Source organism: Roseburia amylophila, assembly GCF_025567465.1.
GTDB lineage: Bacteria > Bacillota > Clostridia > Lachnospirales > Lachnospiraceae > Roseburia_C > Roseburia_C amylophila.
Map to the genome: position 1 here is coordinate 57,672 of NZ_JAOQKI010000011.1, position 40,485 is coordinate 98,156.

38 protein-coding genes and 1 pseudogene (1 of these 39 cut by a window edge) are annotated in these 40,485 nt (G+C 39.8%); 4 read left to right on the forward strand and 35 right to left on the reverse strand.

Annotated features, from left to right (window positions below; all coding sequences use genetic code 11):
- The 11 genes from thyA to OCV43_RS08735 form a co-directional block, all read right to left on the reverse strand.
- Positions 1–535: the 5' portion of a thymidylate synthase gene (thyA, locus tag OCV43_RS08680; RefSeq protein ID WP_117698015.1), read on the reverse strand. Its footprint begins 314 nt before the window's first position; 535 of the gene's 849 nt are visible here — the first part of the coding sequence; its start codon is at positions 533–535; the stop codon falls past the left edge of the window.
- Positions 536–1,064: 529 nt separating this feature from the next.
- Entirely contained in the window at positions 1,065–2,339 is a 1,275-nt protein-coding gene (gene purD / locus OCV43_RS08685; RefSeq protein WP_262623872.1) for a phosphoribosylamine--glycine ligase, read from the reverse strand.
- Positions 2,340–2,417: 78 nt separating this feature from the next.
- Positions 2,418–3,056: a phosphoribosylglycinamide formyltransferase gene (purN, locus tag OCV43_RS08690; RefSeq protein WP_022243387.1), complete on the reverse strand. Its 639-nt coding sequence runs from the start codon at positions 3,054–3,056 to the stop codon at positions 2,418–2,420.
- Positions 3,050–4,075, reverse strand: a complete 1,026-nt coding sequence (gene purM / locus OCV43_RS08695; RefSeq protein WP_022243386.1) for a phosphoribosylformylglycinamidine cyclo-ligase — start codon at positions 4,073–4,075, stop codon at positions 3,050–3,052. The genes purN and purM overlap by 7 nt, the downstream gene beginning before the upstream one ends.
- A gap of 330 nt (positions 4,076–4,405) precedes the next feature.
- Entirely contained in the window at positions 4,406–4,891 is a 486-nt protein-coding gene (locus OCV43_RS08700; RefSeq protein WP_262623873.1) for an NUDIX hydrolase, read from the reverse strand.
- 53 nt (positions 4,892–4,944) lie between these two features.
- The gene (locus OCV43_RS08705; RefSeq protein WP_262623874.1) at positions 4,945–6,306 is read right to left on the reverse strand and encodes an MATE family efflux transporter; all 1,362 of its coding nucleotides are present in this window, start codon (positions 6,304–6,306) and stop codon (positions 4,945–4,947) included.
- Positions 6,307–6,822: 516 nt separating this feature from the next.
- Positions 6,823–7,257: a hypothetical protein gene (locus OCV43_RS08715; protein WP_227700434.1), complete on the reverse strand. Its 435-nt coding sequence runs from the start codon at positions 7,255–7,257 to the stop codon at positions 6,823–6,825.
- A 423-nt stretch (positions 7,258–7,680) separates the two neighbouring features.
- Positions 7,681–8,373, reverse strand: a complete 693-nt coding sequence (locus OCV43_RS08720; protein ID WP_118540930.1) for a hypothetical protein — start codon at positions 8,371–8,373, stop codon at positions 7,681–7,683.
- Positions 8,370–8,930, reverse strand: coding sequence for an RNA polymerase sigma factor (locus tag OCV43_RS08725; protein WP_118540929.1), 561 nt, complete (start codon positions 8,928–8,930; stop codon positions 8,370–8,372). Before OCV43_RS08725 ends, OCV43_RS08720 begins: the two co-directional genes overlap by 4 nt.
- 132 nt (positions 8,931–9,062) lie before the next feature.
- Positions 9,063–9,971, reverse strand: coding sequence for a nucleotidyl transferase AbiEii/AbiGii toxin family protein (locus OCV43_RS08730; RefSeq protein WP_118665417.1), 909 nt, complete (start codon positions 9,969–9,971; stop codon positions 9,063–9,065).
- A gap of 44 nt (positions 9,972–10,015) precedes the next feature.
- On the reverse strand, positions 10,016–10,753 hold the full coding sequence (locus OCV43_RS08735; protein ID WP_118665415.1) for a DUF6577 family protein: 738 nt from the start codon (positions 10,751–10,753) through the stop codon (positions 10,016–10,018).
- Positions 10,754–11,101: 348 nt separating this feature from the next.
- On the opposite strand from OCV43_RS08735, the pseudogene OCV43_RS14170 reads away from it, so the two are divergent.
- Positions 11,102–11,284: pseudogene (locus tag OCV43_RS14170) on the forward strand (IS481 family transposase); the annotation flags it as partial.
- Between the two features lie 74 nt (positions 11,285–11,358).
- On the opposite strand, the gene OCV43_RS08745 reads toward OCV43_RS14170, so the two are convergent.
- From OCV43_RS08745 to OCV43_RS08815, 14 genes are all read right to left on the reverse strand, one after another.
- The gene (locus tag OCV43_RS08745) at positions 11,359–11,838 is read right to left on the reverse strand and encodes a hypothetical protein (protein ID WP_022243690.1); all 480 of its coding nucleotides are present in this window, start codon (positions 11,836–11,838) and stop codon (positions 11,359–11,361) included.
- Positions 11,839–11,864: 26 nt separating this feature from the next.
- Complete coding sequence (locus OCV43_RS08750; RefSeq protein ID WP_022243691.1) at positions 11,865–12,134, reverse strand: hypothetical protein; 270 nt, start codon at positions 12,132–12,134, stop codon at positions 11,865–11,867.
- A 104-nt stretch (positions 12,135–12,238) separates the two neighbouring features.
- Positions 12,239–12,961 carry a hypothetical protein gene (locus OCV43_RS08755; protein WP_118665413.1) on the reverse strand — a complete coding sequence of 241 codons (723 nt, stop codon included), beginning with the start codon at positions 12,959–12,961 and terminating at the stop codon, positions 12,239–12,241.
- 378 nt (positions 12,962–13,339) lie between these two features.
- A complete protein-coding gene (locus tag OCV43_RS08765; protein ID WP_022243693.1) occupies positions 13,340–14,167 on the reverse strand; it encodes a nucleotidyl transferase AbiEii/AbiGii toxin family protein in 828 nt (275 codons plus the stop codon).
- Positions 14,164–14,757, reverse strand: a complete 594-nt coding sequence (locus tag OCV43_RS08770; protein WP_022243694.1) for a type IV toxin-antitoxin system AbiEi family antitoxin domain-containing protein — start codon at positions 14,755–14,757, stop codon at positions 14,164–14,166. Before OCV43_RS08770 ends, OCV43_RS08765 begins: the two co-directional genes overlap by 4 nt.
- 195 nt (positions 14,758–14,952) lie before the next feature.
- Positions 14,953–15,726, reverse strand: coding sequence for a ZIP family metal transporter (locus OCV43_RS08775; RefSeq protein WP_262623875.1), 774 nt, complete (start codon positions 15,724–15,726; stop codon positions 14,953–14,955).
- A gap of 94 nt (positions 15,727–15,820) precedes the next feature.
- Positions 15,821–16,693: a GNAT family N-acetyltransferase gene (locus OCV43_RS08780; RefSeq protein WP_262623876.1), complete on the reverse strand. Its 873-nt coding sequence runs from the start codon at positions 16,691–16,693 to the stop codon at positions 15,821–15,823.
- 1 nt (position 16,694) lies between these two features.
- Positions 16,695–17,582, reverse strand: coding sequence for a DUF2156 domain-containing protein (locus OCV43_RS08785; protein ID WP_262623877.1), 888 nt, complete (start codon positions 17,580–17,582; stop codon positions 16,695–16,697).
- Between the two features lie 411 nt (positions 17,583–17,993).
- A complete protein-coding gene (locus OCV43_RS08790) occupies positions 17,994–18,740 on the reverse strand; it encodes a helix-turn-helix domain-containing protein (RefSeq protein WP_262623878.1) in 747 nt (248 codons plus the stop codon).
- Positions 18,741–18,862: 122 nt separating this feature from the next.
- Positions 18,863–19,372 carry a QueT transporter family protein gene (locus OCV43_RS08795; protein WP_022243700.1) on the reverse strand — a complete coding sequence of 170 codons (510 nt, stop codon included), beginning with the start codon at positions 19,370–19,372 and terminating at the stop codon, positions 18,863–18,865.
- Positions 19,373–19,606: 234 nt separating this feature from the next.
- Complete coding sequence (locus tag OCV43_RS08800) at positions 19,607–20,509, reverse strand: carbohydrate ABC transporter permease (protein ID WP_022243701.1); 903 nt, start codon at positions 20,507–20,509, stop codon at positions 19,607–19,609.
- Complete coding sequence (locus tag OCV43_RS08805; RefSeq protein ID WP_262623879.1) at positions 20,509–21,468, reverse strand: carbohydrate ABC transporter permease; 960 nt, start codon at positions 21,466–21,468, stop codon at positions 20,509–20,511. The genes OCV43_RS08800 and OCV43_RS08805 overlap by 1 nt, the downstream gene beginning before the upstream one ends.
- 127 nt (positions 21,469–21,595) lie before the next feature.
- Positions 21,596–23,029, reverse strand: coding sequence for a hypothetical protein (locus tag OCV43_RS08810; protein ID WP_262623880.1), 1,434 nt, complete (start codon positions 23,027–23,029; stop codon positions 21,596–21,598).
- Positions 23,030–23,045: 16 nt separating this feature from the next.
- Positions 23,046–24,086 (reverse strand): LacI family DNA-binding transcriptional regulator, encoded by a 1,041-nt coding sequence (locus OCV43_RS08815; protein ID WP_022243704.1) that lies wholly within the window; start codon positions 24,084–24,086, stop codon positions 23,046–23,048.
- A gap of 384 nt (positions 24,087–24,470) precedes the next feature.
- On the opposite strand from OCV43_RS08815, the gene OCV43_RS08820 reads away from it, so the two are divergent.
- Positions 24,471–26,915 (forward strand): glycoside hydrolase family 94 protein, encoded by a 2,445-nt coding sequence (locus OCV43_RS08820; RefSeq protein WP_262623881.1) that lies wholly within the window; start codon positions 24,471–24,473, stop codon positions 26,913–26,915.
- Positions 26,916–27,040: 125 nt separating this feature from the next.
- Here OCV43_RS08820 and asnS read toward each other — a convergent pair whose 3' ends face one another.
- Positions 27,041–28,432, reverse strand: coding sequence for an asparagine--tRNA ligase (gene asnS / locus OCV43_RS08825; RefSeq protein WP_022243706.1), 1,392 nt, complete (start codon positions 28,430–28,432; stop codon positions 27,041–27,043).
- 39 nt (positions 28,433–28,471) lie between these two features.
- Entirely contained in the window at positions 28,472–29,665 is a 1,194-nt protein-coding gene (gene tig / locus OCV43_RS08830; RefSeq protein WP_262623882.1) for a trigger factor, read from the reverse strand.
- 224 nt (positions 29,666–29,889) lie between these two features.
- On the opposite strand from tig, the gene OCV43_RS08835 reads away from it, so the two are divergent.
- A complete protein-coding gene (locus OCV43_RS08835; RefSeq protein ID WP_117698024.1) occupies positions 29,890–30,300 on the forward strand; it encodes a hypothetical protein in 411 nt (136 codons plus the stop codon).
- 49 nt (positions 30,301–30,349) lie between these two features.
- Here the strand turns inward: OCV43_RS08835 and OCV43_RS08840 are convergent, their stop codons facing one another.
- The 7 genes from OCV43_RS08840 to ispE form a co-directional block, all read right to left on the reverse strand.
- Positions 30,350–30,796, reverse strand: coding sequence for a YwiB family protein (locus OCV43_RS08840; RefSeq protein ID WP_118057301.1), 447 nt, complete (start codon positions 30,794–30,796; stop codon positions 30,350–30,352).
- A 40-nt stretch (positions 30,797–30,836) separates the two neighbouring features.
- Positions 30,837–31,478, reverse strand: a complete 642-nt coding sequence (gene spoIIR / locus OCV43_RS08845) for a stage II sporulation protein R (protein ID WP_022243710.1) — start codon at positions 31,476–31,478, stop codon at positions 30,837–30,839.
- 606 nt (positions 31,479–32,084) lie between these two features.
- On the reverse strand, positions 32,085–33,224 hold the full coding sequence (locus tag OCV43_RS08850) for a Ger(x)C family spore germination protein (RefSeq protein ID WP_158561837.1): 1,140 nt from the start codon (positions 33,222–33,224) through the stop codon (positions 32,085–32,087).
- Positions 33,225–33,266: 42 nt separating this feature from the next.
- On the reverse strand, positions 33,267–34,463 hold the full coding sequence (locus tag OCV43_RS08855) for a GerAB/ArcD/ProY family transporter (protein WP_262623883.1): 1,197 nt from the start codon (positions 34,461–34,463) through the stop codon (positions 33,267–33,269).
- Between the two features lie 2 nt (positions 34,464–34,465).
- On the reverse strand, positions 34,466–36,040 hold the full coding sequence (locus OCV43_RS08860) for a spore germination protein (RefSeq protein ID WP_022243713.1): 1,575 nt from the start codon (positions 36,038–36,040) through the stop codon (positions 34,466–34,468).
- Between the two features lie 165 nt (positions 36,041–36,205).
- The gene (locus OCV43_RS08865) at positions 36,206–36,886 is read right to left on the reverse strand and encodes a GntR family transcriptional regulator (protein WP_022243714.1); all 681 of its coding nucleotides are present in this window, start codon (positions 36,884–36,886) and stop codon (positions 36,206–36,208) included.
- Positions 36,887–36,925: 39 nt separating this feature from the next.
- Positions 36,926–37,795, reverse strand: a complete 870-nt coding sequence (ispE, locus tag OCV43_RS08870; protein ID WP_022243715.1) for a 4-(cytidine 5'-diphospho)-2-C-methyl-D-erythritol kinase — start codon at positions 37,793–37,795, stop codon at positions 36,926–36,928.
- 166 nt (positions 37,796–37,961) lie between these two features.
- Between ispE and OCV43_RS08875 the strand changes: the two genes are divergently transcribed.
- Entirely contained in the window at positions 37,962–38,546 is a 585-nt protein-coding gene (locus OCV43_RS08875) for a hypothetical protein (RefSeq protein WP_022243716.1), read from the forward strand.
- Between the two features lie 275 nt (positions 38,547–38,821).
- On the opposite strand, the gene OCV43_RS08880 is transcribed toward OCV43_RS08875, so the two are convergent.
- Complete coding sequence (locus OCV43_RS08880) at positions 38,822–40,408, reverse strand: transposase (RefSeq protein WP_177647217.1); 1,587 nt, start codon at positions 40,406–40,408, stop codon at positions 38,822–38,824.
- Between the last annotated feature and the right edge of the window lie 77 nt (positions 40,409–40,485).

Genomic DNA, 40,485 nt, shown 5'->3' on the forward strand with positions numbered 1-40,485 from the left:
TTGCATTCAAAGTCAGCTTATCGTCCCCCTTCTTCTGGGTTACATTAAAGGTCATGCTGTATGCGCATGGATAAAGATGCATCTCACTTAAATCCTGATGTACATATATATTGGTCATGATTCTTCTGCTGAAAGGATTGTTCTTAAGGTCATAGATGACACGGTCTACCTGGTCAAACATTCCTTCCTTATATTTATGCTTTACTCCCATCTGGTAGCCATAAGCTTTTCCAATAGATCCTGTCTCATCTGCCCATTCATCCCAGACATGGCTGTGTAAGTCATTGACATTATTGGACTTCAACTGCCAGATCCATAACATCTCATCGGTACAGCTCTTGATTGCTGTCTTTCGTAATGTAATTGCCGGAAATTCCTTGGATAAATCATACCTGTTTACCACACCAAATTTCTTAATTGTATAAGCACTGGTTCCATCCTCCCAATGTGGGCGGACTTTTTCTCCTTCTGTACTTACCCCGTTGTCCAATATATCCTGACACATATCGATAAAAATTTTATCTGCCAGACTCATGCTGCGGCACCTCCTGCGCTAGTTTTTTCACTATTTAGAGTATATTCTAAATTAATATTGTATCGGATAATCCCACCAAGCGCAAGAGTAGAAAATTTAACATTACAAATTTATGATTGTATCTTGTGCATTTTCTTTTTCTCCTGCAAGTTGTCTTATCAATTTTTATTATTTTATACATTATGTAATCTTAAAATCTTTCTTTTGAGACTTATATTAATTTGTTTTCTGATTTTATTATTTTTTAGAAGAAGGGAATGTGCCGGACTGGGGGATGGGCGGAAGAATTGGTCTATCCCAATATGAACCGGTTTGTTCTAATATGAATTGAATTATCGTAGTATGATTGGTTTTTATTTTATCAAAATTTATTATGTCTTGTTTTAATTTCAAGAATTCGTCATTGATTCTCGTCTCTTTATTGCATTGCATTTTTAAGTATAGAAAAAGTACCCGTAAATTTTTCTGTTTTTTACGGATACTTTTCTTATCTTCCTATTTTGTCGATTCGTTAAATCATTCTTTAACTTTATGCTTCATCTATGGATTTTCCAATGTCATGGCGCATATACTTGTTATCGAAGTCTACCCACTCCGTTGCCTTATAAGCATTGGCTCTTGCTTCTTTTAAGGTAGCTCCCTTGGCTGTGATGCCAAGTACACGGCCTCCGTTGGTTACAATTTTTCCTTCCTCATTTAACTTGGTTCCAGCATGGAAACAGTAGTAACCTTCTTTGCCATCAAAGTTCTCAAGGCCTTTGATTTCAAATCCTTTTTCATATGCCACCGGATATCCGTCAGATGCAAGAACAACGCATACGGCTGCATTATCTTCAAACTGTAAATCAATGGTATCTAATTTACCGTCTACGCAGGCTTCCATTACATCAATGATGTCATTTTTCATTCTCGGAAGAACTACCTGAGCTTCCGGGTCACCAAAACGGGCATTGTACTCTAATACCTTTGGTCCATCCTCTGTCAGCATCAGACCGAAGAAAATAACACCTACAAATGGTCTTCCTTCTGCTGCCATGGCATCTACGGTTGCCTGATAGATATATTTCTTACAGAAATCATCTACTTCTTTGGTATAGAAAGGACTTGGAGAGAAGTTACCCATTCCACCGGTATTTAAGCCCTGGTCTCCATCTTTGGCACGTTTGTGGTCCTGTGCGGAAGACATAATCTTAATGGTCTTGCCATCTACGAAAGAAAGCACGGATACTTCACGGCCTGTCATGAACTCTTCTATTACCATATGGTTGCCGGCAGAACCAAATTTCTTATCTTCCATGATTTCTTTTACTCCGGCTTTCGCTTCCTCCAAGGTGTTACAAATCAGAACACCTTTACCAAGTGCCAGTCCGTCTGCCTTTAATACGATTGGCATTTTTGCAGTTTCCAGATACTCCAATGCCTTTTTCGGGTCATCAAAGGTCTCATATCCTGCGGTCGGAATGTTATATTTCTTCATCAAATCTTTGGAAAATGCTTTGGATCCCTCTAAGATTGCAGCATTCTTTCTCGGTCCGAATACTTTTAATCCTTCTGCTTCAAATACATCTACAATTCCACCGACCAATGGATCATCCATTCCTACGATGGTAAAATCAATCTCTTTTTCCTTTGCAAAAGCTACCAGCTTGTCAAATTCCATGGCTCCAATGTTCACACATTCTGCCAGCTGTCCGATTCCGGCATTGCCCGGTGCACAATAAATCTTATCTACACGGCTGCTCTTTGCTACACTTGTCACAATTGCATGCTCTCTTCCGCCGCTTCCAACTACTAATACTTTCATGCTGCTCCTCCTAATCCGGTTATTTTTCTTCTATTTTTCATTCATTTCTACTTAATCTTTATTTACTTTTACTCAATTCTAATGGTCTGCTTTTGGAAGAATCTTCACTTTCCCGTCTTCGACTTTTACTCTTCCATTGGCAATTAAATCAATTGCCTGTGGCATAATTTTCCACTCTGCCTGTTCCATCACACGACGCTGCAGAATCTCCGGCGTATCATCCTCTTCTACTGCAACTGCTTTCTGTAAAATGATTGGACCGGTATCTGTTCCTTCATCCACAAAATGCACCGTAGCTCCTGTTACCTTCACTCCACGGGAAAGTGCTCCTTCGTGGACTTTTAATCCATAGAAGCCTGTTCCACAGAAAGATGGAATCAGGGATGGATGAATATTGATTATCCGGTTGCGGTACTGTGCAATCATTTCCGGTGGAATTACCACCAAAAATCCTGCCAGCACCACCAAATCTACTTTATATTCATTCAATTTTTCTAAGAAATCAGCATTGAATGCCGCCCGGTTCTCATAGGATTTCGGAGAAATGCAAAGTGCCTTGATATTATGTTTTTTTGCACGCTCTAAGGCATAGGCATTCGGATTATTACTGATTACCACTTCTATCTTTGCATTGGTAATGGTTCCATTATCCATGGCATCGATAATTGCCTGAAGATTGGTTCCACCACCGGATACTAATACTGCAACTTTTAGCATAATGTAACACCCTTTTCTCCGTTTTCAATCTTACCAACAACATATGGCTTGTCTCCGGCAGATTTGATTGCTTCCATGGTTTTATCTACATCTTCCGGTGCAACTGCAAGTACCATACCTAGTCCCATGTTGTAGGTATTGTACATCATTTTCTCTTCTACATTTCCTTCTTTTGCCATCAGGGTAAAGATTGGTGGAATCGGATAGCTGTTCTTTTCAATCACTGCATGTTTTCCTTCCGGAAGCATACGTGGAACATTTTCATAGAAACCACCGCCTGTGATATGGCTGCAGGCTTTTACACGGATGCCGGCATCTTTGATGGCACGCAGTGCTTTTACATAAATTCTGGTTGGTGCAAGTAATGCTTCTCCCAAAGTAGTTCCCAGTTCTTCATGGTATGTATCAAGGGTTTCTTTATCCATAGTAAAGATTTTACGAACCAGTGAAAATCCATTGGAATGTACTCCGGTTGATGCCATACCAATCAGCACATCACCGTCTGCCAGGGTCTCGCCGGTAATCATATCTTTCTTATCACATACACCTACTGCAAATCCAGCCAGGTCATATTCATCCTCTGCCATCAGACCAGGATGCTCTGCGGTCTCTCCACCAATTAATGCCGCATCAGACTGAAGACATCCTTCTGCTACACCTTTTACGATGGCTGCAATTTTCTCCGGATAATTCTTACCACATGCAATATAATCTAAGAAGAATAATGGTTCTCCACCTGCACAGGCAATATCATTTACACACATTGCTACTGCATCAATACCGATGGTATCATGCTTGTCCATAATCATGGCGAGCTTTACTTTCGTGCCACAGCCATCTGTTCCGGATAACAGTACCGGTTCTTCCATTTCTTTAATCTTCTCTAATGAAAATGCTCCGGAAAATCCGCCCAGTCCTCCAAGAACCTCTGGACGCATGGTCTTCTTTACATGCTCCTTCATCAGTTCTACGGACTTATATCCTGCCTCAATATCCACGCCTGCGTTCTTGTAATCCATTGTTCTTCCTCCTGAAATTATTCTTTATCTTGCTCTTTATTTTTTCAGTGCAAGTATGGAAATGCTTCGCATTTCCATACTTCGGGCTTTCGCCCTATCAGACCTACAGAACCTGCCACCGGCAGCTTCTTACGGATGCTTGGCAACCTTTTAATCAGCCCGTTTGGACTGCCAGCAGCCCAACGGACTGCTTATAAGGTCTGGCACTGCTCAATGCTACTTACATTATAACGTCATTTGCTTATAAAAACCAATTATATATAGTAATACCACTAATTAGTTTTACTAATTAATGGTATCTGGTTGCTTATTTCTACTTATAATTTACTTTTATTTCAATCGGGTTGTCCCATCTAATATGGCATGGGTCAAAGTATCTCCCTGATAGGATAATTTCAACGAAAAGAAACTCTCCCTCTCTTCTAACAGCCTGAAAAATATCTTATCACCTTCCCAGATAGGCAGATTATATACTTCTTCCTTTGGCACCCATTCCAGTGTTCCTTCGTTGCACTCGGTCATCGTACCGTGGAATTCATCTGCCGTATAAAGAAACATATATTCTGTCGGCCACGCATCGGAATCAAAAGTTACCACACCCCGCAGCCGATAGGCATCCAAAGTAAGCCCGGTTTCTTCTTTTACTTCCCGAAGCAGGCATTCTTCCGGAGATTCTCCTGCTTCAAAATGACCGCCAACACCAACCCATTTATCTTTATTTACATCATGGCTTTTCTTCACCCGGTGCATCATCAGGTAGCAATTTTCCTTTTCTATATAGCAAAGCGTTGTATTTTCCGAACGTCTTTCTTCCATTTTTCTTTCTCTCTTCCGCTTTCTTTTTTACTTTCTTCCATGAATCTATGGTTCTATGCCGCTATCCGAAGCTTCCGGAAGCATACTTTGAAATAAATAATCTCGGCAATTGCTGTAATCGACCAGGAAAATGCATACAAAAGATATAAGGATGCAATGGTTCCAAAATATGCAAAAATCGTATATACCCAGATTACACGGAATACGCAGGAGCCCATGATAACAATAATGGTCGGCACAATGCTCTTTCCAATTCCGCGGGATGCCGCAATAGTGCAGTCCATAAATGCGGAAAGTGCATAGGAAAATCCCATAATCTTAATCCGCTCCATTCCGGCTTCAATTACCTCCGGTTTGCTGGCAAAAAGAGACAGGAACTGTCTTCCGAAAACCACCAGCAGCCCACCAAAAATTGCGCCTGCCAGAAACGAATACAATAAACTGATGCGGTAACTTTTTATCATGCGTTCCCTGTTTCCTGCCCCCATATTCTGTCCCATGAAACTGGCGCATGCCGTATAAAACGCTGTCATAATATTAAAAATCAGCGTATCTGCATTGATTGCCGCTGAATTGCCGGACACCATAACCGCATCAAAGGAGTTGACTCCGGTCTGCACAAAAAGATTTGCAATTGCAAAGATTGCATTCTGCATTCCGCCCGGAACGCCAAGCATCAGCACACTTTTCGCCGCTTCCCTATGAAAACGTAGTCTGGAAAAATAGAGCCTGCAGCTATCCTTTCTCCGGCACAGATGAGAAACCACCAAAATAGCTGACACATACTGAGCAATAACGCTGGCAATTGCCACTCCGCCTGCTGCCATATTACACTGGATAACAAAGAAAAGATTTAATAACACATTTAACACACCGGCAATACTCAGATAAATAAGTGGAAGCTTCGTCTCGCCGGATGCACTTAAAACACCATTTCCAAAATTGTAAATTGCAAGTGCCGGAAGCCCCAGTGCATAGATCCGAAAATATAGTACTGCGCCATCCATAAACTCTGATTTCGTATGTAAAATGTTTAAAAATGGCTCCGCAAATATATTACATATCAGGCACAGTATAAGTCCTGCCACCAGACAAATCAATGCCGCCGTGTGCACGGTTTCTTCCGTTCCCTTCGCATCGCCTACGCCCAGTTTATGTGCTACTCTTACATTGACGCCGCCACCCATTCCAATCAGGAAGCCGGTAAATAAGGACACCAACAGCGTGGTCGAGCCAACCGACCCCAGGGGGATATATCCTGCATATTTTCCTACAATTGCTACGTCGCTTAAATTAAATAATACTTCTAATATCTGAGAACACATCAACGGTATGCTAAAGAGGAAGATGTTCTTCCATAAAGAGCCGGATGTCATCCCGATACTTTTTCTTCTGCTTTCTGCTTTACTGCTCATAACTTTATTTCACTTTGGTTGGTTTGCTATTCCTTTCCTGCCATATATCTTCTTTGATAATAATCCATTGTACGATAATCTATTACATCACGCAATCCTCTTACTTTTCCATAGTTATAGATGGATAAGCATCAAGCATAGACTGTCTTGCTTCCCTTCAAAAATGTGTGCGGTTTCAAAAGGTCTTACCCTTTGGCTGGTCACCTTCTACTGTTGCCAAATAATATGTCTCTGCTTCTTTTAAAAATTGTACTACTCGTTCCATGATGTAATCCATTCTTTAATATCTTTTATAATCTACGTCACGTCATAGGAAGCCTTGTCGTTAGCAGAAAGAATTGTTACTGAGCTTACATACGCATACATAACATCGCCTTTCGCGTTATGGGCTAACAGGTATCCTCAACCACTTATTTTATAGCAAATTCTTCAACGAATATATAGCAGTTAATGTGAACAGAACGAAAAGTTTTTGATATTCTCGCCTAAAAGTTACACAGAAACGCTCATCCACTGTTAGTTGCAAAAGTATATTTTCAACAAATCTGTTGTTGCTTTGTCATTTATGACAGCCCGTCCTATTGTTATGCCATTGCTGATGATAATATATTCTCCGTTTTCATATCTGGCATTTACCAAATCATCTTCCCTTTTTAAGTCTATACATATACTTGATATAATTCCGCAAATCTCCTCTTGTGAGCTTCCGCTTTTTATCTCATAAGCATAATCCGCATCTCCTATCTCATTCAGATCAGTTACCAAACAATACTCCGCTCCATTCATCAGCATTTCTTCATTCAAAGTGGGTAATTGAGCCGTCTTATACTCATTAAATAAAAAGATAACTACAAGCGCAATGAATACCGGAAAAAAGATACCGCCAAACCGCTGTGCATAATTTTGTTCTTCCCACCGCTTGCCATGACGACCAAACAGCGGTATTTTCATCTGCACCAAACCTGCTCCTATACTTACAAGCAAAAAATAAAATATAACTTTTATCAAAGACTCATCCCTCATTTAATCATTAATAAAAATATCATTCCTAAAACGACGCCTACTAACCATATAAAACGAAACACCTTGTTATATCTTGAACTATTAGAACACGGAACAAGCCAATATTCCTGTGGAAACCCCAAAAGGTATTCTTTTAATTCCTGCTTCAATTCCATGACTATACTCCACATTAATCCAAACAGCACAATGCACACCGTTCCATAATATGTAATTGGTGCATTTGTAACCACAGCAAAGAAATAATGTGCCATCTTTAGAAGGAAGATACACCACGCAATACAGCATACCGAAGCCAAATATTTTTAAGGGTATAGGCGTTATATCAAGTTCTTAGTATATGAAATTTGCAGATTATTCTTGGATTTGGCTCAAATCAAATGCACCGTTCTCAATCAACTTCAAAATTGTGTCTACCAAGTTGTTCTTTACAGTTTCACTTTCATTTTCAGCGCCAGAATACTCTACATAAATAGTGTTCTCTCCCATATCAAAGGTTGCATAATATATTACGGTTTTGATACCTTGACTATTTGACTTTGTTACGAAATATCCTGCATTGATATCAACGCCGTCTATACTTGAAGTGATTGTATTTCCATCAATGATAGTATCTAATAGATTTACACCCTGTTTAGATACTACCATTCTTGTATCACCAATTTTTCCCTCAAAACCCAGAATATTATGATTGTCAGCATCAAAGTAAGCATCTGCGGTAACAGGCAAGTCTGCAAAAAGCATTTCAATCTCAGCATCGCTCAAAGGTCTTGTTATTACATTTAAGTTAATTGAAGATTGTGATAAGTCATTTTTAACAAAAGTAATTGTTTCTCCACCATCCAGCGTAGCAATATCGTTTTTTGTACCAAACAGATTGCTTTGAAAAATTCCCACTCCAATCACAGCAACGAGTACGAAGCAAGCAGCAACAGACACCCATTTTTGCCGATTAGTTATTTTACTTGTTTTTTTCATAGGTTCAGCCTCCTTAATATACTGATTATCGACATTTCCCAATGCCCTTAAAAGTTTCTTTTCTTTCATACAGAGATACCTTCTTTCTCTAACAATTTTTTGAGTTCGTTCCTTGAACGAAATAATGACATCTTGATTTTGCTCTCGCTCATACCATATTCCGTTGCAATTTCTTTAATGGGCGATAAATACCAATATCTTCTCATAAAGATTTTTCGCTGTTCTAATGACAGGGAAGAAAGAAAGCGGTTGAGAATATCCGTTAGAGCAATTTCTTCAACAATGTTTTCTGTACTATCCAACGATGGTATGCACTCTTTTATTTCATCAAAAACCAATGGCATTTGCCCGCCATTACGTTTCTTTGCATTGAGCAGTTCGTACCTGTCCAAAGATAAGTTGCGAGTAATCTTCCCTAAAAAAGTTTTTAGGACAGATGGACGGTTAGGCGGTATGCTGTTCCAAGCTCTTAAATAAGTATCATTTACACATTCCTCGCTGTCTTCGTCATTGTGAAGAATATTAAAGGCTATATATCTGCAATACTTTCCGTATTTTTTTGAAGTTTCGGATATAGCAGCTTCGGAGCGCTCCCAATATAAATCTAATATCTGCTTATCATCCATAGGCTTCTCCTCCTTTCCCTTGTATTAAGGCCTTTCACCCTAATAGACGGGAAAAATGTGTCAAGAGTCACTTAAATTCAAAAAATATTTATTCAAAGATTAGCTTTTGATATTAATTCTTCAAGTATCATTTTATTTCATTATCTCATCAGTCTTCACCACATAAGCATAGGCCTCTGGATTTGCCTTTTTCAAGTAACGAAGAGTCAATAACTTTTCATGCACTAATTTATGATTGGCATATTCCCGGAAGTCCTTCACCTTTTCAAACTCTGTATCTGTCAACAAACACATTACCATGTACATAACCATGGTTGCTCTCCCTGCTGCAATTTCCGGACTATAGTTTTCTGCATAAATATGTCCACGTAAGTCACGTATACCTTTAACATATATCGGATACTCCTCTGCTCCGACCTTGCCTCGTGACGCAATACATAAAGCTGACTCAAAGCTGTCCCATAAGCAGTCCGTTGGTGTTGCATTTATTCCACGGTATGCAATCTCCGCCAACGCAATCGGTTCATATGTACGCTTTACAACATCGCATTCTTTAAAAACCTCTATTAAAGAACACACGTCATAAAGCTGCTTCATTACTTCCATATCCTTACCTTTATTAAGTTCGACACCTGTCGTATGAGGAGCAAATGCAGTCAGTTTATCTGCAAGAATACAATCTGCACTCGGAATTTTAACTGTTAGATACTCTTCTTCTGTCAGTAGTAAATCATTTCTTATTTCCTTTGTCTCAACTTCTGCATAATGATTATTTTCAAATAGCACATCCAATAATATATAAAATTGTTTATTGTTAATTGGTGAATCATAAGTAAATTTAAAATGCCGCTTTTCTATATTGTTTTTTCCGACTCTCTTCTGTTCTTCCACCATCTGAAATGGAAATATAGCAGATGCTTTTTCTAAGTAATCATCCAAATCAGTCCCTGGTTCCACAATAATATCAATATCTGTAGATAATCGACGTGGCTTATCCATTAGCATCATAAGGCAGGTACCACCTTTAAAAATAAATGGCATCCTCACCCTTGCCAAAGCTTCAAGAAGTCCAAAAGCATTTGCACCTACTCCTTTGTTTTTAATATAATATCCGTTTTATCATGTAGCAGTTTCTTTATTTTCTTTGCGCTCTTTCTTCGATTTGCATATCGAAACAAACAGTTTTCATCAATATAGTATCTTGTAAAAGCATCCATATATACACCCGGATATTCTGACTCACTTATAGATGCCAGAAGTAACGGTTCTGACATAATGTCTACTAATAGCTTCTCCAATCTTGTATGCCACGATTTTTCCTGTCCTTTTGGTGCTTCTGTTATAAGCTTTACAATTACAATCATGTTATCCGACCAATACAGATGGTAGATATCTGCCGTTGGATTGATAAGCACTTTTCCAGGATATTTCTCCTTTAATGTATCAAAAACAAATTCCATAATATCTGATTCTACTGATAGGAATATAACATTATGAGCCACTAAATGATTTACGAAATCATTCATTTGAACAAATTCAAATATTGTAAAATTCAAATATGGATATTGTTCCTCTAGTTGCAATGCCACTTCTTCCGCCAATTCCGAATAGTCATGCCGGTACACCTGTCGCTTATCATTCGGCAAACAATAATGATTACGTCCCACCCTTACTATCTCACCATCATTGACCATATCTTCAACCTTTTTGTAGAACGAAGCTTCACTTAATTGATATCCTCCCTGACGAAAAGAGACGAATAATTCATTGCGCGTAAATTCCGTCACATTATGAACACCCCTGAAATAAATTTCTTCAGTCATCGTGATATCACCTCCAATTATTTTTCCGGCACTTCACCCAGCCAAGTGCCGGAAATATATGAATAGCGTAATATTTCTTTTCATATTTGTCAATATTTTTTCGGCACTATTATTATTTTAGTGCCATTAATATATTTCCCTTTTCTCAAAAAAATATACCTGGAATTTTTTTACTTTTTCAAGCCAAACGGCAAAAAGAGCAATCCACCATAAGATGAATCACCCTCCCTTCGGCTACTACTTTCCATTCAGAAAATATGCCCAGTACCTTTTCTCTTTATCTGTCATAAGCACTTACCTTGCCTTTTCGGTTTTAGGTACGCTTGGAACGATAACATCATCAGACTTTCTGCTATCTACAGACAGCTTCATGAAAACGGAAGCATCAAAAAAGGGGATGTATCTGAACCCACGGTTAACAGATATATTAATCTCCTGGCTCTTAAGCTCAAAACAACCAGCAATCAGGATATGCGCCGCTATGAAAGACCTCACATAAATGAAGTATGGTGTGGTGATTCAAGTATTGGTTCTTAACTGAAAACTCCTGATGGTAAAATAAAGTTCTTCCATAGTGGTCTCCTTTCCGTAAAACTTTGTCAGCATTACCAATCTTCTCCATACTCATCCATTGCATCATCTACACCATCTGCATAATCGCTGTCTCTGTCATATCTGTCATAGTCATAATCGTCATCCATATAGATATCATCATAGCCATCATCATAAGAGTCATATGTACTCTTCTTTGTCGTTGTACTTTTCTTTGTACCACTGCTATATGATGACTTGTTTGTAGAATTTGATTTATTATTGTAACTACTGCTTGAACCAGAGTTACTTGTACTGCTCTTAGAAGTACTGCCAGACGATTTATTGCTATATGATGAACTTCTATGGGATGTACTGCTTCCCGTATATGGTTTATGCAAATAACAATAGCTGCTTCCACTTGCCTGCTTATTATCACATCCTGCCTTAATGCACTTAGGCTCACTTGCTTCACCTATGGAACCTATTACAAACAGAACACCTATTATTACAAGGAATATTGCCAGTCCCTGTCCAAATGAATTCTTTCTCATACAAATCAGCCTCCCTTGCAAAAAACTCAGTCAAAATCATAATCATCCGGGTCTAACCCTGCTTCTTCCAATGCCTCTGTCCTGTCATCTGGATTCATACGTTCTAATTCATCAACATCAAGTCCTGCTGCCATTGCATCAATCTCAAAATCATCCTTTGCGTCATCCTCGAAGTCTCCGGCATCTCCAAATAATGCTTCATGTTCTTCCCTGCTGGTGCAAAGCATTTCTCCTGCAAACATCATTTCTGAGCTATCTATTTCTCCATCGCCATTTAAATCCATCCAATTTCTCATTGCCATACCTCCTGTAATCAAGAATTATCAAGGTTATTTGTTTCTTTCTGATTATATAGTACTACTTATGTTGTCCTATAATTGGAGATCTGAATAAGCCATAATCAAGACCTCCCGAGTTTCTCTGATAACTCATCCTCAGTAATTGAACACATACCCTGTTCAACATTCACATCAAAGGAGGAAATCGGAGAAATTGCTTCAATCATAGTAATACTGATATCCGGGGTTGACTGAATCTCAGAAACACATTTCGAATATCCATCGTCTTCAAAAACATATCCCGCAATAACAAGTTTTACACCGATTGTGTCATTAGCAAACTTGACTGCATTCAGAACATCGTGCGCAGTGTAGGTGCCATCTTTAAGGACAAGATAAACAGTGTAATGGGTAAACCCATATTTTTCACTAAAGGTTTGAGGTGTATATTCCTCTGTTTCAACACTCAACGTATCTCTGGTAACAACCATACATCTTGATGCAGCAGATATACCATTCAGCTCAAATGCATTCTTCAAAGTATCTTCAACCTGGTAGTTTACCTTTTCCTCGATGTAATTGTCCTCTACTGCACCGGTGTCCTTGTTAATTCTAGCTGTGAATAAAATGTCTTCATTATCTGCAGGATGAACATAAAGTTTTGCACTATCAGTATTGAAGCGATCACCAATTTTTACAGCAACAAAAGATTCTCCATACTTCTCAGACAACGCCGAGCACACATCGTTTGCCGTATCATTATTAATTTTAGAGCAAGCACTCATAGTAACCATTGTTGTAAGTGCCATAATTATTAACCCAACTTTCATAATAATCTTTTTCATGTTTATCTCTGCCTTCCAAAAGCCATTACACTCGCATTAGTCGCAAGCAATATATCAATCCCAAAAGGGAACAAATTTCAAAGTTAGTGGGCAATACATCGGGAACCGTCGAGAGCATCGACGGCTCCCGATTTTTGCCAGTTTTGCACTCCGCACTTATATCATACGCAGCGAGTGCATCTATAATCTCCGGCATAGTAATACTGTGCGTTTCATCAGTCCGCTCCAGAAGAATTTTCATAAGATATATCAGTTTCAATTTCTGATTTGATGATTTAGGCTTATAGCACCTCCAAACTCCCCGATAAAACTAAAAACTTCTCTTATATGATACCATAAATAACCATATAAGAGAAGTTCCTTCATTCCTGAACAGAACTATTGGAACATTTTTATAAGCACATCCATAACATCTGCATACTGAATTTCGCTTGCATAAGAAAACTTCTTCCGATATTTCTCCCACATTTGAATCAATTCCTCACTTGCAGACAATTTTTCAATAATTCCAGTCTTATCTATTATTTGCTCCCTACTTCCTCTATGAATTGCAGTCGCCTCTAATGCCTTCAGGAATATTTTCTTATCATATCTCTGTGTTGTTCCAAGAATATAAACATCATAAAAATCTCTTGGTCTTGTATTAAATATTCCTCTACTTAGAATTGTTTCAACCTTTTCAGCCATAACGCTTTCGATGTTATATCCCCACATCTTAATTCTGATTTCTTCATCAAATATTCCACTAAACTCATATTCAACAGCTTCCGGTGTTATCACATCACCTGTAGAAACATCTATTGATAACGGGGTAACAATTGTGTCATATATTGCATCTAGCCTTACACAGAATCCACCATAACGGTCATCTTTCCTAATAGGTGCAATCGATTTCACTTCAAATATTACATCATCACCTAACGTAATCTTGCATATATTTTCCACTGCTTCCATAACCTTTTCTTCCGTTAGTGGCAGATTTCTGAGTGTTGTATCAAGGTCCATAGTGGATCTGGTATCCAATCCGACTATTGCTGCAATAAGCATTCCGCCCTTTACAACAAATTTCTCACGATAGTCTGACATTGACAGTCTTGCAAGAAATCGTTCGAACATATAATTCTGCAAAACAACCTGTGCTGCTATACTTTTTGATTTTGCATAATTTTTTATTTTGCCCTTTAAACTCATTGCTTTTGAACTCATAATAAAACCTCCAGATACCTCTTCAAAGTCTTTTCCACCTTAAATTGTTTTGCGTACTCTGATAATTTATTTAAATCTTTATTTCTCGATTCTGCATAATTTTTTATTGCAGCAATTACAGTTTCTTCATCTATACGAGTGCGACTTCTTAACAAATCACATACTGTTCTTTCCGCATCATAACATCGAACTACATTTCCAAAAGTGGTTTTCATATCAATAGCGCCAAGCTGATGTAACTCTGGTTTCACATAATAACAATTACATTCTCCTATAATTGCTTTTGGCAAACAGGCATTACTCGGAATCGTAACTGAATGAGTAAACGGAGTTCGATCTGATAACCCATTCAAAAATAATGCTGTATCATGAGAAAAAATAATCTTTTTTGAACTAAGCATTAATATGTACATATCATCCTGTGTTTCTTCTGGAAGCATATAAACACCTTGTCTGCAACGCTCTAGTAATCCTTCTTTTACGTACTTTGATAATAACATTCTAGAAAATCCCATCGACAAAACATCCGATGTTGTAATCATATTGTTGTTCGCTCTAATTGCACTATATATTTCCGGATTCATATTCATAGCCGCACCTCCTTTTGTTTACATACATATTGATATTATATGATTTTTCGATTCATTTGTAAACTATGAATTTAAAGTATTCATATAAACTTACAACTTGATCTATCATCGTTGAAACCGGACATTTTTAACAAAAAATCCCGGATACCTGATAAAAATGAGATGTTCCTCAAATTATCAGCTATCCGGGATTTTCTATCCCAGCGCCACATCCAGTATCATCATCAGCAGAAATCCTACTGAAAACCATATGGTTGCAATATTCGAATGGCTGCCTGTGGATGCCTCCGGCAGCAATTCCTCGATTACCACATAAATCATGGCGCCTGCTGCAAACGATAACAGATACGGCAGAATCGGAATCACTATGGATGCTGCTGCAATGGTTATAATTGCAGCTATCGGCTCTACAATGCCAGACAGTGCACCGTAAAGAAATGCTTTTCCTTTTCCGGTTCCTTCACTGCGAAGCGGCAATGATATAATTGCACCCTCCGGGAAATTCTGAATGGCAATACCGATTGCCAGGGCAAGTGCTCCTGTCAAAGTAATATTTCCGCTGCCCATCAGAAATCCTGCGAATACCACTCCCACTGCCATTCCTTCCGGAATATTATGTAAGGTAACTGCCAGTACCAGCATGGTTGTTTTTTTTAGGTGTGCTTTAATTCCCTCCGGCTCATCACTGTTTAAATGTAAATGCGGAATAATCCTATCCAAAATCAGCAAAAATGCAATTCCAAGGGCAAATCCAACTGCTGCCGGAATAAATGACAACCTTCCCATTTCTTCTGACAATTCCAAAGACGGAATCAATAGCGACCATACCGACGCTGCCACCATGACTCCGGATGCAAATCCCAGCAGGGATTTCTGCACCAGCGGCTTCAACTCCCCAGTCATAAACAGCACACAGGCCGCCCCTAAAAATGTTCCTACAAACGGAATCCAGATATATACTCCAATCATATAAAACCTCCTTTCACACTTGCTATTCTAAAGCTGCATTTCATTATCTTCTTATAAAATTCTTCTCTCATATGGAATTTATCTCATAAAGTTTCTACTCCAGCGTAAGATTCAAGTACCCATTCTCCGCCTCATCACAGCCGGTTATCATGCCAAAATCTTTTTTCTGATAGCCCGATTCTTTTTTATCATTTCCGACTCGTTCTTCTCTTTCAACTGCCGCCAAAGATTTTCTGACTCTGACCAGAACTTTTATCCGAAGACGCTTTAATACCGCCAGCAAATCCTGCTCTGATAAAGTTGTCTCCAATACTTCGATTGCATTTTCCTCTTCCCTGAATAATAAAAGCTCCTCTCTGCCATGGTGCTGCACTTTATAAGCATAACCATCTGCATAGTCATTTTCCAGCAACGCATAAGTGATTGCATCCTTATCCCAGCGGATATAACCATTTCCCATAAAATAAGCATCCCGAAGCTGCACATACTCATCCGGTGTCACCGTAAGCAGCCAGTATTCCTGCTGCCCTTTTTCTTCCCCCTTTGCTTCTGCAATTTCATCCGGAAGAATGGTTCGCTCTGCTACGCAAAATGCCATACGGAATCCCAGCTTCTCATAATAGTATATGAGGCTTTCGCTGGCTGGTTCTAAGACAATCGGTGTCTGAAAATGCTGTTTTCCTTTTTCTAACAGCATTTTTGCATAGCCCCTGTCCCGGTATTCCGGCAGGGTTGCTACTGCATAAGCATAATGTACCGGTATCTCACCTTCCCCGGTCACAAGATACGCCTTAAGAAATGTTGTCATTGCCACAGGCTTCTTATCTTCCATACACACCAGCATATTTTCTTCCGTAAACCGGTGCGTGAAATAGAATTCCATATAGTCTTCTTCATCCCCGAAGCACCGATGCCAAATCTCTTTTATCTGTGGAATCATCTCTTTTGTTGCAAACCGTATTTCCATCTTAAATCTCCCGTGCAGTATAATTTTTCAGCAAAATATCAGGATAATAGGATAATTTTGCCTTTCGCAGTCCTTCATCCCCGGCATCATCTTCTCGGTTTACATAACTATACTCCTGACAATTATGCATTACGAACTGCTGGTTAATCATCGGATAAGCACCCTGTATTTCCGGAAATGCTTTTTCAAAATGCACTACATAAGTATCGGAATTTAATCGTTCTCCTATGGTAAATGCTACGATTTCTCCAGCCTTGCGCAATATGCCGCCCTCTAAATGCAGCGCATCAAAATATTTCATTGCCTGATTCAGGGCACACTGCTCATCACTCATATCCTCATTCCACTTGCAGGCTCTCCGGTCGCACCACTTAAGATTCATAGCATAGCATTCCTGCTTATTTTCCGCTGTCATTGGCTCATAACTCCAATCCTCGTCATCTTTAAATCTTGCAATGTGATTTCGTTTGCCATGAAGCTTCTTTCCTGCCAGACTGGTCAGCTTGTCCACTGTATAAATATAATCAAAGCTGTCCCTGTTTTCTTCGATCTGAAAAATACCGGAAAAATACGTTTCTAAAAACTCCCGGTCTGCCTCCTCAATACTTTCAATATAGAGCTTGCTGTTATCTTCTTTTGCATGTGTAAGGAGCTGCATAATTGCTGCCTTCTTATCTCCGGCTCCAATTGGGAATGCATAACAGTCTTCCCCTTCTGCATCGAATTTTATCACGCAGCAGCCGCAGACTTCTGCCACTTCCACTTTATATATCACAGACCAGATAAAGTTATTTGCAAAGCTGTATTCGCAGCCCTGTCGGTTATCTTCCCTAAGCTTTTCACTCATCCAGTCTCTGTCATCTATGGTTATTGGTCTAAATTCTATCATATCATCTTCCTCATTCTCTTTTCTTCTTCAATTATTATACCCCAGATTGTCAAATTCTGCTCCTGCCATAAACTACTTGAAACATATTTTCAAGTTTATCGTAACAAAGAATGTGCCTTGGCACTTTCTCGTGCCTGCGGCGGTCGCTTGCGACATCTACCTTATACGCCGCAGTGTGCATCCTCGCGGAGCGTTTTTTACTTTACAGGAAAGCAATTTCCTGTAAAGTAAAGTAAAGTAAAAAAAAGATTCCCTATTGCCCCTTTCCATCGGTTATAACAATAGCGAACCTTCTCCTTAAATCATGCTATTCTAATATATATTTTACTGTTCTTTACCACCCTGCAATAAATTTTCTGCTTCCTCTTCCGGCAATGCAAAAATATCCATCAGATTTTCGATATAGAAAAATCACTCTTTTTCTTTAATCATTTTAAACATCTGAACACGGTTTCTGATACCAAGCTTCCGATAGATATTCAAAATGTGCTTTTTTAATGTATTTACGCTTATGGACAATTCTTCACAGATGGTATGATTATCCTTTCCCTGCATCAAAAGCTGCAATATCGTATGTTCCCGCTTTGTCAGTTCATATTTCTCTGTTACTTCTGTTATCGTAAGTTTCTCTGCCCTTTCATCCTTTTGCTGTCCGTCCTTATATAACCGGAATGCCAGATGGTCTTTTAACATGTCCAGAATAAAAATGTCATCATACTGGAAATTATCTTTTCCGATTGTCCGGTAAAAAGTGACAACACCTAAAAATTCTTTATTTCTTCCCAATATCATCTGGATTGCATAATGCCAGTTATTTGGCCGGTACACCTTCTGATAATATTCTGTCTGTACCCTTTTTTCATCCGATATCATATCAGTTTCCCGGTACACCAGGCTCTTTCCGCTATATACAATTCCGCGGTTCGAATTCATTTCATCATACATCGGGGATTCATCATCACAATTATAAGTGACTGGTCTTATCAGATGCTTGCTTTCTTTTCTGTCTGCCAGGAAAAAATCTGCACTGTCAAAATCCAGCACCATCTTCATCTGCTCTAAGAACTGCTCCCGCATAATATCTGCATCTTCCGTCGTATAAATCTTATAAATAATACTATTTAAAATCATCCAGTCATTTGTCTCTAATGTTTTCAATCAATCACCCTCTTTAAGTATTTTTCAGATGTAAAAAGAGGGCATATTCTTTCGAATATACCCTCTTTGGTCTAAAACCATTATATTTTATGGCATTTTAAATTGCAAGTATTATTTTAATATTATTCATGAAAGATTACATTGCGGTACTTATTCAGTACCCGGAGTAATACACTGCCTAAAATCACACAAGTGATAACTTCTCCGATTCCAACAGTAAGTGCATTAAATGGAATCGACCAGTCAACGCCCTTATATTCTGTAATAAAGCCATAACCATAGCGTAATACAAAAGGTACAATCACCATATTTGCAATAACCGGCGGCCATGTACATGCGAATTTATGCTTTCTTAATGCATAAGTTCCAAATGCTCCAATCAAAGTTGCAATGCTTCCGCACACAACATCCACCGGAATACCGCCTGTCAGCATATTTGCCAGAAAACATCCCAGCCATAATCCCGGAATTGCTGCAGTTGTAAATACTGGCAGAATACATAATGCTTCTGAAATACGCACCTGAATCGTACCGGATGCCAGTCCTGCAATACTGCTAAGATAAGTCAGTGCCACATAGATTGCTGCAATTAACGCAGCCTGCACAATAAATAATACTTTTTTGTTTCTCATATTCTTTTGTCTCCTCTAGTTTTGTTTTACGAGTGGAAGGTCTCGAACACTCGGTTTCTTCTTCCCCTAAGACCTTGGTTTTACGGGGTACTTGCAACGTTTGAAAGTGTATCACAGAACTTGTCTAATTGCAAGCGATTGTATACACACAAAGAGAGGCTGCCTTTCGGCAACCTCTCTTCGCGCTTAATTATATTTTGTATGAGGAAATGGAAAAAAGAATTATCTTTGTTTTTAGCCCTTTACACCACCAAGTGCTACACCTGCTACAATGTATTTTGAAAGGATGAGGTAAGCAATAATTAATGGAAGTACCGTTACGGTAAGGCCTACATATACAACACCGTAATCTACACGGAACTGATCAGATGTCAGCATCTGTACAAACAATGGAAGTGTTTTCTTCTCATCAGTTGTTAACATAATGGTTGGGGTAAAGAGGTTATTCCATTGTGCAATAAACTGGAAGATTGCCTGTGTTGCTACTGCCGGTTTCATAATCGGCATGATAATGGTATTGAAAATCCGGAATTCTCTTGCTCCGTCAATTCGTGCAGCTTCAATCATTTCAATGGATAAGGTACTTTCCATATACTGTTTCATGAAGAATACAACTGCCGGTGCTGCGATACAAGGAATAATCAATGGGATATAAGTATCTACCAGATTCAGTTTTAACATAAAACGGTAGAAACCAATGATTGTAATCTGGTTCGGCACCATCATGATTGCCATGATGAACGCCCATGCAAACTTCTTTGCTTTGAAGTTATATACATGAATTCCATAAGCTGTCATACAGGAACAATATACTGCAAGGAAGGTACCTGGTACTGTGATGCATAAGGAGTTCAACATTGCTCTTCCTAATGTTAATCTCATACCATTCTGCTTCTGAAGAAGCATGTTCCAGTTCTCCATCAGGTGGGAGGAAGGAATCAAGGATACACCTGCCTGAATATCTCCAGAAGTTCTGGTCGCATTCATAACCATTAAAAGGAATGGCAGTAAACTAAGGAGACAGAAGAGGATACAAATCAAACCTCGGATTGCTCTTTTTGTATGTAATACTTTCGAATAACTTTTCTGTTTTGGCTGGGATGTCTGTCCGCTCATTGCCATATCAAAACTTGCCATTATCGATTCCCTCCTTTCTTATATTTCTTCTCGCTCCGATCCGTCATCGTTCCGAAGAAGATAAGACTGATAATCAAGGTCAGAATAAACAGGAATACAGATACTGCTGCTGCCTTACCTACATCACTCTGATATAATCTCATGATGTACATTGCCATTGTTGTGGATGAATCATCCGGCTGTCCGATAAGACCTGACTTACTGACATTGAATAATGCCGGAATATCGTACATCTGTAAACCACCGATTGCGGAAGTAATCAATACGTATAACATAATCGGTTTTAATAATGGAAGTGTTAAGTAACGGAATTTCTTCCATCCGGTTGCTCCATCGATGTCTGCTGCTTCATAAAGACTTGGGTCAATTCCCAAAACTCCTGATATCAGCAACAGGGTTGTATTTCCATACCACATCCAGAAGAGGATAAATGATACTAACCCCCGCGTTCCGCCGACGCTTGTCATAAAGTTAAATTTCTGTGAAATGATTCCCATATCACGTAAAGTCTGTGTAATTGGTCCATACTGGGAAAACATTGCATTGAATAAAACAGATACAGACGCTGCTGTGATAATACTTGGTAAGTAAATAATAATTTTGTATGCGCCCTGAGCTTTTAATTTTACAATGTTATCAGTCAGCCATACTGCCAGTAACAATGAAACTAAAATCTGTGGAATAAAGTTGCATACCCACATTGCCAGTGTATTTTTCAAATAAATCAATGCATATCCTTTTTCACCGGCTGTCAGCCCGAGAATATTTTTGAAATTGTCTAATCCGCAAAATTCAATAAATTCTCTACCGTTTCTCTTATAGTAGCTTAATGTACTATAGTAAAATGTATTAAATAACGGCCATAACTGAAACAGACAATATGCAATGAAGAATGGGGCGATAAAGAAGTATCCATATCTGCCATATTCAATATGTTTACGTTTTTTCTTTTTGTCCATCTTTGCCAACTCCTCTCAATCCATCTTCCATTTCCCTATATTTTAAAATAACTCTCCAATAGTTTTGTTTATAAATGCTGCCCTTCCCATGCCGGAAAGGGCAGCATAGTTATTGTTCTTTTACTGATTATTCAGCTTTTAAGTATGAATAGGAGTCATGTACTGCGGATTTGAAATCTGCGATTGCAGTATCCTTATCCTTGTTTCCTGCTGCATACTCTTTCACCTGAGTAGCCCAAGCAGAGTTGATGTTCTGATCTTCTGCTGTTGCATTCTTAGCACTGATGGAATCAGCCATTGGTAAGTAGAATGCCATGATGTCCTGACCAGCTGCTTCATATAAGTAGTCACATGTTGCGCCTGCTTCAGAAATCTTCTTAACAGCTTCTTTGTTGTTTACGAAATCACTGTTCTTGGCATTGATAGATACCATGAAGTCTGTGTCACAGGTAAATGCTTTGATAATTGTTCCAGCCATTTCTTTGTCTGCACAGTTAACTGTTGCTGCAAGTCCTGTACCACCCCAATAGAACTGTTCCGGAGCATTTACAAGGATTGTGTTACCTTTCCAGGTATCTTTTAAGCTCCAGTATGTGAACCATGGGCATCCACAGTAAGCAACTGCTGCATTAGATGTCTCGCCGTCACCTTCCATGTTTGCATACCAGTCTGTTGACCACTGGTCTGTTTCATAGGTTAATCCTTCGTCTACCATTGTCTTAGCAAGATCCATGTACTCTGTCATATTGTCATCTACAGTAATTACATCGTCATCGCCATACCAACCAGTTGCTCTTGAGTTAGAAAGTACACGGAAACACTCATCATAACCAGAGAACAGTTTACATTTTCCGCTTGATGCATCATTTACTTTTCTTGCTGCTTCCAGGATTCCATCCCATGTAGAGAACATTGTGCTTAATTCAGCAGGATCAGTTGTTCCAAGGTATTTCTCACAAAGATCAGCTCTTAACTGGAAGCATCCAGGAGTAGCCTGCCAGAATAATGCTTTTACATTGTTTGCATCAGATGAATCCTCACCACTTACGGTACCAAGATCCAGATTGTACTGATACTGATTTGCATAATCATCTGCTGTAATTCCGCAGTCACCAACTGAGGTCAGCCAGTCGCTGTTTACATATTTCAAAACGTAGTCAACCTCAAGTCCCATAAGGTCTGGATACAATTCATTATCAGGATCATCTAAGATTTCATCAATCTTTGTCTGATAATAATCAGATCCACCTGCATTTACGAATACGATACGTTTTGCAAGGTCTGGGTACTGCTCTGCAAACGGTCCATCTAAGATATTCTTGATATCGTCGTTCCAGCCCCATACTACGAATGCATCATCTGCACTTGGATCACCGGTGATGGTGTTCTCTACTTCTGTAGAATCAGAACCACTGTCTGTGTCCGTATCTGCATCTGCTGTTCCTTCTGTGTTGGATGCATCATTGTTCGCATCCTTTGTGTCATCCCCTGATCCACATCCAGCTACCATAGCTGCTACCATGGATACGCATAATAAAGTACTGATAAGTTTCTTTTTCATTGAGTTCTCCTCCTTCTTATTCGTCATCCTTTTGGATGTTGTTTTCAGGCAGCTCTCCTACCGACTGTCCGGTAATCAATGTGCCCTCTATAACGACTCTCTCTATGAGAGTAGTTCTCGGTTTCTCGATGGCATCAATCAGACGCCTGGCTGCTTCTCTTCCTATTTCTTCTGTATCCTGACGAATCGTTGTGATTCTCGGATGAGATAACTGGGAAATTCTTGTTCCGTCATATCCTGCAATGGAAACATCTTCCGGAATATGCATCCCACGTTCCATAATCACGTTTTTTCCTCCGATTAAAGAGGTGTCATCCGGATAAAGAATACAGGTTGGCGGGTCATCCATATCAAGTAAGATTTCTGTCTGCTCCGCCGCTCCCTTTGTTTCCAGATAAGCAGCTTCCCGAATGTAATCTTCATTTACCTTAATATGAAGTTCTTCCATCGTCCGGTAAAAGCTTGTAAGTCTTTCTCTTGTTACATTCGAGTTTTTCTGTCCATGTATGTAAGCAATTTTTCGGTGACCCTTCTTATATATATACTTCAGCAGCTCTTCCATTCCTTTTACATTATTGGAACAAACTGCTGTGCAATTGTAATGTGTATAATCAATGGTCACTACCGGGAATGCACTGTTCATTAATTCAAGCACTCCCTGGCTGGCAAAATCAGCACACACGATAACGATTCCTTCAAAGTTCCGGTATCTGCAATGTTCAAAAAATGAGGTTTTCTTTACTCCGTAACTGTTGTTGATAAATGTTACATCATATCCCATCTTCTCAACCTGCACCTTAATTCCATTTAGCACACCTGAAAAATATTCATGTGTCAGACCACTTCCTGCTTCTTCCTGAAACAGGACTCCTACGTTGTAGGAACGGTTGGTCTTTAATGCTCTGGCAGCTGCATTTGGAAAATACCCCATCCGCTCTGCTGTCTCTCTTACTCTTGCTTTTGTTTCTTCTCCAATATCATGTTGTCCATTCAGTGCTTTGCTAACTGTTGCAGTTGATACACCACATTCTTTCGCAATGTCTTTTAAAGATACCATCTTTTGCACCTCACTGTATCGAGTTGCTTTTCTTAATCGTTTTCGTAGCTTTATCATAACATATTCAGTGTGAAATGCAACCTTTTTTTGTATATTTGTAATAGTTATCCAGTTTTAATTCATCAGTTTTGTGCATTTTTTACTAATCTTGTTTTCTTTCTTCTACATCAAGCCGAATTTCAACCTATCTTTTTACTTAATCGTTATTGTTTTACCTGCCTGCTGGACGATATACAAAGCCGTTTTTTTGCCTTCATCTCAATGAAATAAGCATTTCATCAATATTTCTGTTGCTTTTTCCTGATTCTTATATTATACTCAATCTAAAGAAATACCTCTCTTAATCGTTTTCGAGTTTATTGCATTTAAGGAGGTTATTTAATTATGAAATTTGGACATTTCGATGATGCAGCGAAAGAATATGTCATCACTTCCCCAAAGACTCCACTTCCATGGATCAACTATTTAGGATGTGAAGATTTCTTTTCACTGGTTTCTAACACCTGCGGAGGATACAGTTTCTATAAAGATGCCAAGCTCCTTCGTCTTACAAGATATCGTTACAACAATATTCCTTATGACAGCAATGGACATTATTACTATATCAAAGACGGTGACACCATCTGGAATCCGGGATGGATGCCAGCCAAGACTGAATTAGATTCCTATCAGTGCCGGCATGGATTAGGCTACTCTGTTTTTGAAGGAAGCAAAAATCAGTTATCCGCAGAGCTGACCATGTTTGTTCCTATGGGAAATACCTGTGAGATTAACAAACTGACACTGACCAACCACGGCAGTGAACACAAAGAAATTTCCGTATTCTCTTATGTAGAATTCTGTCTGTGGAATGCCATGGATGATATGACAAACTTCCAGCGTAACTTCAGTACCGGTGAAGTGGAAATTCACGGCTCTGCCCTTTATCATAAGACAGAATACCGCGAACGCCGTAATCATTATGCGGTATATGCTGTAAATACCCAGCTTGCCGGATTCGATACCGACCGTGAATCTTTCCTTGGTGCTTATGGCGAAAATTCCGCGCCGGAAGTTGTCATAAACGGAACCTCTAAGAACTCTGTAGCAAGCGGCTGGTCTCCGATTGGTTCCCACCATATCAAGGTTTCTCTTGCACCGGGCGAATCAAAATCCTTTGTTTTTGTACTGGGTTATGTAGAGAATCCGGTTGCCGAGAAATGGGATGGTCCTGCTGAAAACGGATGCATCAACAGAAAACCGGCAGAAGAATTATTAAAACGTTTTGATACCACAGAAAAAGCTGACGCTGCTTTAGCAGAATTAAAAGAATACTGGAATAACCTTTTAAACCACTTTACCGTATCTTCTTCCGAAGAGAAGTTAGACCGTATGGTAAACATCTGGCATCAATATCAGTGTATGGTTACCTTTAATATGTCACGTTCCGCTTCCTATTTCGAATCCGGAATTGGACGAGGCATGGGCTTCCGTGATTCCTGTCAGGATCTTTTAGGATTTGTTCATCTGATTCCGGACCGTGCAAGACAGCGTATTTTAGATATCGCATCCACCCAGTTTGTGGATGGAAGTGCTTACCATCAGTATCAGCCACTTACCAAAAAAGGAAATGCTGATATTGGAAGCGGATTCAATGATGACCCGTTATGGCTCATTGCCGGTACTGCTGCTTATATCAAGGAGACCGGAGATTACTCCATTTTAGATGAAATCACTCCTTATGATAATGACGAAAGCAAATCAACCGATTTTATGGAACATTTAAGACGTTCCTTCAACTATACCAGAACACACTTAGGACCACATGGACTTCCTCTGATTGGACGTGCTGACTGGAATGACTGTCTGAACTTAAACTGCTTCTCAGAAGAGCCGGGTGAATCCTTCCAGACCTTCGGACCATCTGAGGGGCCAAATGCAGAATCTGTATTTATCGCAGGCATGTTTGTAAAATATGGTAAAGATTATGTAGAAATCTGCAAACACAAAGGTCTGGAAGAAGAAGCCAAAGAAGCAGAAGAAGCAATTGTTTCCATGGAAAAAACCGTTCTCGATGCCGGCTGGGATGGCGAATGGTTCTTAAGAGCTTACGACCACTACAAACAGAAAATCGGTTCCAAAGAATGTGACGACGGTAAAATCTTTATCGAGCCGCAGGGATTCTGTGTTATGGCCGAAATCGGCCTGAAAGAAGGCAATTGTCTTCAGGCAATGCAGTCTGTTGAAAAATACTTAGATACTAAATACGGTATTGTGCTGCTGCAGCCACCTTATCACAAATACCATGTAGAGCTCGGTGAAATTTCTTCCTATCCACCTGGATACAAAGAAAATGCAGGTATCTTCTGTCATAACAATCCATGGATTTCCATTGCAGAAACAGTCGTTGGACGTGGCGACCGTGCATGGCAGGTATACACCAGAACCTGTCCTGCTTATATCGAAGATATCAGCGAAATTCACCGCACTGAACCATATGTGTACTCTCAGATGATTGCCGGAAAAGATGCTCCAAACTTCGGTGAAGCAAAGAACAGCTGGCTTACCGGTACTGCTGCATGGACCTTCCTTGATGTATCCCAGTATATCTTAGGTATCCGTCCGGATTATGATGGTCTTGTAATTGATCCATGTATTCCATCTACTTTATCCGGTTTTACCGCAAAACGTGATTTCCGTGGTGTAACTTATCACATCCAGGTAAAGAATCCAAATGGTGTACAGAAAGGTGTCAAGGTTCTTACAGTAGATGGTGCTATTGCTGATGGCAATATGATTCCATTTGATCCGTCTAAGAAAGAAGTTACTGTTGAAGTAATTATGGGTTAAGCAAAATACCTCCCTTTATTTATCTTATATAAAATCAATCCATGATTCAAAAGAAGGGCGTATGAAAAAACGAAAGTTTTTTCATACGCCCTTCTTCTATATACTTCTTTTATAACCTGCTGCTCTTACAATTCACAGGTGTTAACGGTTCTTGGGAACGGAATGACATCACGGATGTTTGCCATACCGGTAAGATACATAACGCATCTTTCAAATCCAAGTCCGAAGCCTGCATGTCTTGCAGAACCATATTTACGTAAATCAAGATAGAAGCTGTAATCTTCCTCTTTTAATCCAAGTTCATGGATTCTTTCTAATAATTTATCGTAGTCATCCTCTCTCTGGCTTCCTCCGATAATTTCTCCGATTCCCGGTACCAGACAGTCAACGGCTGCAACTGTCTTGCCATCTTCATTGAGTTTCATATAGAAGGCTTTGATTTCCTTTGGATAATCTGTTACGAATACCGGTCTCTTGAAAACCTGCTCGGTTAAGAAACGCTCATGCTCGGTCTGAAGGTCGCAGCCCCAGGATACCTTGTAATCAAATTTATCATTATTCTTCTCCAAAAGTTCAATGGCTTCTGTATAAGTCACTCTTGCGAAATCGGAATGTAATACATTATTCAGCCGCTCAATCAGTCCCTTGTCTACGAAGGAATTAAAGAACTGCATTTCTTCCGGTGCATGTTCCATAACATAGGAAATAATATATTTCAGCATACTCTCCGCCAGTACCATGTCATCTTCCAGATCTGCAAATGCGATTTCCGGCTCAATCATCCAGAACTCTGCAGCATGTCTTGTAGTATTGGAATTTTCCGCCCTGAAGGTTGGTCCAAAGGTATAAATATTTTTGAACGCCAGTGCAAAGGTCTCTCCGTTTAACTGTCCACTTACGGTAAGATTGGTTGGTTTTCCAAAGAAATCCTGTGTATAATCAATGCTTCCGTCTTCCTTGTGTGGAATGTTATTTAAGTCCATGGTAGTAACCTGGAACATTTCCCCGGCACCCTCACAGTCACTTCCGGTAATCAGCGGAGTGTGTACATAGACAAAGTCCCTCTCCTGGAAGAACTTATGAATTGCATATGCAATTAGGGAACGCACACGGAATACTGCCTCAAAGGTATTGGTACGTGGTCTTAAATGTGAAATGGTTCTTAAATATTCGAAGCTGTGGCGTTTCTTCTGTAACGGATAATCCGGTGCAGATGCGCCTTCAATTATGATTTCCTCTGCCTGAATTTCAAATGGCTGCTTTGCTTCCGGTGTAGCTTCCAGCACTCCGGTAACAACAATAGCTGCGCCCACATTAATTTTGGTAAGCTCCTGAAAATTCTCCAGTCCGTCTGCATATACTACCTGCAGTGGCTCAAAGAAAGTTCCGTCATTTACTACGATAAATCCGAAGTTTTTAGAATTACGGTTACTTCTTACCCAGCCTCCGACGGTAATCTTCTTACCTACATAATCTTCCTGATGGTGAAATAAATCTCTGATGTCAACAAGTTCCATTTTTCTATCCCCCTTAGATAAAAAATTTTCTAATCCTTTTTAGTTTTCTGTATTTAATTCAGTATCTGTAACATTTTCTGTTCCTGCCTCATCTTCAACAGTTGCACTGTCAACTACTTTCTGAAGTGCCAGATTGCATACATATACTTTCTTTAAATATTCTTTTCCGCTGTCTGCGCTCAATCCATATGATTTGTATAATGTGGATTCATCGCTGTAACTGTAATTGCTCATAAGATTTCCAACGTAGCTGTCAAAGCCATCCTGGTCAAACTCAATGCCTTCCTTTTCTGCAATTGCCTCTAAAATCATCTGTGTCTTAAGATCTGATGTCACTTCGTCAGTTACATTGCTTACAAATTCATCATAATCCTGATTTGCTGTATTTTCCACATAATCCTTAAGGCTGCTTCCATCGCTGCAGTAATAGGATTCATACTGTGCCATTACCTCTTCCATACGGGCATCCAGAAGTCCATCCGGAATTTCCTTTACGGTACATACCTCTCCTAACTTGTCCATTACTGCAGAACGGATTGCAGATTTCTTGGAGGATTCCTTAGAAGATTTCAGATAATTGCGTGCATCTGCCTTCATCTCATCTACCGTATCATAGCCAAGGCTGGCCTTAGCATTGACATATGCCACATATTCATCTGTCATATTGTCATAAGTAATATCCTGTTTCTCAACAATTTTATTGATGGTTACATTAAACACAACCGCCTGTCCTGCCAGGTCTGTATTTTTATAGCTTTCCGGGAATGTAAGATTCAAGGTTACTTTATCCCCTACTTTTGCACCAATCAGTCCTTCTTCGAAGCCGTCAATAAACGTATTGCTTCCAATCTCTAAGACCGTATCTGTTGCAGTTCCACCGCTGAATGCCACACCATCTTTTAATCCTTCATAATCGATATTTACAGCATCTCCATCCTCTACCACTGTTTTATCCGTATCTACATAGTATGGATAGTTGGTAATTACGCTATTCTCAATAAAAGTCTTCACATCATCATCACTTACGGAATAATCTTCTGTCAAAGCTACTGACAATCCCATATAATCGCCCAGTTCCACATAATCAAGCGGATCAAAATCAATTGCCGCACTGGATACCACTTCTGTGCTCTCTGTATTCTCTACCGATTCACTTTTCTTGTCTTTTCCACAGCCAGTTACTGAAAATGCCAGTGTCAGGCATAACAATACTGCTACTATTTTCTTCTTCATATTTATTTCCCTTCTGTCTTTCATTCAAAGGCTGGATTTTTCCAGTCAGTCATACTTTCTAAAGATACCACATTTTCACCGAAAATAAAAGCATTTCATAGAATTTTTCGCATTTGCAGGTTGTCAATCCTGCCAATCAATGATACAATCATATTTGGATTTTACTTAAGGAGGTTTTCATCGTGCCAAAATTTGCGATTGTATTATTAACAATACTGATTATTATGATTATTGCCCTGATTGTTCTTTATTTTGTGGGCAAACGAGCTCAGAAAAAGAAAGAAGAACAGGATGCCCAGATTGCAGCAGCAGCACAGACCATTTCCATGCTGATTATCGATAAGAAGAAAATGCGGCTTAAAGATTCCGGTCTTCCGGCAAATGTCATTGCCCAGACTCCGAAAATGCTCCGCCGTTCCAAACTTCCAATCGTCAAAGCAAAGGTTGGTCCAAAGGTTATGACTTTAATCTGTGACGGACAGATTTTTGATTCCGTTCCGGTTAAGAAGGAAGTAAAAGCTACTGTCAGCGGGCTTTACATTACCGCAGTAAAAGGAATGCGTGGTCCTATCGAAGCACCTGCCAAAAAGAAAAAAGGCTTTATGGCAAAATTAAAAGAAAAAGCTGGTAAATAAAATAAAAATAGAGCTGGGTTTTCACCCAGCTCTATTTTTATACATCCAGCTACGCAAGACTGAATTCGCCTTTTTCTTTTGATGCAATCTTCATCTTAATGGTACAGTCTGCCAGATGCTCATAGTTTACCTCCAATGCATAATCTATCTGCACATCAATACAATGTTCTGTCTCTTCCACTTTAATATCCTTTGCATCAATTCCAACCAGAAGATTTCCAAATGGCGTTCCATAATAAGACATATTTTTCCGGTTCTTTTCAAAGACCATGTGTACATTGGAAACTCCTTTTTTTGTAATATCAATACAGTTTTCCTGCATCTTGATTATATTCTTTGTGCTTCCTTCAAAACCTTCATTTACTTCTTCATACAGCACATAATGTTTTCCGTTTTTCTGGTAATAATCCCCTACTGTAATCACTTCAACCGGCTCTGCTTCTCCTTCTGCCGGCATCTGTAATCCGCTGATTGATACAATTACATCTTTTGTCATCTAATCCGCTCCTTCTATAGAAATCCAGGTCAGTATAGCACTATTTATCCCAGAAATCCAGCCATTTCCATGAAATCTTATAATTCTTCTCTTCCATCAGAGACTGATATTCCGTCTCACTTAAGGTATCCTTCAATACCTTTTCTGATTTACCATCCACAACCTCATAGACACTTCCTTCAAAGCACATATTCGGATACATGACACACCACCAGTTATGTCCCATGCCTGCTCCGATAATCACTTCCAGTGCCTGATAAGTTCCCGCCGGGAACGTATAACTGCCATAGGTCTTTACCGGGAACTCCACGGAAGATAATTTCACCTCTACCGGATAATCATAGCCCTCCTGCCGGATGACTTCTTTTGCAATATGTATAATTTCCGGGAAGTGTTCTCTTGCAATCCGGCTGCTTTCTTCGGCTGTCTTAGCATCCTGCAAAAGTTCTCCCATTTCTTTTCCAACAGCATCCCGCACCTTAAGCTTCAGTGCCTGATCTGCTTCCCCATCACTGTTTGCCCTGACATGGAAACGCAGAATCTTTTCTGCAATGTCCTCCTGCATTCTTCGCCCCTCATAAGCCTTTTTCGCACTGTCCACCGTAAATACCAACAGTAATAACAGCATGCCATAGAACAACGCTCTTTTTAAATACAATTTTTTTCGGTTATATTCTTTCATGGTAAAACTCCTTTTCATGTTTCTGATTTCTTGTTTCTTCTTTTCCTTGCTACGCTTTCTTTAGCCATACCATTCTGACTTTCTATCTGGAATATAACCGAAAAAATTTTTTCTATACATTTTGATAACTTTTTGGGGGAGAAAATTTTATGTAGAAATGTGGTGGGGTTGTAAATTTTTCTTGGTGGGATGCGGCTGAGCTTGTAACTTTTCTTTTTAGGGACACGGTTGAGTTTGCGACTTCCTCTTGGGGATGTGGCTGTGGTTGCAATTTTTCCCGCGAAGGTTGCTGGTGAAGATGATTTGGGTAAGATTCTAGAAAAATGAATCTTTTTTGCCCAATCTCCTCTGCTGTTATCTCCGAAGTTCTCTCGGTTTGGGTAAGATTCTAGAAAAATGAAGTCTTTTTACCCAATCAGAAGCAAATAACAAAGACTATGCTTCCTTCTGCAACTCATTTTGGGCAAAAAGTAATGTAATCTTTCTGTTTTTGCCCAATCTAAGTCAAATTAATAAATTAACTTAAGAACTAAGCGGCTGCCATCAGCATCACCAGAACCAGACATCTTACAAAAATGTTACCAGTGTAACCGGGTGTCCAGCATCCTACGGAGATGTCACCAGCGTGACATCCCAATGATATTCCACTGTCAGGTTTTTCCGGTAACCGCTCCAATCCTTCTGAAACTGCAAATAAATATCCCTTGCATATGCCCCTAATTTATAATAACTGTTTGTTCCATCTGCATTCTGATTCTGTTGCAATTTTTCTGTCATGGCATCCATCTTTTCTTCCAAAGTCTGCTCTATTTCTGCTTCCACTTCCAGCAGTGCATTTTCATCCTGACTGTCTGTATGAAGGTCTTCCAATTTTTCATCCCTGTGCTTTGTTTTCTGCAGCAGTTCCCTGTTGCCCTGATACTTTCCATCCGCCTTTATTGTAACGGTTTCCGTCACCTGGCCATTCTGCTCCGTAAAAGCATAGCTGCAGCATAAATTGCTAAGTGTTACACTTTCTGCATCTTCAAGTGAAATGCTGTAGCTTTTCATCTTCTGCTCTGAGAGCAAAGCCAGTTCTCCCGTTTCCCGGTCCACTTTGCCTGCTGCCATCCTGCCCTGCATCAGATAATATTTTTCCAGTATCATTTTATCTTCTGCACAGTTAATATAGGGAATCCACAGATTTTCGTTCTCATTTTCCCATATCCGGAACAGGCTGCCCAGGGTAACTGCCTCACTGTCCTTAAAACGTTCATCCGAGGCAATTCTTTCATTCAGATAAGTTCCTACCGGCTCTTTTAAAACTGTATCCATCTCCATCACCTGATCCGGTTCATCCTCCGTAACAAAAAGCAGCGTATTCCTCGAAAAAAGATTTTCCTCTTCCAGATACCCAAGAAATGCCCCCAGCCGCTTTTCATCCTCTAAAAGCGACCGGTTTAGAATCAATGCCTTTAAATGGTTATAATCCATCTCTCCAGGATTTTCCCCATCTGCATGCAAAAACAGCTCCATGCAGTCTTTTCCTTCCGCCAGAAGTACCGATGTATTCTCTTTTTCGCTTTTCTCATCTGCCACATCCTTAAGCTGCTCAAAGCCAAATGCCATCTGATAGTTCTCCTTTGTCAAAGTCACTGCTGCTGCCAATGGAAAATTCCGTTCTTCCAACTCTGTATTTCCACAGCCGCCAAAGCATAAGACTGCCAAAAATATCATGGAAACAATTGTCACGATCCTATTTTTCATACTGCTGCTCCTTTCCACCATTTTTTCCGCTATCCTTTTTCACTATCCCTTTTCCCGGCATTTACTTATCTCTCCAATGCACAGCGGAAGAATTACCGTCAACGGAAGAAATGCAATTGCCTGAATCCATATAAACATTATTTTCCACTCCGGTAGCCGGTAAAAAAGTAATGTGACTGCAAATGTAAGAACCATTACACTTGGTATTATCAATTTTTCTATACTTTTCGCATCGGCTTTTCCCGGAATCGCTTCATTTTTCCCATCCGCTTTTTGGCGCCCTTCCTTTTGCCATACAGCTTTCAGCAAATCCGAGGCATAAAACATTCCGGTATTGATAAATGCGTAAATTGTAAAGAACCAGATTGCTACCATAAAGGCATCCTGCCGTTCGAAGAAACCGCCTGGCAGTTTTATCATGCTCATTAATGTAATTGCCGGATATTTCATTTTCGGCAGCATGCCACTGCCAAAGATGCCAAGCGTAATCAGATAGATTGCAGCATTAAAAATCACTGTAACACAAAGGCTTTTCCGGCATGTTCGTCCTACACGGACATTTTCTGCAAGATAGGGCTGTAAAAACAAAACAAATGCCATTGTGCCATACAGAAGCACAACTGCCGCTGTCCCTTTAACAAAGTTTCCCCAGGAATGTACCATTACCGGAGTCCAGTAAATCGTATTGACATCCTTTGTTGCCAGAAGCAGCATTAAAATAAGTGGAAGAAATACAAACCAGAACAGGATTTCATACACCCGGGCACGCCCTTCGATGCCCTGCCAGATTCCATAGCCACATAAAAGCATTAGTAAAACTGCTGCCAGCACAAATGAACTATTCTTTAACAATTCACTCACCATCAGGTCACTTAAAAGAAATAAGCCATAGCCCGCCAGCAGAATTCCCTCGACTGTATAGACTAACAATGCAAAAATACGAATAAAACCATTGCCTTGTTTTTTTAAAATCTCCGGATAACTTTTCCCGATATTGCTGATATTGCTGGTATTACTGCCATTTCTGGTATTACTGTTTTTCCGCTTTTCCTGTAGCAGCTCTGGAAGAAAGGTAAATAGATACACCGGCACTGCTCCCAGCAATATGGCAAATACGCCGTCTGTCCCAAGCATTTTTCCTAACAGTCCGGGAAGCAGCAACGTACTGATTCCGCACATATCAAAAATCAGGAGCCTTGCCATCTGCCTCTCTGATATTTTCTGATTCTCTGAAAACATAATTACTTTTTCCTCCTAAGCCGCAGACGATTGTGGCGTCTCGCAAAAACCGGTCTGTGCCGCAGTTGATATAATGGCAGACGCAGCAGACTGTCCCGCTCATCCTGATAATCCGTTACATCTGCGCCTACAAAGGGCATCAGATATGGAATGCCAAAACTCTTAAGATGCGACAGATGAATGAGTACCGCAAGTAAAGCCATCAAAAAGCCGAAAAAGCCCAGCCACGCACACATGGCAATAAAGAAAAATTTCAAGATGCGAAATGCTGTTGCAAATTCTTCATTGGGTACCGCAAAGGAACACAGTGCTGTAAATGCCACCACAATTACCACGATAGGACTGACCAGATTTGCTTCCACTGCCGCCTGTCCAATAATCAGCCCACCGACAATTCCTATGGTATTCCCCATAGCTCCCGGAAGGCGTACGCCTGCTTCCCGCAACAGTTCAAAGGATAATTCCATCAAAAGCACCTCTACCACCCCGGGAAACGGCACTCCTTGTCTTGCTGCAGCAAAGGATAACAGCAATTTCGTCGGCAGTATCTGTGTATGAAAATTACAGACCGCAAGATACAGTCCCGGTAATGTCATGGCAAAAAAAGAAGCCAGAAAACGTAAAATTCTTCCCAATGATGCAATTTCCCAGCGGTTGTAATAGTCATCACTGGTCTGTATGAAGGAGTTATAATCCGTCGGCAGAATCAGTGCAATTGGTGAATTATCCGCAATCAGCACTACCCTTCCCTCTAAAATTGCCATAGCTGCCCGGTCCGGCCGCTGTGTAGTCTGAAACTGCGGAAATGGAGAATACCATTTTTCTTCTGTAAGCTGTTCAATGATTCCACTGTCTAAGACTCCGTCAATTTCAAATCCGTCAAGCCGCTTTTCTACCTCCTCTAAAACTCCGGGATAAATCAAATCCTCCATATACATCAAATCCACATTGGTCTTACTGCGCAGCCCTATCTTTTTCTCTTTTACCTTTACTTTCGGAGAACGAATCCTTTTACGTACTAATGCCGTATTCGCTTTTACGGACTCGGTAAATCCTTCATTAGAGCCCCGGATTACCTTTTCTGAATTTACTTCTGAAATTCCCATAGAAGGGTATCCCTTATCCGGAATCTTTAACGCTTTATCATAGCCGTCTATAAATAGAATGGTATCTCCGGTCAAAAGACCTGCTGCTGCATCCGAAAAAGTATCAAAGGGCGTAACATCCGATAAGCCAAGGGCATTCTGCGACAGCCGCTCATAGACTTCTTTTTCATTATAATGACACAATTCGTTTAAAAGCCTGCCAACGAGAGATTTCTCAAAAATTGCTCCACCACCGGTTACCTCTATGTATGCTGCCATACACGCAATCTGCTGCTTCTGTCCAATCTTCATGGTTCGCATTTTAATATCTGCACACCCGGAAAATATCTTCTGAAAACGTGCAGCATTTTCCTGCAAACTGGTTGTAATTTCATCATTGTATTCTGCATTACGTTCTGTTGTATGTTCTGCGGTGTGTCCTGCGATATGCTTTGCAGTGTGCCCTGCGATTTTCTCTTCTTTCTGCTGCATAAATCAACTCCTTGGCATAATTTTTATAGTATCGGATGTCCGCCAGCTCTGCATATAAGCATGCGATTTTCCAGTCACCTGTACATATGCAAAAAGGACAGACCCTGTGCGGTCTGTCCTTAGTGTTTCCGTATTTTGCTTTTTTATTCCTGTTTCTTTATGCTATTAGTCTTGTTCCTGCTGACGGATCATATCTTTGACTGCTTCTGCCTGATTCTTCACATGCTCCCGCATGGTTTCTGAAGCACGGGACTTGTCCTTCCTGCGAAGACTCTCTGCAATATCCTTATGTTCCTTTAATAATCTCGGATAAATCGTCTCGTCCTTTAAATATTCTACACGGTAACGATACATCTGCTCCCGCAGATTGTTCAGCATGGATACCAGTTTTGCATTTCCGGTAGCATTATAAATTGCATCATGAAATGCTACATCTGCCTGTGCAATTTCTTTTACATCATCACTTTTTAAAGAATTTTCAAAATTCTGTCTTGCCTGTTCTAATGCATCAAACTGTTCATCTGTAATCTGTTCTGTTGCAAGCTGCACTGCCAGTTCATCTAAAGCTGCCCGGATTTGTAACACATCTTCCATGTCCTTTTCTGTCATGCGGGCAACCTCGGCTCCTCTTCTCGGTACGGTTACAGCAAGCCCCTCCTGCTCTAACATCCGGATGGCCTCACGAATCGGAGTCCGGCTGACTCCAAGCTTAGATGCCAGCTGCAGCTCCATCAGTCTTTCACCCGGTTTTAATTCTCCTTTTAATATTGCCTCACGAAGTGTATTAAATACAACATCTCGCAAAGGAAGATATGCATTCATATTTAATTCCAGATTATCTGTCATATATTAACCCTCCAACCCTTTTTTATAAAGAGCATGTTCTTATCTTCTATTATTATAAATATCTGTTACAAAGACCTGCCTTGCGAGCCCGCTCTGACGTACAATCGCTGCTGCCATTTTTGCCGTTTCCAGTTCATCAAAAAGTCCAAATACTGTCGGGCCACTTCCACTCATCATGGCATTCAATGCACCATTTTCCCGCATCAGTTCTTTTATCTTCTCTATCTCCGGATACTTTTTTGCAGTAACCGTTTCTAAAAGATTTCCCATACTACCTGCAATTGCCGGCAAATCCTTTGTGCGGATATTCTGTATTAAGGCATCAATGTCAGGATGCTGTGTATGCTCATCCAGCTTCAGATTCTCATAGACATATTTAGTAGATACACTGACCTGCGGTTTGGCAATCACTACCGGACACTTCACCATCGGTGGCAGTGAAGTTAATTTTTCTCCAATGCCTTCTGCCAAAGCTGTACCACGCATGATGCAATACGGTACGTCAGCCCCAATCTGAACGCCCAGCTCCATCAGTTCTTTCCGCTTTATTCCAAGATTGAATAATTCATTGATTCCATAAAGAACACCTGCGGCATCCGTGCTTCCACCTGCCATCCCGGCAGCAACAGGAATCCGCTTATTCAACCGGATATCAATGCCTTCTTCAATCTGATATTTTTCTTTCATAAGTCTCGCTGCCCGGTAAGCCAGATTACTTTCATCTACCGGAAGAAATCCAAGATTTGTCTCTAAATGTATGCCAGACTCTATTTTCTTAAGATGAAGCTGGTCATATAAATGAATGGTCTGCATAACCATCTTTACTTCATGATACCCATCTTCTCTCCGACGTAATACGTCCAATCCAAGATTTATTTTTGCCAGTGCTTTTACTGCAAGTTCGTCCATTGTTTTTCTCCTGTATTTTGTATACATGATACAAATTTATGTTATCATTTTTTCTAAAAAAGGTCAATTCTTCCTCTTATATTTTGTCCCATTCTTACCGATAAAATATATGAATAAGACTAAGAATGGATACTTAGTAAGCATTTGACCAAGGAGGGTTAAGATTATGGCAATTAATTCTATTAACAATTATGTATCTGCTGCATCCACTGTTGCCACAGATTCCAAAGTTTCTTCTAAGAAGACCGAATCTTCGAAGAATGACACCTCTACCGGTGTTATCTATGAAAAAGGCTCCAGTGACAAGAGCAGTTCTTCCCAAAAGACACAGAACTCTGCTCTCATTGCAAAGATGAAAGCTGATTCTGACAGCCGTATTTCACAGCTTCGCGGAATTGTAGAACAGATGATGAGCAAACAGGGCGCAGCCATTGGCAAAGCCGATGATATGTGGTCTTTCCTTGCAGGCGGTAACTTCACCGTTTCTGCTGATGTAAAGGCTCAGGCACAGGCTGATATTGCAGAAGACGGATACTGGGGTGTAAACCAGACCTCTGACCGTATTTTAGATTTTGCAAAAGCATTATCCGGTAATGATAAGTCCAAAGCCCAGGAATTAGCAGATGCTTTTAAAAAGGGCTTCGATCAGGCTACCAAAGCCTGGGGTGGAAAGCTTCCTGATATTTCCCAGCAGACCTATGATAAAGTATTAGAAAAATTTGATAGCTGGATGAATGGTGAAGACGATTAAATCATTTTTAAGCCACTTGCAACTACGAGAAACACGCTTTGCGAGTTTCTCGAGTTATCGCGGTGCTCGCCAAATCTGCACGCAAGCATGCGATTTTTCTCGCTACTCGCGTAAAAAAGGGGCTGTAAAATAAGTCCCTAATTAAGAAACGCCAACTCCGGCAAATGTCGGTTTTGGCGTTTCTTTGTATGAATTTTTCTATTTTTGATCACGTCTGCATCTTTGGGTATAAAAAATGGTGCATTTAATAAAGCTCAGTTAATCATACTTGAGTTTTATGCAGCTTTCGTCTGTCGTTGCTTTTTATTATGATATTTATAAAGATTGAATCCACATGAAATCAGTGTGAGCTCGAGAATTACATTTTTCTCGCCTCTCCGGAATAATCTTTTATACGATTTGTCCCACTTTAATACACCAAAAGTTCCCTCGGATTGAATACTTCGGTTCATTCTCAATAGAGCACCATGTATGGATTCAAGATTTTGCAGCACTTCTTGATGAATAGCAGTTAATTCCTGATTCATTCGGATCGTTCGGTTTTTGTGTGCTTTCGGACAGCATTCTTGTTTATGCGCACACCCTTCACATGATTCACATTCGTATAATTCTTCTGTTCTTCCATATTTATTATATTTCACATGCTGTGTTCTCTTGAAGATGAATTTTCGACCGTTTGGACATAAGAGATTTCCATCAGCATCTTTTGTAAAGTTTACAGCCCGATACGGATTTTCATGGTATTTTTTGTCAGTCGTTTCTTTTTTGTACATGGTAAATTTCATGTATTTTTCCATGCTGTGTTCTTCGCAATAAAGATAATTATTGTAAGAACCGTATCCGGCATCAGCAACCGGATATTTCGGATAATGACCATATGTGCGATTGAATTTTTCCATCAAAGGTACAAAGCATTCCATATCGGATGCATATGGTTTTACGTCGATTACGGCTATGTATTCATCACAGATGGCTGCCTGAAGGTTGTAGGCAGGAAGCAGCTGATCGTTTCCCATGTAATCACGTTTTAAACGCATAAAAGTTGCATCATGATCTGTTTTCGAATAACTGTTTCTTTCTTCTCCACAGGTCTCGATGTGATATGCATAGGATTTTAAACGTTCCAGATATTCTTTCAGTTCTTCGCATTGCTTTTGCCGAATGCTTTTTCTATGACCACGTCCGGAAACAAAAGAAGTTTCATCCAGTCCGGTTGTTTCTTTGTATATCGTAAGTAATTCAGAGACGTAGTCAATTGCGTAAGCTTCTCGTTTTTCAAATTTTATTCCGAAATATCCAAGTACTTCCTGATTCATAGAATCAATCAAAAGTGAAATCTTATCAAAAACATTTTGGCGATTTTTTACACAGGATTTTTTCCATACCCAGGTATACCGATTGGCATTTGCTTCGATTTTTGTTCCGTCAATGTATGTGTGCTGCAGGTCTACGTGCTCTCTTGTAAAAATATATGAATTAATGTCTGCAAATATCTGTTCAACAGAATCGGTTAGTTCATTTCGGATTAAGTTCCCAAATGTAGCAAAGGAAGGCGTTTTCATGCCATCGAGAAGATACATGTAGCGAATGTCATTATGACAGAGCTTTTCAATCTCTCGTAAAGAACAGATGCCGTTTTCCATAAATGCAAAAAGTATAACTTTAAGAAGTTTTTGAACATCACATCTTGGACGACCTGTTTTGTAGCCTTTCTCTACAAAATATCTTGATAAGTCAATGTGATCCATAACCTCACAAAAAGTATATACCGGATCAGAAATATCGATCAATTTTTCAATTTCTAATGGTAATTTCAGCTGACGCATAGTATAATTACCATTGGTGTTGTTAGTTAGTAGCATAATTAATTATACCAAAAAAACGCTCAGACCTCACGGTCTGGGCGATTTTTTTCTAGGGGAGTTTTTTTACAGCCCCT

What these genes read in the sequence shown, in the direction of transcription:
- OCV43_RS08725 (WP_118540929.1), bottom strand. Translation starts at nt 8,930, where the DNA reads ATGGATGATAAGCAGATATTAGATTTATATTGGGAGCGCTCCGAAGCT.
- OCV43_RS08745 (WP_022243690.1), bottom strand. Translation starts at nt 11,838, where the DNA reads ATGAGAAAGAATTCATTTGGACAGGGACTGGCAATATTCCTTGTAATA.
- OCV43_RS08805 (WP_262623879.1), bottom strand. Translation starts at nt 21,468, where the DNA reads ATGGACAAAAAGAAAAAACGTAAACATATTGAATATGGCAGATATGGA.
- OCV43_RS08775 (WP_262623875.1), bottom strand. Translation starts at nt 15,726, where the DNA reads ATGATTGGAGTATATATCTGGATTCCGTTTGTAGGAACATTTTTAGGG.
- OCV43_RS08700 (WP_262623873.1), bottom strand. Translation starts at nt 4,891, where the DNA reads ATGGAAGAAAGACGTTCGGAAAATACAACGCTTTGCTATATAGAAAAG.
- ispE (WP_022243715.1), bottom strand. Translation starts at nt 37,795, where the DNA reads ATGGACGAACTTGCAGTAAAAGCACTGGCAAAAATAAATCTTGGATTG.
- OCV43_RS08795 (WP_022243700.1), bottom strand. Translation starts at nt 19,372, where the DNA reads ATGAGAAACAAAAAAGTATTATTTATTGTGCAGGCTGCGTTAATTGCA.
- OCV43_RS08755 (WP_118665413.1), bottom strand. Translation starts at nt 12,961, where the DNA reads ATGAAAAAGATTATTATGAAAGTTGGGTTAATAATTATGGCACTTACA.
- OCV43_RS08705 (WP_262623874.1), bottom strand. Translation starts at nt 6,306, where the DNA reads ATGAGCAGTAAAGCAGAAAGCAGAAGAAAAAGTATCGGGATGACATCC.
- OCV43_RS08730 (WP_118665417.1), bottom strand. Translation starts at nt 9,971, where the DNA reads ATGCCATTTATTTTTAAAGGTGGTACCTGCCTTATGATGCTAATGGAT.
- tig (WP_262623882.1), bottom strand. Translation starts at nt 29,665, where the DNA reads ATGAAGAAGAAAATAGTAGCAGTATTGTTATGCCTGACACTGGCATTT.
- OCV43_RS08715 (WP_227700434.1), bottom strand. Translation starts at nt 7,257, where the DNA reads ATGAAAATACCGCTGTTTGGTCGTCATGGCAAGCGGTGGGAAGAACAA.
- OCV43_RS08860 (WP_022243713.1), bottom strand. Translation starts at nt 36,040, where the DNA reads ATGCAGCAGAAAGAAGAGAAAATCGCAGGGCACACTGCAAAGCATATC.
- OCV43_RS08880 (WP_177647217.1), bottom strand. Translation starts at nt 40,408, where the DNA reads ATGCTACTAACTAACAACACCAATGGTAATTATACTATGCGTCAGCTG.
- OCV43_RS08810 (WP_262623880.1), bottom strand. Translation starts at nt 23,029, where the DNA reads ATGAAAAAGAAACTTATCAGTACTTTATTATGCGTATCCATGGTAGCA.
- OCV43_RS08780 (WP_262623876.1), bottom strand. Translation starts at nt 16,693, where the DNA reads ATGGAAATACGGTTTGCAACAAAAGAGATGATTCCACAGATAAAAGAG.
- OCV43_RS08815 (WP_022243704.1), bottom strand. Translation starts at nt 24,086, where the DNA reads ATGGTATCTTTAAAAGACATTGCGAAAGAATGTGGTGTATCAACTGCA.
- OCV43_RS08835 (WP_117698024.1), top strand. Translation starts at nt 29,890, where the DNA reads ATGATTATTGCCCTGATTGTTCTTTATTTTGTGGGCAAACGAGCTCAG.
- OCV43_RS08855 (WP_262623883.1), bottom strand. Translation starts at nt 34,463, where the DNA reads ATGTTTTCAGAGAATCAGAAAATATCAGAGAGGCAGATGGCAAGGCTC.
- spoIIR (WP_022243710.1), bottom strand. Translation starts at nt 31,478, where the DNA reads ATGAAAGAATATAACCGAAAAAAATTGTATTTAAAAAGAGCGTTGTTC.
- purM (WP_022243386.1), bottom strand. Translation starts at nt 4,075, where the DNA reads ATGGATTACAAGAACGCAGGCGTGGATATTGAGGCAGGATATAAGTCC.
- OCV43_RS08785 (WP_262623877.1), bottom strand. Translation starts at nt 17,582, where the DNA reads ATGATAGAATTTAGACCAATAACCATAGATGACAGAGACTGGATGAGT.
- OCV43_RS08875 (WP_022243716.1), top strand. Translation starts at nt 37,962, where the DNA reads ATGGCAATTAATTCTATTAACAATTATGTATCTGCTGCATCCACTGTT.
- asnS (WP_022243706.1), bottom strand. Translation starts at nt 28,432, where the DNA reads ATGGAACTTGTTGACATCAGAGATTTATTTCACCATCAGGAAGATTAT.
- OCV43_RS08800 (WP_022243701.1), bottom strand. Translation starts at nt 20,509, where the DNA reads ATGGCAAGTTTTGATATGGCAATGAGCGGACAGACATCCCAGCCAAAA.
- OCV43_RS08820 (WP_262623881.1), top strand. Translation starts at nt 24,471, where the DNA reads ATGAAATTTGGACATTTCGATGATGCAGCGAAAGAATATGTCATCACT.
- OCV43_RS08720 (WP_118540930.1), bottom strand. Translation starts at nt 8,373, where the DNA reads ATGAAAGAAAAGAAACTTTTAAGGGCATTGGGAAATGTCGATAATCAG.
- OCV43_RS08770 (WP_022243694.1), bottom strand. Translation starts at nt 14,757, where the DNA reads ATGAATATGAATCCGGAAATATATAGTGCAATTAGAGCGAACAACAAT.
- OCV43_RS08735 (WP_118665415.1), bottom strand. Translation starts at nt 10,753, where the DNA reads ATGACTGAAGAAATTTATTTCAGGGGTGTTCATAATGTGACGGAATTT.
- OCV43_RS08850 (WP_158561837.1), bottom strand. Translation starts at nt 33,224, where the DNA reads ATGAAAAATAGGATCGTGACAATTGTTTCCATGATATTTTTGGCAGTC.
- purN (WP_022243387.1), bottom strand. Translation starts at nt 3,056, where the DNA reads ATGCTAAAAGTTGCAGTATTAGTATCCGGTGGTGGAACCAATCTTCAG.
- OCV43_RS08865 (WP_022243714.1), bottom strand. Translation starts at nt 36,886, where the DNA reads ATGACAGATAATCTGGAATTAAATATGAATGCATATCTTCCTTTGCGA.
- OCV43_RS08750 (WP_022243691.1), bottom strand. Translation starts at nt 12,134, where the DNA reads ATGAGAAATTGGATGGATTTAAATGGCGATGGAGAAATAGATAGCTCA.
- purD (WP_262623872.1), bottom strand. Translation starts at nt 2,339, where the DNA reads ATGAAAGTATTAGTAGTTGGAAGCGGCGGAAGAGAGCATGCAATTGTG.
- OCV43_RS08840 (WP_118057301.1), bottom strand. Translation starts at nt 30,796, where the DNA reads ATGACAAAAGATGTAATTGTATCAATCAGCGGATTACAGATGCCGGCA.
- OCV43_RS08765 (WP_022243693.1), bottom strand. Translation starts at nt 14,167, where the DNA reads ATGAGTTCAAAAGCAATGAGTTTAAAGGGCAAAATAAAAAATTATGCA.